At 62.9% G+C, this 57,671-nt stretch carries 35 protein-coding genes (2 of these 35 cut by a window edge); 10 read left to right on the plus strand and 25 right to left on the minus strand.

Translation table 11 applies throughout. The annotated features are described in order from the left end of the window. Positions 1 to 566: the beginning of a beta strand repeat-containing protein gene (locus J5286_RS27810; RefSeq protein WP_245206601.1), read on the minus strand. 6,442 nt of this gene lie to the left of the window's left edge; 566 of the gene's 7,008 nt are visible here — the first part of the coding sequence; its start codon is at positions 564 to 566; its stop codon lies beyond the left edge, outside the window. A gap of 414 nt (positions 567 to 980) precedes the next feature. Here J5286_RS27810 and J5286_RS27815 point away from each other — a divergent pair, with 414 nt between their 5' ends. From J5286_RS27815 to yghU, 4 genes are all read left to right on the plus strand, one after another. Beyond that, positions 981 to 1,187, plus strand: a complete 207-nt coding sequence (locus J5286_RS27815; RefSeq protein WP_018896661.1) for a hypothetical protein — start codon at positions 981 to 983, stop codon at positions 1,185 to 1,187. 127 nt (positions 1,188 to 1,314) lie between these two features. Continuing rightward, on the plus strand, positions 1,315 to 2,436 hold the full coding sequence (locus J5286_RS27820) for a mechanosensitive ion channel family protein (RefSeq protein WP_209193206.1): 1,122 nt from the start codon (positions 1,315 to 1,317) through the stop codon (positions 2,434 to 2,436). Positions 2,437 to 2,641: 205 nt separating this feature from the next. After that, positions 2,642 to 3,628, plus strand: a complete 987-nt coding sequence (locus J5286_RS27825) for an LLM class flavin-dependent oxidoreductase (RefSeq protein WP_209193207.1) — start codon at positions 2,642 to 2,644, stop codon at positions 3,626 to 3,628. 75 nt (positions 3,629 to 3,703) lie between these two features. Then, positions 3,704 to 4,579, plus strand: a complete 876-nt coding sequence (gene yghU, locus J5286_RS27830) for a glutathione-dependent disulfide-bond oxidoreductase (RefSeq protein ID WP_209193208.1) — start codon at positions 3,704 to 3,706, stop codon at positions 4,577 to 4,579. 79 nt (positions 4,580 to 4,658) lie between these two features. Here the strand turns inward: yghU and J5286_RS27835 are convergent, their stop codons facing one another. Both J5286_RS27835 and J5286_RS27840 read right to left on the minus strand, forming a co-directional pair. After that, positions 4,659 to 5,822, minus strand: coding sequence for a low temperature requirement protein A (locus J5286_RS27835; protein WP_209193209.1), 1,164 nt, complete (start codon positions 5,820 to 5,822; stop codon positions 4,659 to 4,661). Positions 5,823 to 5,852: 30 nt separating this feature from the next. Continuing rightward, on the minus strand, positions 5,853 to 6,020 hold the full coding sequence (locus tag J5286_RS27840; RefSeq protein WP_209193210.1) for a Thivi_2564 family membrane protein: 168 nt from the start codon (positions 6,018 to 6,020) through the stop codon (positions 5,853 to 5,855). Positions 6,021 to 6,195: 175 nt separating this feature from the next. Between J5286_RS27840 and J5286_RS27845 the strand changes: the two genes are divergently transcribed. Beyond that, entirely contained in the window at positions 6,196 to 6,381 is a 186-nt protein-coding gene (locus J5286_RS27845; protein WP_111560790.1) for a DUF3008 family protein, read from the plus strand. 46 nt (positions 6,382 to 6,427) lie between these two features. Here the strand turns inward: J5286_RS27845 and J5286_RS27850 are convergent, their stop codons facing one another. The 11 genes from J5286_RS27850 to J5286_RS27900 all read right to left on the minus strand — a co-directional run bounded on the left by J5286_RS27850 (position 6,428) and on the right by J5286_RS27900 (position 16,609). Next, entirely contained in the window at positions 6,428 to 7,465 is a 1,038-nt protein-coding gene (locus tag J5286_RS27850) for a dipeptidase (RefSeq protein WP_245206602.1), read from the minus strand. A gap of 115 nt (positions 7,466 to 7,580) precedes the next feature. Further along, a complete protein-coding gene (locus tag J5286_RS27855) occupies positions 7,581 to 7,925 on the minus strand; it encodes a hypothetical protein (RefSeq protein ID WP_209193211.1) in 345 nt (114 codons plus the stop codon). A 56-nt stretch (positions 7,926 to 7,981) separates the two neighbouring features. Continuing rightward, positions 7,982 to 8,269, minus strand: coding sequence for a helix-turn-helix domain-containing protein (locus J5286_RS27860; RefSeq protein WP_209193212.1), 288 nt, complete (start codon positions 8,267 to 8,269; stop codon positions 7,982 to 7,984). Between the two features lie 63 nt (positions 8,270 to 8,332). Beyond that, positions 8,333 to 9,205, minus strand: a complete 873-nt coding sequence (locus J5286_RS27865; protein WP_209193213.1) for a glycine betaine ABC transporter substrate-binding protein — start codon at positions 9,203 to 9,205, stop codon at positions 8,333 to 8,335. Positions 9,206 to 9,270: 65 nt separating this feature from the next. Continuing rightward, positions 9,271 to 10,152, minus strand: a complete 882-nt coding sequence (locus tag J5286_RS27870) for an ABC transporter permease (RefSeq protein ID WP_209193214.1) — start codon at positions 10,150 to 10,152, stop codon at positions 9,271 to 9,273. Between the two features lie 22 nt (positions 10,153 to 10,174). Next, positions 10,175 to 11,407, minus strand: a complete 1,233-nt coding sequence (gene proV, locus J5286_RS27875) for a glycine betaine/L-proline ABC transporter ATP-binding protein ProV (protein WP_209193215.1) — start codon at positions 11,405 to 11,407, stop codon at positions 10,175 to 10,177. Between the two features lie 437 nt (positions 11,408 to 11,844). Next, a complete protein-coding gene (locus J5286_RS27880; protein ID WP_209193216.1) occupies positions 11,845 to 12,339 on the minus strand; it encodes a GNAT family N-acetyltransferase in 495 nt (164 codons plus the stop codon). Between the two features lie 20 nt (positions 12,340 to 12,359). Continuing rightward, entirely contained in the window at positions 12,360 to 13,238 is an 879-nt protein-coding gene (locus J5286_RS27885) for a carbohydrate ABC transporter permease (protein WP_018896683.1), read from the minus strand. Positions 13,239 to 13,241: 3 nt separating this feature from the next. Then, on the minus strand, positions 13,242 to 14,132 hold the full coding sequence (locus tag J5286_RS27890) for a carbohydrate ABC transporter permease (RefSeq protein ID WP_112425135.1): 891 nt from the start codon (positions 14,130 to 14,132) through the stop codon (positions 13,242 to 13,244). Continuing rightward, positions 14,129 to 15,238 carry an ABC transporter ATP-binding protein gene (locus J5286_RS27895; protein ID WP_209193217.1) on the minus strand — a complete coding sequence of 370 codons (1,110 nt, stop codon included), beginning with the start codon at positions 15,236 to 15,238 and terminating at the stop codon, positions 14,129 to 14,131. Before J5286_RS27895 ends, J5286_RS27890 begins: the two co-directional genes overlap by 4 nt. 114 nt (positions 15,239 to 15,352) lie before the next feature. After that, positions 15,353 to 16,609 (minus strand): ABC transporter substrate-binding protein, encoded by a 1,257-nt coding sequence (locus J5286_RS27900; protein WP_112981437.1) that lies wholly within the window; start codon positions 16,607 to 16,609, stop codon positions 15,353 to 15,355. A gap of 163 nt (positions 16,610 to 16,772) precedes the next feature. Here J5286_RS27900 and J5286_RS27905 point away from each other — a divergent pair, with 163 nt between their 5' ends. Further along, positions 16,773 to 17,570 carry a GntR family transcriptional regulator gene (locus J5286_RS27905; protein WP_209193218.1) on the plus strand — a complete coding sequence of 266 codons (798 nt, stop codon included), beginning with the start codon at positions 16,773 to 16,775 and terminating at the stop codon, positions 17,568 to 17,570. A gap of 31 nt (positions 17,571 to 17,601) precedes the next feature. On the opposite strand, the gene J5286_RS27910 is transcribed toward J5286_RS27905, so the two are convergent. After that, positions 17,602 to 18,942 carry a peptidoglycan L,D-endopeptidase MepK gene (locus J5286_RS27910; RefSeq protein WP_449090042.1) on the minus strand — a complete coding sequence of 447 codons (1,341 nt, stop codon included), beginning with the start codon at positions 18,940 to 18,942 and terminating at the stop codon, positions 17,602 to 17,604. Positions 18,943 to 19,255: 313 nt separating this feature from the next. Between J5286_RS27910 and J5286_RS27915 the strand changes: the two genes are divergently transcribed. Further along, positions 19,256 to 19,654, plus strand: coding sequence for a hypothetical protein (locus J5286_RS27915; protein ID WP_209193220.1), 399 nt, complete (start codon positions 19,256 to 19,258; stop codon positions 19,652 to 19,654). A 66-nt stretch (positions 19,655 to 19,720) separates the two neighbouring features. Here the strand turns inward: J5286_RS27915 and J5286_RS27920 are convergent, their stop codons facing one another. Further along, complete coding sequence (locus J5286_RS27920) at positions 19,721 to 21,022, minus strand: hemolysin family protein (protein WP_209193221.1); 1,302 nt, start codon at positions 21,020 to 21,022, stop codon at positions 19,721 to 19,723. Positions 21,023 to 21,272: 250 nt separating this feature from the next. Between J5286_RS27920 and J5286_RS27925 the strand changes: the two genes are divergently transcribed. Then, positions 21,273 to 22,193 carry a GGDEF domain-containing protein gene (locus J5286_RS27925; RefSeq protein ID WP_209193222.1) on the plus strand — a complete coding sequence of 307 codons (921 nt, stop codon included), beginning with the start codon at positions 21,273 to 21,275 and terminating at the stop codon, positions 22,191 to 22,193. A 31-nt stretch (positions 22,194 to 22,224) separates the two neighbouring features. Here J5286_RS27925 and J5286_RS27930 read toward each other — a convergent pair whose 3' ends face one another. From J5286_RS27930 to J5286_RS31665, 5 genes are all read right to left on the minus strand, one after another. Next, positions 22,225 to 22,488: a hypothetical protein gene (locus J5286_RS27930; RefSeq protein WP_209193223.1), complete on the minus strand. Its 264-nt coding sequence runs from the start codon at positions 22,486 to 22,488 to the stop codon at positions 22,225 to 22,227. A 98-nt stretch (positions 22,489 to 22,586) separates the two neighbouring features. Continuing rightward, positions 22,587 to 24,716 carry a site-2 protease family protein gene (locus tag J5286_RS27935; RefSeq protein WP_209193224.1) on the minus strand — a complete coding sequence of 710 codons (2,130 nt, stop codon included), beginning with the start codon at positions 24,714 to 24,716 and terminating at the stop codon, positions 22,587 to 22,589. Beyond that, on the minus strand, positions 24,713 to 26,095 hold the full coding sequence (locus tag J5286_RS27940; RefSeq protein WP_209193225.1) for an efflux RND transporter periplasmic adaptor subunit: 1,383 nt from the start codon (positions 26,093 to 26,095) through the stop codon (positions 24,713 to 24,715). Before J5286_RS27940 ends, J5286_RS27935 begins: the two co-directional genes overlap by 4 nt. A gap of 10 nt (positions 26,096 to 26,105) precedes the next feature. Then, the gene (locus tag J5286_RS27945) at positions 26,106 to 26,867 is read right to left on the minus strand and encodes an efflux RND transporter periplasmic adaptor subunit (RefSeq protein WP_047504730.1); all 762 of its coding nucleotides are present in this window, start codon (positions 26,865 to 26,867) and stop codon (positions 26,106 to 26,108) included. A gap of 21 nt (positions 26,868 to 26,888) precedes the next feature. Next, the gene (locus tag J5286_RS31665; protein WP_511458257.1) at positions 26,889 to 27,947 is read right to left on the minus strand and encodes a TolC family protein; all 1,059 of its coding nucleotides are present in this window, start codon (positions 27,945 to 27,947) and stop codon (positions 26,889 to 26,891) included. An 835-nt stretch (positions 27,948 to 28,782) separates the two neighbouring features. Between J5286_RS31665 and J5286_RS27955 the strand changes: the two genes are divergently transcribed. Then, the gene (locus J5286_RS27955) at positions 28,783 to 53,973 is read left to right on the plus strand and encodes an Ig-like domain-containing protein (protein WP_209193226.1); all 25,191 of its coding nucleotides are present in this window, start codon (positions 28,783 to 28,785) and stop codon (positions 53,971 to 53,973) included. A 160-nt stretch (positions 53,974 to 54,133) separates the two neighbouring features. Further along, complete coding sequence (locus tag J5286_RS27960; RefSeq protein WP_209193227.1) at positions 54,134 to 56,026, plus strand: diguanylate cyclase; 1,893 nt, start codon at positions 54,134 to 54,136, stop codon at positions 56,024 to 56,026. 230 nt (positions 56,027 to 56,256) lie between these two features. On the opposite strand, the gene J5286_RS27965 is transcribed toward J5286_RS27960, so the two are convergent. The 4 genes in view from J5286_RS27965 to J5286_RS27980 are tightly spaced (at most 52 nt apart) and all read right to left on the minus strand, a layout consistent with a single transcriptional unit that may run on beyond the window. Then, positions 56,257 to 56,496 (minus strand): hypothetical protein, encoded by a 240-nt coding sequence (locus J5286_RS27965; protein WP_018896699.1) that lies wholly within the window; start codon positions 56,494 to 56,496, stop codon positions 56,257 to 56,259. A gap of 52 nt (positions 56,497 to 56,548) precedes the next feature. Then, positions 56,549 to 56,896 (minus strand): CAP-Gly domain-containing protein, encoded by a 348-nt coding sequence (locus J5286_RS27970; protein WP_112436629.1) that lies wholly within the window; start codon positions 56,894 to 56,896, stop codon positions 56,549 to 56,551. 16 nt (positions 56,897 to 56,912) lie between these two features. Beyond that, the gene (locus J5286_RS27975) at positions 56,913 to 57,236 is read right to left on the minus strand and encodes a helix-turn-helix domain-containing protein (protein WP_209193228.1); all 324 of its coding nucleotides are present in this window, start codon (positions 57,234 to 57,236) and stop codon (positions 56,913 to 56,915) included. Between the two features lie 49 nt (positions 57,237 to 57,285). Next, positions 57,286 to 57,671, minus strand: the 3' portion of a protein-coding gene (locus tag J5286_RS27980; RefSeq protein WP_209193229.1) for a Gfo/Idh/MocA family protein. It continues 601 nt past the right edge of the window; only the last 386 of its 987 coding nucleotides appear in the window; its start codon lies beyond the right edge, outside the window; the stop codon is at positions 57,286 to 57,288.

Genomic DNA, 57,671 nt, shown 5'->3' on the forward strand with positions numbered 1-57,671 from the left:
TCGACCTGATCGGCGCTCAATGCACCGACCTGGCTGCTCGTCAGCGACGCGACGGCGCTTGTGTTCAAGGCCGCGATCTGATCCGGAGACAGGGCCGCGAGTGCCGCCGTACCGAGACCCTGGATGGCCTTGGTGATGGCGGCGATATCGGCGGTCGAGAAGGTCGCGATGTCCTCGGGGCTGAGTGCCGCGAGCTGGGCGGTGGACAGCGCCTTGATCTGGTTCGGTGTCAGCGCTTCCGACTGCTCGGTCGTCAACGCGCCCAACTGCGACGTGGTAAGCGCCGAGACCTGGACGGATGTCAGGCTCTCGATGGCATATTTGTTGAGCGCGTGCAGCTGATCGAAGGTGAAGCCGACGATGGAGGTCTTGGCAATCGCGCTGAGCTGCTGCGAGTTCATCGCCTCGACGTCCTCGACATCAAGTGCCGCGATCTGAGAGGACGACAGGGCCTTGACCTGGGCCGTGGACAGCGACGCGATGTCGTCGGTTGTCCATGCTGCGACTGCCGCGGACGAAAGGGATCTGATCTGCGTTATCGTCAGCGTGGATGCAACGGTCGTCATGCTCATCAATCCCAAATGTTCAAATGGCGTCAATAAAAAGCCAGGTCGAAAGCCCGATAGCGAACGGCAGGCGGCTTTCGGCCCAAGGTCTGAATGAGGAATCGGTCACCCAAGCCCGCGCAGCTAAGAGCCGAAGGTAGGTTGTGTGGCTTGTCTGAACCTGAAATTGCAGGTGGTCTCTCCCCAAACAGGGGCCGTGCCCGCTGCCGGGAAGAAGGTTAAGTCGTGGGCCTTGCCCGCAGCTGGTGTCGTCCTGCGCCTTCGCGCGGGCACGATCACCGACCGCGAAATCGCGTGGCGCCGGCAATTTCACACATGTCCAAAATTATCACGCAATTGTCATATCAAGGAATCACGGCTCCACTACACGGCGACGCAAAGCGATAGGATTTGCGCATGCCAAAGAGTGGACGAATGAACGTGTATGGGACGGCTCTCTCCGTGCCCTGCATCTTTACCGAGAACGACAACGGCGGAACCATCCGCGGATGTCCGCGATTTCTCGCGCTCGTGGCCGGAAAGCAGAGCATCCGGCTGCTCGATACGATCAGCGGCAGATCCACGCCGATCGCTCTTCACCGTATCGATCGACGTGGCAGGGCGCGGTTTCGCTGGCTCTGACCTCGCATTGAGACCGGGGCTCGTCCGCTCGGACTAAGCCGTCTCCCGCAAGCACGACTGGTCAGGAAAAGCCTGATTTTTGCCGCCCGGCCTTTCCCATGCTGCATTGCACTCTAGCTGATGTCGTATGGAACGCCTCATTCTCGACTTTCAGGAAGCAACCGCATGGTTGCCCGCTTGGCTGGTCAGCATCGGTGTCCTTGCTGCCGCCTTGGCCGTGGGCCTGATGATCCATCGCCTCGCTTTTCGCTTTCTGAGCCGCGTGGTCGAAACGCGGGACCTGTTCTGGCGGTCGCTGGTTTCGCGCGGTCGCCGGCCGCTCAGGCTCAGCATTCTGACGATGACCCTTTCGCTCGGCGCCACCATCGCGCCGCTGACGACGCCGCAGGCGGAGTTCATCCGCCACATCCTGCTCTTGGGCTTCATCGCCGTCGTCGGCTGGATCAGCAAAACCACGCTGCACATCTGGATGACCGTCTATCTGCGCCGCTTCAAGCTCGACGCTGAAGACAATCTGCTAGCGCGCACCCACGTCACCCAATCGCGCATCGGCGAGCGCATCGCCGCCTTCATGATCGTTGCCATCACGATCGCGGCGGGGCTGATGACCTTTCCGGCCGTGCAGCAATATGGCGTGAGCCTGCTCGCATCGGCCGGCGTTGCCGGCATCGTGCTCGGCCTCGCCTTGCAGCCGGTGCTGAAGAATGTCTTCGCCGGCATCCAGCTTGCGATCACCCAGCCGATCCGCATCGACGACGCGCTGATCGTCGAGGGCGAGTGGGGCAATGTGGAGGAGATCACCTCGACCTACGTGGTGGTCAAGCTCTGGGATTGGCGAAGGCTGATCCTGCCGCTCAGCTATTTCATCGAGAACCCGTTCCAGAACTGGACGCGCGAGAGCTCGGCGCTGATCGGCACCGTCATGATCTATCTCGATTACTCGGTGCCCGTTACGGTGATCCGGTCCAAGGTCGAGGAAATAGCCGCCGCCTCCAAGCTCTGGGACAAGCGGGTGGTCGCCGTGCAGGTCACCGATTTCCGCGAAAACGTCATGGAAATCCGTATCCTCGTCTCGGCCTCCAACGCGCCGAAGACCTTCGACCTGCGCTGCGAGATGCGCGAGAAAATCATCGACTTCGTGCAGCGGGAATATCCGGCGAGCTTGCCGCGCGTGAGAGCCGAGGGGGCCGCCAACTTCAACGGCGTGATCGGCGGCGACGCTGCGGTTCGAGCCTCGGTGCAATCGTGATAGCTGTTGGCAGTGCGGCAAAGATGAGCGGGTGTCGGAACCGCAAGACCGTCTGAGCGGCACTCATCGGTCGGGGCGAGGCACGATCTCAAAAAAAGCAGACCTCCCAACCATTGTTCGGGCGTGTCGCGGACTCCATATACCCTTTGATTAGGGCAGCCGTCTTCAGCGGTCGCCTCCACTTGTTGATTACAAAGGTATTGCCATGACCGCTCTTTCCATCCTCGAACTTGTTCGCGTGACGGAGGAGACGGACGCCCGTGGCGCCCTCGACAACGCGCGCGATCTGGCCGCGCATGCGGAAGATTGGGGCTACAAGCGTATCTGGGTTGCCGAACACCACAACATGATCGGGATCGCGAGTGCCGCGACATCCGTCGTTCTTGCCCATCTCGCGGCAGGCACGAAGACGATCCGCGTCGGCGCCGGCGGCATCATGCTGCCCAACCACTCTCCCTATGTCATCGCCGAACAGTTCGGTACGCTGGCGCGCCTGTTTCCGGATCGCATCGATCTCGGCCTCGGCCGCGCGCCGGGAACCGACCAGATGACACTTCGCGCGCTGCGTCGCTCGCCTGAATCCGCCGACCAGTTCCCGCAGGATGTGCTTGAACTACAGGCATTTCTCGCGCCCGCAGGTCCGAACCAGCGGATACAGGCGGTGCCCGCCGCCGGCACCGAAGTGCCGCTCTGGATTCTCGGCTCCAGCAATTTCGGCGCCATGCTCGCAGGCGAACTCGGTCTGCCCTATGCCTTTGCCTCGCACTTCGCGCCCGAGCTTCTTATTCAGGCGCTGCAGATCTATCGCACCCGTTTCAAGCCGTCCGAGCAGCTGTCGCAGCCCTACGCCATGGTCGGCGTCAACGTGATCGCCGCCGAGACAGATGCCGAGGCGCGCCGGCTTGCGACGACACAGCAGATGTCCTTCACCAACATGTTTCGCGGCACGCGCGGGCTGAGCCAGCCGCCGATCGACGATATCGAGACCTACTGGTCGCCAATGGAAAAGGTGCAGGCCCAGCAGATGCTCGCCCGCTCGATCATCGGCTCGCCCGAAACGGTTCGTGCCGGCCTGGAGAGGCTGGTTGAGGAAACCGGCGCCGACGAATTGATGATCGTGTCCGACGTCTATGATCACAGCGCGCGCCTGCAATCCTTCGAAATGATCGCCGAGGTCGGGCGAAAGATCTGACAGGCACCCTATCCAATTCAGCGCAATCGAGACGGGTTGCGTATCGCATGAAGACGCCACCACTGGAGACAAAGCATGGCCAATTCGACTGAGTATACGCCGCCAAAGATCTGGACCTGGAACAAGGATAGCGGCGGACGTTTCGCCAACATCAATCGGCCGATTGCCGGCGCGACGCATGAGAAGGAATTGCCGGTCGGCCGCCATCCTTTGCAGCTTTATTCGCTGGGCACGCCGAATGGCGTCAAGGTGACGATCATGCTCGAGGAGCTTCTCGCTGCCGGCCACAGCGGTGCTGAATATGATGCCTGGCTGATCAGGATCGGCGATGGTGACCAGTTCGGCAGCGGCTTTGTCGAGGCCAATCCGAACTCCAAGATCCCGGCGCTGGTCGACCGCAGCGGTGCCAAGCCGATCCGCATTTTCGAGTCCGGCTCTATCCTCACCTACCTCGCCGAAAAGTTTCAGGCCTTCCTGCCGACGGAGCCGGCCGCGCGCGCCGAGTGCTTCTCCTGGCTGTTCTGGCAGATGGGCAGCGCGCCCTATCTCGGCGGCGGCTTCGGTCACTTCTATGCCTACGCGCCGACCAAGATCGAATATGCGATCGACCGCTTCGCGATGGAGGCCAAGCGTCAGCTCGACGTGCTCGATCGCCGGCTTGCCGAGAGCGAGTATCTCGGCGGTGCCGAATACACCATCGCCGACATGGCCGTCTGGCCCTGGTATGGCGGGCTGGTGAAGGGTTGGATCTACGAAGCGGCGGAGTTCCTGCAGGTTCAGGACTACAAGAATATCCAGCGCTGGGCCGATCAGATCGGCGAGCGCAAGCCGGTTCAGCGCGGGCGCATGGTCAACCGTCTCTCTGGCGAACCATCGAGCCAACTCTGGGAGCGTCACGACGCCAGCGACTTCGACACGAAGACGCAGGACAAGATCGGCTCTGCCGTCTAAGCTTTGGATTGGTCGCATCCGGGTCGTCATCTCGGCGATCCGGATGTGGCATTATGTGCGGATGAGTGAGCCATGCGGTTCAGGCGGTGGTCGCGTTCGCCTTTCGCAACGCCACATACTCCCACAGCGCGACGAGCAGCAGCGTGACGGTGCTTGCCATCTGTATCGTGAAATTCTGCTGCACCGGCAGAACAACGGCGGTCGCCAGCAGGATCACGAGCCCGGCGATGTGAGAGAGCGGCAGCTTTCGCGCGGCTGTCAATTTCAGCCAGATATTTCCAATCAGAAAGAGTCCGGGCCCGCCGAGAATCGCGAGCGTGGTCTTCAGGCTGCTGTGCTCTTCGGGATGGGACAGGCTGAAATCCTCGCCGACGGCGGTGAGGATGATGCCGGCGACGATCGGCAGGTGCCCGTAGGTGAAAAGACCGTGGGCCACGGTTTCGGGCGCCGAGGTCGTCTCCGCTTTGTCGGCGGCCTTCTGCTGGCCGTGATGGAAATAGATCCACCACATGAAGCCTGTGGTCAGGAAAGCGCTGCAGAACACCATGACCGACAGGTTCGACTGCATGTGTTCCGCCGCGGTCCTGCCCGTGGTTAGAATCGTCTCGCCGAGACAGAGAATGACGAAGAGCGCGCAGCGCTCGGCCATGTGCTCGCCCGATATGTCGAGTGTTTCACGCGGCGAGCTCCCCAATCCGGGCACCCAGTAGCGTGCCAGCGGCGAGACGTATTCGATCAAAAGCGCGACGGCCCAGAAGGCGACGCGCGCCTCAAGGCTGGCGAAGCCGCCGATCATCCAGAAGACGCTGGAAGCGATCACCCAGACGGTGATGCGCACGAAGGTGAGGTAAGAGGGCCGGTCGACGCTCCTGTAGGCGTAGAGCATGAAAACCGAGCGCACGATCTGCATGGCGCAATAGAGCGCCGCGAACGCCGGTCCCTGATGTTTGAAGGCTTCCGGCAACGCGATCGCCAGCAATATGCCGCCGAACATGAGGGCGAAGAGCAGCAGCCGCACCGCTTCCTTGTCGGTGTCGAGCAGGTTGGTGATCCAGGTCGTGTAGACCCACAGCCACCAGATAGCGAGGATCAGCAGTATCGATTCCGCCAGCGTCGTCGAACTGAAGTCCTCGACGAGCGTGTGCGACAGCTGGATCAGCGCGAATACGAAAACGAGATCGAAGAACAGCTCCGGAAAGCTGGCCTTCGTCTTTTCGGCGCTTTTGCCACGGATCAGGCTCAATGCGATCCCTCCATCGATCGAGCCACGGCCTTAGAAAACCGCCAGATATTTCAAAAGCGAAATGATGCCGATGATGATCACGATGATCTGCACGATCTGCTTGGCTTTGGCATCGATCGGCAGGCGGGCGACAAGGTACAAGACAAGAATGATGACCAGGAAGGTTATCAGTATTCCGATCAGTATAGATGCAGCCATTTGGATCCCACTCCGTTGAAAAATCTTTTAGTCACAGAGCGTTAGATAAATCTCTCTTTCAAAAAGGAAAGGATCGGCGATCGAGAAACTCTATCGTGCGGTTGGAGTGACTGTGCGCGCCTTCGCAGGAACCTTCGCTGTCGCCGTGAGTTCAGGAGGAAAGGGAGAAGACATCATGCCAGCAAAATCGAAAGCGCAACAGAAGGCAGCCGGCGCGGCCTTGTCTGCCAAGCGCGGTGAAACGCCGAAGAGCAAGCTCAAGGGGGCATCCCGCGAGATGGTGGATTCGATGACCGAAAAGCAGCTCGAGGACTTCGCTTCCACGAAAACCAAGGGGAAGCCGGAACACGTCTCCAAATAGTCCGTGGTTTTCGGCGGCTTATGTTGCGATGGCCGTCACAGGCGGCTTAGCCGCCCCAAGTGCGCTCGAGCACGCTGATCCAGTTGGCGTGCGTGATCTTGACCAGTGCTTCCTCATCGAAGCCACCGGCGCGGAACGCGTCGATCAACAGAGGCAGGCCGGTCGCATCCTTCATCGCTGCCGGGATCGTCGTCCCGTCGAAATCCGAGCCCAGCGCGACGTGCTCGATGCCGATACGATCGGCGATATAGGCGGCGTGGCGCACCAGGAGGTCGAGGCTGGTGTCGGCGTTGCGCGTGCCGTCATCGCGCAGGAAGAGCACGCCGAAATTGATACCGACGAGACCGCCCGTGTCGCGGATCGCGTCGAGCTGCCGGTCGGTGAGGTTGCGGCTATGCGGGCTGATCTGGTGGACGTTGGAATGCGAGGCGACCAGAGGGGCGTTCGAGAGCTTCGCGATGTCCCAAAAACCCTGCTCGTTCATATGCGAGAGATCGACCATGATCTTGAGCTCGTTACAGGCTCGGATCAGATCCTTGCCGGCGTTGCTCAAGCCGGGGCCGATGTCAGGCGATGACGGGAAACGGAACGGAACGCCGTAGGCAAAAATGTTCGGCCGGCTCCACACTGGTCCAAGCGTGCGAAGTCCGGTCTGATGCAGCACATAGAGCGCATCGAGATCGGCGGCGATTGCTTCGGCGCCCTCGATATGCATCACGGCCGCGAAGGCGCCGGTTTCGATCGACTGGCGGATATCGGCTGCCGTGCGGCAGACTTTCAGCCCGCCGGCGCTCTGCGCTTCGATGTCGAAGAGAATGCGGGCCATTGCCAGGGTGCGGTTCAGCGATTCCGGCTGCGTGGGCGTCAGGAAGTCGCCATTGGCGTCCTTGCCCATGCTGGGCGAGGGGATGTAGATGGCGCAGAGCCCGCCGGCCAGACCGCCGGCGCGCGCCTTGGGAAGATCGATATGCCCCGTCGCCTCTCCCTCGATAAACGCCTTGGCCGGCTGCGCGATGCCCGAATGCTGGAGTCGGAGCAATACGTCGTTGTGGCCGTCGAAAACGGGCATGAGGGAGCTTGGCATGATGGGGGAGGTCCTGCGTCTGTTTGCTTGCGCGTCTTCGTATGACAGGTCTGCGCCCCCACGCAAACCCAAACTGCCAGCCGTGCATTGAAAATCGCACGGCCGGCTAGTTCGATTACTGCATGACGTAGGCGGACGACAGCGGGCCGAGCTCGGCCGATATCTGGCGCCATCTTGCCGGCTGGGCGCCCGTGCGCGAAATCATTGCCTCGATCAGTCCGGTGGAGACGGCGTCCTTCAGTCTGCCGTCGCCATTGCGCATGCCGAGCTCGATCAGCTCGAACACCCGCTGCTTGTCCTCCAGCGTCGAGAAACGCTCGGCAATCAGCCAGCCCATGTCGGAATAGAGCGTATGCATGTCCGCGAGATCGACAGGTGCGACGTCCTCGATGACGTTCTCCAGCGTCGAGGTAACAGGGACATGCTGTGCCAGTTCAGCGGTGATCGCTTTCGTATCCATTGTCATTTCCTTGTTCTTGTGTGCGGTGATCGGGTAGCCGCATAGCGGCTTTCCGTTCAGCTCGGCCGATGTGCGTTGTCGTTCGCAACCGGCCATGTGGGTCCCGCCCCGTGGCCGCGCAACAGCCATGCGAGGCTGACCTCAAGCGTGTCGGCGATCGTTTCCAGATTGCCGGCGGCCGGCGCCGCGCGGTCGTTTTCCCACGATGCCCAGGTCTCGGGCGTGATGCCGAGGTTTCTCGCGGCGGCTTCGATGGAGAGCTTCATCGCGTCGCGGGCGAGCGACATGCGCCCACCCATCGTATCGTCTTCGGCGTCGGTCGGTTGCAGGCGGTCGATATACATTCATCGCTCCTGTGCGGTCGAAGGGTCGCGCCCCGCCGAATTAGGCGAGGCGCGATAATGCGATCAGCCTTCGTCGCCGATCCAGCTCTTCACCTGGTCGGGATGGTCCTGGATATATTTATCCACTGCCTGGTCGTAGGACGTTTCCTGCGCGGCAAACATCGCCGCTTCGAGATCGGGGATCGGCAGGTTCATGCGCGACAGGAAGGCGGCAACCTTGGGGTTGTCGGACTTGAAGTCCTTGCGGGCGAGAACATCGACGTGTTCAGCTTCGCCGAGCGACTTCTTCGGGTCATCGAGATAGCGCAGCTTGTGCTTGCCGAACATCCAATGTGGGCTCCAGGCGGTGGCCACGAACCACTTCTCGCCGCGCATGGCGCGATCGACCGTCGTCAGCATGCCGGCTTCGCTGGAGATCTGCAGCTTGTAGCTGTCGAGCCCGTAATCCTTCACCGCCTTTTCCGAGAGGCGCGTGAGGCCGGCGCCCGGATCGATGCCCTGGATGGTGCCGGAGAGCTTCTTCTGCACGTCTTCCTTCTTCAGGTCCTCGATCGAGCCGATCTGGTCGGCGGGAATGTAATCGGGAACCACCCAGCCGAGCTTGGCGCCGTCATAGACCGTGCCGAGCGTCTCGACCTTGTCCTTGACCTTGGCATAGTAGTCGGCATGCGTCTGCGGCAGCCAGGCCATCATCATCGTGTCGAGGTCGCCGCGCGCGACACCCTGGTAGAGCGGCGCGATATCCGCCTGCACGAGTTCGACCTTCTGGTTCAGCTTCGTCTCGATCACCTTGGCGGCAAGCTTGGTAACGAACTCGGCGTCGGACCAGGCGGCCCAGCCGATCTTCACCGGCTTGGCCTCTTGCGCCATGGTCGAGGTGACCGCGCCGCTGACGAGAGCGGCGGCAAGGCCGAGGGTTGCGAGTGTTTTGAACATGAGTGCTCCTTTTGTGAAGGTTCGCATTTGGCAGGCCGCGGCCTGCCATGATGGGTTGCCAGAGATCAGGCCGTCGCCGGCTTCAGCTCTTCGCGTTCGCTTTTGCGGAACAGGCCCTGCCAGAACGCGGCGCGCGGCTTGCCCAGGCTCTGGGTGATGCGGTCGAGAATGACGGCGAGGATGACGACGGCGATGCCGCCTTCAAAGCCAGTGCCGACGTCGAGGCGCTGGATGCCGGTCAGAACCGTGTTGCCGATGCCGCCAGCGCCAATCATCGAGGCGATCACGACCATCGACAGCGACAGCATGATCGTCTGGTTGATGCCCGCCATGATCGAGGGCATGGCGTTCGGAAGCTGCACGTTGAACAGAAGCTGCGTCGCCGTGCAGCCGAAGGCGTTGCCCGCCTCGATGAACTCGCCATCCACCTGGCGGATGCCGAGATTGGTCAGGCGAACCACCGGCGGCATCGAGAAGATGACCGTCGCGATCGCGCCCGGCACAGCGCCGAGGCCGAAGAACATGGCGGCCGGGATCAGGTAGACGAAGGCAGGCATGGTCTGCATCAGGTCGAGGACCGGGCGCACGACGGCGGCGACGGAATCCTTGCGAGCCATGGCGATGCCAAGCGGCAAGCCGACGAGCATGGCGATCAGCGTAGCGGCGATGACCAGCGACAAGGTCTCCATCATCGGGCCCCAGAGCTCGATGTGGTTGACGAGCAGCAGGCCGAGCGCGGTGAACACCGCAAAGCCGATGCCGACGCGCCAGAGCGAGAGGATCACGAAGATCGCGATGCCAACCGGCATGGGGATCGCAAGCAGGGCGTTCTGGATGCCTGACGTCACGAAGCCGATCGCGGCCGCGATGAAATCAAGCACGGGTGAGAAGTTGTCGAGCACATAATTGACGGCAGCGTCGATGCCGTTTCCGATATCGAAGTTCATGATTTATCCGATGTGTTTGTGATCAGCCGGCGCGGTCGAGCGTTTCGAGCAGCGCGGATTTGCTGATGGAGCCGAGATAGCGCTTACCGCCGTCAATGACGGGAACCGGCCAGGGGCTGGCCGCCACCTTGCCAAGCACGTTCGACAGCGGCTCGTCGGCCGGAATGGCCTCGATCTCGGACAGGAAGGCGCCGCGATAGGGATCGGCCGTCTTTGCCCTGATCTTTTCGATCAGCGATGTCTGGCTGATCATGCCGTGATAGGTCTTGTCGCGGCCGAGGATGATTGCGTATTCGCGGTCGTAGTTTTTCATGCGCTCGAGTGCTGCCGCGGCCGAAACGCCTTCGCGCTCGATGATCGTGACCTGCGATTTGCGGGCGACATCGCCGGCCTTGAAGACGTGCGCGACATCGACATTGCGGAAGAAGGAGCGGACGTAATCGTTGGCCGGCTTGGTGACGATCTCGTCCGGCGTGCCGATCTGCACGACATTGCCGTTCTGCATGATGCAGATGCGATCGCCGATCCGCATCGCCTCGTCGAGATCGTGGCTGACGAAGACGATGGTGCGGCTGTGCTCGGATTGGAGGCGAACGAGTTCGTCCTGCATTTCGGTGCGGATCAGCGGGTCGAGTGCCGAGAAGGCTTCGTCCATCAGGAGAATGGTGGGCTCGCTGGCGAGCGCGCGGGCAAGGCCGACACGCTGCTTCATGCCGCCGGAAAGCTGATCCGGGCGGCTGTCGGCGTAGCCGTCGAGGCCGACGGCCTTCAGCGCGGCCAATGCCTTCTCGCGACGCTCGGCCTCGCCGACGCCGGCAACCTCGAGACCGAAGGCGGCGTTGCTGAGAACGGTGCGGTTGGGAAGCAGCGCGAAGGACTGGAAAACCATGCTGATGTCGCGGCGGCGTAGCGCGATCAGCTCGCTGCGTGACATGTCGGTGATATCGCGGCCATCGATCTTGATCGATCCGGATGTGGGTTCGATCAACCGATTGAGGAGACGCAGCAGCGTTGATTTGCCGGAGCCCGAGAGGCCCATGATGACGAAGATCTCGCCGGCGCGAATATCGAAACTGGCGTCGTTTACGCCGATCGAGCAGCCCGTTGCTGCATGGATCTCGGATTTTGACTTGCCTGCGCGCAGTAGCGCCAAGGCCTTCTTCGGGTGTTCGCCGAAAACTTTGTAGATGTTGTTGAGACTGATCTTGGTCGAAGCCGATGATGTCGGCGCGTCTGTTTCAGTTGCAGCATTCATATAATCTTGGCGCCGAGCTCGAGAGGCCAGGCATTCTCCTTTATTCGCATACGCCCACGATCTGCAGAATATCTTCTGGATCAGGATGTATTATCCGTTGTGTTGCTGAGACAAATCGACATTTCATAAGTCAAATTCGTCCGAGGAAAAATATATTATATCGAAAGTATCTATCCGATATGACAAAAGGTCACGTAATCGAACTTTGATACTGTCATTTTCGATGGAGCGCTGTGCTCCTTATCTGCGTATATAGGGCGATATACAAAAATTGTCCATCTTAAAATCAATTTTTGTGACAGACACACCGGTAGCCGGTATCGTCGAAACAGGCCACAACGCCTGCTGTACCGGCGAAGCAGCGCTGCGCCGGCAGACCAGGTATTTTTGAAATCAAAGGCTGAAATTCGGCGCTGACGCGTCCGAAATCGTGTCCTTTATGAGGAGATTTCGCTCGGGTGGGCGAGCGATAGCATGCCTCGATAAATACCCGGATCGGAGCCCTCGATCGGGATCGCGCCGACGCTCTTGCGATAGAAATCCATCGGCCCGGCGCCGCCGATCACGCCATAGGGATAGCCCTGCGCGTGCATGTCGAGCAGCGTTTCCAGGAGCAGGGCGTGGCCGACACCCTTGCCTCGGGCCGCCTGATCGACGCCGGTGGGGCCGAAGAATCCCTTGGCGGTCGCCTCGTGGCAGGCAAAGCCGATAAGCTCACCCGCCTGAATGGCGATGAAGCAGGTGGTCGGCTGGCGCATGGCGGCGGCGGTGGCCTCGGCCGCCCAGCCGGCGCCGAAGCGTGGTTCGATCCATGATGTCAGCGCCGGCAGTTCCGGCACCAGCACGCGGCGGATGGTGACCCCTTGCGATGTCATGCGGCTGTCGAGGGCCGGGTCGCGCTTCAGCTCGTAGAGCTTCACAAGCATGTCCATGATCTTGATCCTTGTATCTGTCAGCCTTTGACGGCGCCGGCGGTAAGGCCGGCAACGATCCGCCGCTGGAAGATAAGCACGACGGCGATGAGGGGGAGCGTGACGGTGATCGAGGCCGCCATGATCTGCCCGAACGGGTACTCGTAGCGGCTGGTGCCCGCGATCAGGCCGATCGCCACCGGCACGGTGCGGTTCTCGTCCGTCAGCGTGAATGTCAGCGCGAACAGGAACTCGTTCCAGGCGAGGATGAAGGCAAGAATGCCGGTACTGGCCAGCGACGGCCCCATCAGCGGCAGTAGCACCTTCATCAGGATGCGGAAGTGCGAGCAGCCGTCGATGATCGCGGCCTCCTCCAGTTCGCGTGGGAACTCGCGGATGAAGGTGGTGAGAATCCACGTCGTGAAGGGTACGGTCGACAGGAGATAGGTGAGGATCAGCGCGCTCGGGCGATTGAATAGCCCCAGCCAGTTGATCAGCTCGAACATGCCCGAGAGCACGACCACCTGCGGGAAGATCGATATCATCAGGACGATCATCAGGATCGCGCGCCGCTGCGGAAACTCGATGCGGCCGAGTGCGTAGGCGGCCGAGAGGCCAATGATGAGCGACAGGAAGGTCGTCGATATCGCGACATAGGCCGAGTTGAGCAGCGACCCCATGAAGACCGGGTTGTCGATCAACTGCCGGTAATAAGTGAAATCCAGCGCCGGCATCAGGGCCGAGCGATAGAGCGCGGCACCCTGCTTCGTCGAGGAGACGAAGGCCCAGTAATACGGGAACAGCGTATAGACGAGCACGAGCAGCAGCGCGAAGATCTGCAGGCCGCGCACGACGCGCCGTCTCATGCGATAGTAGCCAGCGGGCTTGCGCAGCGCCTTTTGCGCGATTGCATTGGCCATCGATCAGGTCCCCGCCGCTTTGTCGAGGCGCAAGACCCCGATGATGATGATTGCGACCAGCGCGACGAGCAGGAAGACCCAGGTCGACGCCGCCGAGCCGACGCCAAGTTCCTGGAAGCTGATCAGCCGGTCGCGCGCATAGATCGATACGGTCATGACGTTCTCGTTGCTCGCCGCGAGGACATAGGCAAGGTCGAACATCCGGAGCGCGTCGAGAACGCGGAAAAGAACGGCGACGCCGATCGCCGGGCGCAGCATCGGAAGGGTGATCGACCAGAAGCGCTTCCAGGCGGGGATGCCGTCCACTTCGGCGGCCTCGAAGATCTCCGGCGATATCAGCTGCAGACCGGCGAGGATGAGCAGCACCATGAAAGGCGTGGTCATCCACACGTCGATGAAAATGACGACGCCCATGATCAGCGAGCTGCTCGCCGTCCATGCGATACCGTGATCGACCACGCCCAGCCCCGTGAGGATCTTGTTGATGACGCCGAACTGGTCGTTGAGCATCCATTCCCAGATCTTGGTGGCGACGACGACAGGAATGGCCCACGGCACCAGAATGGCGGCACGCGCGAGGCCGCGGCCCGGGATCATCTCGTTGAGCAGCAAGGCGATCGCAAGCCCGAGCGCCGTCTCGATCGCGACCGAGATGACGGTGAACACCAGCGTGTTCTTCACGGCAACCCACCAGCTGTGGTCGTTGATGACCTCCATGAAGTTGTCGAGGCCGACCATGGAATAGACGGAGGGGTCGTCGAGATAGGCGTCGGTGAAGGAGAAGAAGAAGGTCCGGCTCAGCGGCCAGACGGCGACCAGAAGGATGACGGCGATGACGGGAACCAGAAACAGCCATGCGGCCCGGTAATCGCGGCGGGCAAGTTTGGCGCTCATGGTTGGTTCACCTGTCCGTTGGCCGGCTGGCTGAGCAGAACGCGCTTGCCGTCGGCTGTAAAGGCGAAGACGGCGGCATCAGCGAAATCCAGGCCGACAGGCTGGCCGATGAGATCATGCGCCGGTGCCTTTGCGACGCGGATCACCCAGACGGTGTCGTCGGTGATCCGGCAATAGGCGAAATGCTCGTGGCCGAGGTCCTCCACACGCTCCAGCGTGCAGGTGATGCGGCCTTCGTTCGCGCCAACTAACCGCAGTCCTTCCGGCCGGATGCCGATCTCGGCGATCGGGCCAGCCGGATTGGTGGCGACCATGACGATTGATAGATTGCCGGGGCCGACGATCGTGCCGGCATCCGCGCCGGTCTTCGGCGAGACGGCCAGGAAGTTCATCCGGGGGCTGCCGATGAAGCTTGCGACGAAGCGATTGTCAGGGGCGTGGTAGAGTTCCTGCGGCGTTCCCACCTGCTCGATGCGGCCGTGGTTCAAGACGACGATCCGGTCTGCGAGCGTCATCGCCTCGGATTGGTCGTGGGTGACGTAGATCATCGTCGTCTTCAGGTCGTCATGGAGCTTGGCGATCTCCATGCGCATTTCCATTCGAAGATCGGAATCGAGGTTGGAGAGCGGCTCGTCGAACAGGAAGATCTCGGGCTGGCGCACCAGCGCCCGGCCGATCGCCACGCGCTGGCGCTGGCCGCCGGAGAGTTCGCGCGGCCGGCGATCCATCAGGTGGTCGACCTTGAGCATGCGCGCCACCGACGAAACCTTCTGGCTGATCGCGTCCTTGGCCATGCCCAGTGTTTCCAGCGCGAAGCCGATGTTGCGGGCGACGCTCATATGCGGATAGAGCGCATAGGACTGGAAGACGAAGGCGACGCCGCGTCTTGAGGCCGGAACATCGGTCACGTCCTCGCCGCCGATGGTCACGACACCTTTTGACGCCGCCACGAGGCCCGCAACGATGCGCAGAAGCGTTGACTTGCCGCAGCCGGAAGGCCCGACGAAGACGACGAACTCGCCGTCGTTGATCCTGAGGTCGACGCCCTGAATGACGGTGTGCGTCCCAAAATTCTTCGAAACGGATTCAAGCGAAACCGATGCCATTTTTCACCCGGACTTGATCACGATAAAAGGCTCGCCCCCTTGCTGGCGGCGATTTGCGATGCGCGAGACGAGGGCGGACCGCTATGGGCCTGCCCTCGTGCGTTCAGTCTAGGCTCAACGGCTTTCCTTGAGCTTTTCCAGTCGCCCGGCGAGCGAGGTCAAGCCGGACTTGATATCGCCACCACCGGACAGCATGTCGTGGACGGAGCGATAAAAGGCCTGCGACACGCGGTTGTAGCTGGTGCCGGTATAGCCCGAGGGACGCACGGCGCTATCGGCGAAGGCCTGCTGGTTATCCTTCAGGAAGGGGATCTTCGCCAGCACGTCCGGGTCGGTGTAGAGCGCCGGGATGGATGGGTTGACTGCATCCTGCAGCGCGCGCTTCTTCTGCATGTCGGGGCCGGTGATGAAGTTCACGAAGTCGGCCGCGACGTCAGGCTTGGCGCTGTACTTCGAGACGCCGTAATACATCGGGCCGAGGCATCCGCTCGACTTCTGGCCTTCCGTGCCGACGGGCAGCGGCATGACGCCGACCTTGTCGACAACGGCGCTGCCTTCCTTGTGCGACGTGCCCCATACATAAGGCCAGTTGCGATGGAACACGGCATTGCCGGATTCAAAGACGGCGCGCGAGGCTTCCTCGTCGTAGTTCAGCGTACCCTCTGGGCTGATCGAGCCGATCCAACCCTTGGCCTTTTCGATCGCTTCGGCAGCCTTCGGATTGTCGATCGTGACTTTGCCGTCGTCGGAGATGATCGTGCCGCCGCCGTTCGATGCAACGAGCTCGATCGCGTCGCAGGTCAGGCCTTCGTAGCTCTTGGCCTGCCAGGCGTAACCCCACATGTCGCCCTTGCCGTCGGCACGCTCCTTGTCCTGGATTTCCTTGGCCGTGGCGGCCAGCTCATCCCAAGTCTTCGGCGGCTGCTTGCCGTATTTCTCTAGCAGATCCTTGCGGTAGAACATCAGGCCGACGTCCATGTAGGCGGGCATCGCGACCAGATTTCCGTCGAGCTTGGCGGCGTTGAGCGTGGAGGCGAAGTGCTTGTCCTGATCGGCCTGGGGGATCACGGTCTTCAGGTCGAGAAGGCCGTTCTTGAACATGCCGAGCCAGATGACGTCGAGGAACAGCACGTCGATATCGGTCGACTTTGCGGCGATCAGCTGCTGATAGATCGGGATGGCGTCATCGAGCAGCGCCGGCATCTTGTTGATCTTCGCTTCATTGCCCGTCTTCTCCTTCCAGGCATTGGCGACATTGGTGCACAGCTCGAATTCCGTCGGCGCGCAAAATACGGAAATCGTCTCAGCGTGGGCCGTTCCGCTCCAGAGGGCGGCGGAGAACGCGAGGGCGGCAAGGCTCTTCTTAAGCATGATGGGTTCCCTTGATTGTGATAATGCACGGCATCGTCGGGGCTCTTCTGGCTCCTTGCGATCAATAGGACTGGTTATGACCAGTTATGTCAATATGGACTTTCGAGAGAATTGCGTTGAAGATGACATTGGCAGAGGCGGCTATGGCCCAGGGAAATCGAATTTGAAGACGCTCGAAACCGAGGACACATTGATCGCAACACGCGGCGTCATCGATCGCGACGACCCGCGGCCGCTGCACAAGCAGGTGTACGAGGCGCTGCTGGCGGCGATCAGCGACGGGCGCCTGCCGCTGCGCGGCAAGCTGCCCTCCGAGCGCGAGCTCGTCGATCTCTATGATGTGAGCCGGATCACCATTCGCCACGCGGTGCGTGAACTCATCCAGCAGGGCGTGGTGCATAGCCAGCCCGGCAAGGGGCTCTATGTCACGGAACGCGGCGGCGGCTTCGAGCTTCAGGTGCTGAAGAGCTTCACCAGCATCGCGCTGGCCAATGGCCGCGCGCCGGGTCACCAGCTGATCGAGGCAAGCCTCGTTCGGGCGCCGCTCGAAGTCAGCAGGCCGCTCTTTCTCGCCCCTAGCGCGGAGGTCGTGGTGCTATCGCGCCTGCGCCTGCTCGACAACATTCCGGCGGTGATCCAGACCGACTGGATTCCGGCCGGGCGCGTGCCGGGGCTGCTCGACCTCGATTGGGGTATCGCCAACCGCTCGCTCTATGAAGAGCTGCGCCAGCGCTACGGCATATTTCCCAAACGCGGCCAGACCACGCTGAGCGCCCGTCTGGCGGGCGAAGACGAGGCGCGATTGCTGCAACTGGCGCCGCCGGCGGCAGTGCTGACGGTCGACCAGATCGCCTTCGACGACCGCAACCGCCCGGTCAACATGACGGCGCTTGTGCACCATCCGGCTCGCTATCCGCTGACGCTGCTGCAATCGGAAACCGGCGATTTCACGCAATACTGATGATTGGTGGCGAGACCGCCGAAGGCTCGTGCTAGCCGTCGAGAGCGAAGCGGTCCTCGTCGAACTCATCTTCAGCGAATTCGTCGGTGTCGCTATAGATCGCCGGACCGACATCGTCGAGCGTCGTCAGGCGCATGCCTGATGGCCGCGGTGCGGTCATCTCGATCTTCATACCCGGTGGCTGCAGCGCCCAGGCGACCAGCGCCTTGCCGGACATGGCGCCGACGCCTGCCGATACGACCTGCGGCTCCCGAGGAGCAACCGCGGTCATGTCGGGGCGCTTTGCCGCGCCGCCGGCAAGCGAGCCGCCTGCGTGGAGGGCAAAGAGAAGCTGTCCCGCCGATCCCTTGCCGGTGACGGCGGTGGCGAGCAGGACGGGCGCGGCGGGCGGCGGAACGCTTGCCGTGGTGGTTTCATCCAGCGCCGGTCTGAAGGTCGGAAGCGGCACGGTGAGGGAGGCGAGGTCGGGAACCTTGCTATCGGTATTGTCGGCGCGCGGCATCGGCCGGGCAAGCTGAAGCTCGAGACCTCGTTCGGCGCGCGTTTGAGGCACCGGCAGCATCGCCGTTACGAGAGCGCGGGAGGGTGCCGGAGCGCCTTCATCGTCATCACTTTCAGGTGCGCGGATGGTCTCGATCGCGACAGGGCGGTTGCGCTTCTTCTGGTCGGCGAGCGCCAGCTCATAGCCCGGCAAGGCACGGCCATCGGCCGGCAGATGCAAGGTGCGGCCGCTTGGGAAAAGCCGTGCCAATTCCAGGCGCGACATGCGCGGCCAGGCGCGAACATTGCCGACATCGAGATGCACGAAGGGCGAGCCGGACGTCGGATAATAGCCGACGCCGCCCACCTGCATCTGCATGGCGAGCGCGCGCAGCGTGGCAAGCTTCACGCCCGGAATGTAGAAGTCCATCGCCTTACCCAGCATGTGCTGGCTCTTCTTGGCGACGCCTGTGGTGCGCGAACGGGTGCGCAGCATGTTGTTGGTGGCGGGCGAGCGATAGGCGGAGACGACGTGGATGGGCTGCTTGGCACCGCTGCGCTGATAGACCTCCCAGACCAGATCGAGCAGGCGCGGATCCATTTTGGTCGGCTCGTTGCGCCGCCAGTCGCGCAGGAAGCGGTTGATCTGCGCCAGGCCCTTCGGATCGAACTTGCCGTTGCGCTTGAAGACGATGGTCGCCCGCTCTCCCGTGTGGGTAAAATAGAGCTTGAGCGCGCGGTCGTCTGCGGCCGCCTGCGCTGCGCCGACCATGGCCGCGAATATGACGAGGGCGATCAAGACCATGCGATGGGCGGCAAGCGATACGGCTAGCGCCAGCATGGTCACGGGAACGGAAAAGACTGCATGGTACACGAACACGACTTCCGTCATTGTTGAAGGGTGCGAGGGCCGGATGCTTGCGATCGGCGAGGTCGCTTTGCAGTCGATTATGGTCAACAGATCCCTAACGTATCGTTTATGAGGAATGGATTATCGGGACAGTTGGGCCGTGCGTGACCTCACTTCTTGGGCGTTCGGCGGATCGGGCGCGGCGCGGAAGGTGGGGAAGGCGCGCGCAGCTGGGTGGCCGTTTGTCGAGCGTCCCGCAAAGTGACATGACCGCAAGAAAAGAGCGCGACGGTCACAATCCTGTCGCTTCGGTCCTTATCTCTTGGGACATGATTCCAGAACGGAGGAGCGACAATTGAATAATCTATACAGGATGTTGGCAATTGCGGCGGGAACGATGGCAACGATGGTCGCGCCGATCGCGGCGGCTCAGACGCCGGTCGCCGACCCGCTTGTCGGTCGCGCGTGGATCGAGACCAAATCGCAATCCGGTCTTCCCGGCGTGATGATGCTGTTCATGGCCGATGGCAGCCTGCTGATGGATTCCTGCTGGGAAACTTACGCGCTGCGCAAATGGAGCCGCAGCTCTCACGATACCGTTACCTGGGACGAGGATGGCGCCAAAATCACCGCGAAGGTGAAATCGGTTTCGCCGAGTCAGCTGACACTGAGCGTGAGAGCCGGGAAGGATACGGTCGAGCACCGCTACAGCATCGCGAAAGTGCCGTATGTCTGCCCTGACATGAAGCGCTGAGATAGGCATTGCGCCGCGAGCGGATATCCCGACCTAATACCGCTCGCGACATGTCTTCCAACCTGATTACTCGACGTCGGTCGTCTGGCGCGTGTCCAGCGAGCTGACCAGGATCTTGTCGATCCGTCGTCCGTCGAGGTCGATGACCTCGAAACGCCAGCCATCCTTGGTAAAGCTCTCGCCAAGCACCGGAAGATGCTTCAGCTCCTCGAGAACGAGACCCGCGACGGTCTGGTATTCGAGATCGTCGCCAAGCTTCAGGCTCATGAACTCCGCGAATTCGTCGATCGGCGTCCAGCCCGACACCAGATAGGAGCCGTCGTCGCGGCGCGCGATGGCCTGTTCGTCGATCGGGCCATCCTGCAGCGCGCCCATGATCGCTTCCATGATGTCGCCGGAGGAAATGACGCCTTCGAAGTGCCCGTACTCGTCGAAGACAAGCACCATGTGGACCGGCGACGTGCGGATCGCCTGGATGACGCTGATGGCGTTGGAGAGATCGGAGACGATCGGCACGTCCTGCGTGATCGTCTTCAGGTCGGCGGTGCCCTGAACCGACATCGCGTCGTAGAAATCCTTGACCGCAAGCACGCCCAGCACTTCGTCCGAGCTGCCCTTTCTGACCGGCAGGCGCGAGCGCTTGGTGTTGTGCAGCTGGGCGCGGATTTCGTCCAGGCTGTCGTCCACGTCGATGATCTCGACGTCGCGTCGTGGCGTCATCAACGCACGCGCCGTGCGGTCTGCAAGCCGCATGACGCCTGAAATCATGGCGGATTCTTCGCTCTCGATCACGCCCGCCGATTGCGCTTCTGCGAGGACCGTCTTGATCTCCTCGTCGGAGACGTTGTCACCGCCTTTGCCGGATTGGCCGAGCAGCTTCAGCACGAGCTTGCCGGAGGCATCGAGCAGCCAGACGAGCGGCAGCGCCATCTTCGACAGGACCGCCATGGCGGGCGCGACCTTGGCCGCGACCGCTTCCGGTTCGCGCAGCGCGATCTGCTTCGGCACGAGTTCGCCGACGATCAGCGACAGGTAGGTGATGGCGATGACCACGGTGCCGACGCCCACGGCATCGGCCACGGTCGGCGACATGCCCTGAAGCTGCAGCCAGGCCGTCAGGCGGCTGCCGAGGGTGGCGCCCGAGAAGGCGCCGGAGAGAACGCCCACGAGCGTGATGCCGATCTGCACGGTCGACAGGAACCTGCCGGGGTTCTCGGCAAGTTTTATGGCTTGTGCGGCTCCTCTGCTTCCGTGATCGGCGAGAACTTTAAGGCGGGCGGCCCTTGAGGACACGACAGCCAATTCCGACATGGCGAGCACACCATTCAGGATGGTGAGCAAGACCACAATTCCAATTTCGAGAAACACAGGAGCCCTTGTTCGTTGACGATGATGACGCAAGATAGGTGCAATCACACCGGTTGCAAAGCGGCGGCTCCGATTTTATCGCGCGCGGAACCCGGGAATGCATCGTTGCCATGTGTTTGGTAAATTAGCGTTTTAAGTCAGAAGAGCTTAACTTTCGTCTGCTAGAGAAGCGGCTATACTTGTTGCGATCACGTGTATGGCCGACGAAGAGATACTTCCACCAGAGATCCTGACTTCGATATTGATGCGAATGTTCGAGTTCGCACCGATCGCCATGGCTGTGTCGACCAGCGACACCGAGACATCCAGCTATCTGAAGGTAAACGACGCCTATCTCAGGCTTACAGGCCTGAAATGGGAGGATATCAGCGGCAGAACGTTGATCGCTGAGGGTGCCGCGATCAGCAGCCCGGCGCGCGATCGGCGCCATCGGATGCTCGCCGAAGACGGCGGCTACGTGCTGGAGGAAGTCGATATCCGCCATGCCGACGGAACGATCGTGCCAACGTTGATTTCCGCGCAGCGCACTGTCATCGATGGTGTGTCCTTCGATGTCGAAGTCATCCTCGACGTCTCCGCGCGCGTTCGCCATCAACACGAGATCGAGCTTGCGCTCCGTGCTTCGGCGCGCACCGATGCGCTTTCGGGCCTGCCCAATCGCGCCTGCTTCGACGAAGTTCTGGCCGAGCACCTGGAACGGCGCGACGACACCGACAAACTGCTGGCATTGGCTTTCATCGATTTCAACGGCTTCAAGGCCGTGAACGACACGATGGGACACGCCGCCGGCGACGAGGTGTTGAGGATCATCGCCAGCCGTTTCCGCGACAGTTTCCGCGCCAACGATTTCATCGCGCGCATCGGCGGCGACGAGTTCGTCGTTCTTCTGGAGGTCGATCCCTCGCATCTGAACGACGTGGAGCTCACGCTCAAGGATGCGGTCGATCGCATCTTCAAGCCGATCGCCGTCGAAGGTGTGGTTGTGGAACTGGGTGCTGCGATGGGCGTCACGCTTTTGCAGCCAGAAGACGACGCGGCTTCCTTCGTGAAGCGTGCTGATAACTACATGTATCTGGCAAAGCAGACCGGTGATCGGTTGGCGATGATCTGGCTCGGGCAGCCCGGAAGCACCGAGGCGATTGCAAGGCTTGTGACCGGCACGACCGGTTAAAACCGTCTCGCCTGCCTTTCTGATATCGAGATCAATATTCCGGCGGCAGCGGTAGCTCGGCGGCCGTGTCCTCAAGCTCGGCCTGTGCGGCCTTCATTGTTTCGTCTTCGGTGGTAAAGGGGTTGCTGTCGACGGAGGGCAGCTCGCCGTTCATGTCGGATACGCGATAGAACCAATTTTCATTGGCGCCATTGATCGTCAGCCGGAACCTGCCGTGGCTGGCATAGGCCCGGCCCGTCGTGTCGCGCTTCCAGATGGAGTGACGATGAGTTGTCCGCGTCCTGAACAGGCGCATTGCGCATCCTTTCCGCTATTGATCACCCGGAATACTATCCCCGGTTTGTGATATAAAGCGCTGACGCCCGCAATGGTTTCAAAGTTATTACGAAAACCTCAGGCTCCGGCCTCGCGGACGAGAACTTTTACAACCTGCCGCCAGACGCGGCCGGCAATACTTTCACCTTTGCCGTTCAATACAACCACGCCTCTGACGGTCTCCGACAAAGCCTTGCCGGATACCTCGGCGGTAATCGCATACTGTGCCGAAACAGGGCTGAGGCGCAGGCGTTCATGGGCGTTCTGCGGGTGGACGGCGATCTCGCCGTGATATTCGGATGTCAGCTGCGGAATATCGATCTCGGAGGCGCCGGCCGAAGCGATGGAGGTGAGCTGCACGGGCAGTGACGACTGCGTGAGATCGTCAGGGATGAAGTGGCCAGTGGCGCCGACTTCGAGGCGGCCGCGGTCGCCTCCGGACACGAAGCCGCGCGCCGCCATGCCGGATGCGCCGGCAATCGTCGCGAGCTGATCCTTGGGGCTGATCCAGCGGCCGAGATGAACCTGCGGATCGATGTCGATGACGGTGCCGTCGAACGGCGCGCGAACGATCAGCGACGCCTGCCGGCGCGCAAGCCCGTCACGCTTGGCCTCAAGTGCGGCCAATTGCGATTGAAGGATGCCGCGATCGACAAGGTTTTGCGGATCGGCCAGCACGCGCGCCAGACGGTAGCGCGTCAGCTCCGCCTCGATTTCCGTGGTGCGAAGCTCCTGCTGCAACTCGGGGCGGACGATGGAAAACAGCACGTCGTTATTCTTGACGGCATCGCCGCGTTTGATCCCGATCGCCTCGATCTTTCCGGGCTCCATCGGGAAAAGCCGCGTGAACTCGTTGGGATAAAGCGCTGCTGGAGCCGACACGCTCTTGAAGATCGGCAGCGAGAGCAATGCGACGATGGCAAGGAAGATCGCCAGCGACAGATAGCTTCGTCTGCTCGTGATGATGTCATGGCGCATGGTCCACCACTCCCGGAGTTCGGACAGGATCGGCCGAAGGATGAAAAAGCCGATCTCGACGGCAAACAGCATCACGCCCACGATCTTGATCGTGAAATGATAGACGAGGAGCGCGATGCCGAAATAGAGAAACAGCCGGTAGATCGTCGTGGCGATGGCATAGAGCGTCACGATCACGTCGAGTTTCGGACCGAAGCGATCGGGCCTCTCCTCGCCGGTGTTGAACAAGAGGTTCCGAAGCCGCCAACGCAGATGCCGGAAAGCGCGGGGCTGCAGGTTTTCGACGCCGAGGAGATCGGCGAAGATGTAGTAGCCGTCGAAGCGCATGAAGGGGTTGAGGTTGACGATCAGGCTGAGCACCCAGCCGGTCGCCGCAAGAACGAAGGCTGCGGATCGAAACGGGCCGTCGGGCAGAAACACCCATAGAAGAAGCGCGAAAACGGCGATATGCATCTCGGTCAGCACGCCGGCCGTATCGATCTTCAGCCGATCGAAACGCGACTTCAGCCGCCACGCATCGCTGACGTCGGTATAGAGCAGCGGCACCAGCACCATGAAGGCGATACCCATGGTGGGAACGCGGCAGCCATGGCGGTGCGCGACATAGGCGTGGCCCAACTCGTGCATCGACTTGATGAAGCCGACCGAGATCACCGAGACCACGATGCCCTCAAGCGTGAAGATATAGGGAAACGTGCCGGTGAACGCGTCCCACTGCCGGGACACCAGATAGAGCCCGAGAATGGCGGCGCAGATGGTGAAAGCATGAAAAGCCGGGCTGAAGAGTCCGGTGATGTAAGGGGCGGTCTTGCGGATGAAGCGATCCGGCCTGACCAGCGGAATGCGGAAGAAGAGGTAGTTATGGATCAGCCGCATGAAGAGCGAGTGGCGGCGCGTCGCGCTGGCATGAAGCGCGCGCCAGGTCGCCGACGCCGGTTCGGTGACGAAGAAGCTCGTCTCCAGCATCCGCATCGCGGCATAGATCTCCTCCTGCTCGGGAAGCCGTCCGAACTGCGCCTGTACGGCCTGAATGAGGCCGCGCAGCGAGCGCGCGAAGTTCCAGAGCGTCAGCAGCTGGAACATTTCGAAAGTGATGCGGAAGAAACGATTCCGGACTGGATCAAGCACGATCCAGACCGGCTCGCCGGACAGGCTGGTACCGCCGCGCACGATCTGCAGATCCTCGCGCAGGGGCGGCAGTCTGAGATCGGGCGAAGGTGATACGCTCATAGACCCAGCCGTTGCCTGATCGCGGCAATCGGCCGCCGGAACAGATAGTAGGCCAGCGGCACTTTTTCGCCGAAGATTTGCGACGTCCCGCGAATACCGAGACGCAGACCGCGCTCGGGCACGGCGTCAAATCCAGCATAGATGCGATAGGCCAGAATGTTGCCCTCGATCATTTGCGGATCGAAGGAGGAGGACAGCGTTTTCGCCGCGACCGGATGCAACGGGTCGGCATCCAGAAACGCGCTGACCGCGGCGCCGTTCTCGACCGCGATGGCATCGGCCACCGGCACGTCGATGCGTAGCTGAACGCGGCTAGGGTCGGCCACTTCCATCACCCGCTCGCCGATCGATACCGGCCGGCCGATCCAGTCGCGCTTGTCGGTGAAGATGACCACGCCATCGGTTTCAGCCTTCACGCTCGTGCGTGCCAGCATGTCGGCGGCGTAATCGCGCTTGGCCGATGCGACGCTCAATTCGCTTCTGGTCACCGCCAGATCGCGCCGCGCCTCCGGGTCGGCGATCGCGCGCTGGCTGATCTGCATCAGCTTCGCCTGCGCCACCTTCACATCCTGCTCGGCGACGCGCAGCTCGTTTCGAAGGGCGGTGTCGGCCAGCCTGAAGAGCGGCTGCCCCTTCACCACGCTTGCATTCGGATTGACGAGGATCTCCTCGATCGCGCCATCGAGCGGTGCCGCGACGATCTCCGGCGCGACCGGAACCACCTCGCTCGGCGCCAGCACGGTCATGTGGACGGGGATGAACATCGCGGCTATCGCCAGCAAGGCAGCGGTTCCGATCAGCGGCTTGATCGGCAGATTGCGCTTCAGGCGTCGCGGTCCGCTCAGCGCCCGCCAGGCGTGGGAATAGGTCTCGGCCAGCCTTTCGGCCAGCAGCAGATCCGCCTCCGGCCACGGCGTCTCGCGCGCCAAAAGCATGCCCGCGAAGATATGGCCGTCGCGCAGCTGAAACGGCACCCAGGCCATGAAGCGGAAGGGATAGCTGTCCTGCTCGATCTCGCCGGGCGGGCAATAGGCGGGAAGGGTGAAGGCCTTGATCTTAGCGAGCCCTGCCTCGCGCGACAGCTGCCTGATGACACCTTCGACGAAGCGGATGCGCGGCGCGTTTCGATCCACCGCGCCGATCGAGGACACCGTCTCGACCTTGAAGACGCCCTTTGGAACCGACAGCACGAAGATCTGCCTGGCCTTGGTGAGCTTCATCGTCTCGTTGGCGATGAGGAAGCGCAGTTCGCCGACGCTTTCGACACGGCGTGCGTCGGCCTCGATCCTGAGCAACAGTTCGTAGGCGTGCTGGGCGGCGGCCGCTGCCGGTGGCTGAAGCTTGATGGGATCGCTGGCTGGCTTTTCGACACCTTGCATCTGCGTATGCCTACTCACTCGGGATTTTGAACACTGTGGGGCCGCTCATCCCCGGCAGGACGCCGGTGGCCTGGCCGGAAAAACGCCCGGTCACCTTGACCGTCTGGCTGACCGGATCGACGGTCGCGCCGATGCGGATAATATCGACCGGCAGGGTCTTGGCCGTCTCGTCGACGCTCAATGAAAACGCTTCGCCTTCGCGCAGCCAGCGCAGCCAGACCGAGGGTACCAGCACGTCGACAAGCAGATCGTTGCTGGCGACAATGTGCATGATCGGGCGGCTCGGTTCCGGCGTTTCGTGCGCGTGGGAGGGCATGGCGCCGATCCGGCCGTCGAAGGGCGCCCTTATCGTGCAGCGGCCGAGCTTGCTGCGATAAGCGTCGGCCTCGCCCGCGGCCTGGTTGGCCTTGGCGCGCGATATGTCGACCTCGAATTTGCCGGCAGCATTCGAGCGCGCCAGCCGTTCGTCATTGGCAACGGCGATCTGAGCGGCCGCCAGCGCCGCCTCGGCGGATTTGAGCTGGGCTTGGATATCTCCGCATTCGAAGGTGGCGAGGATATCGCCCTTGTTGAAACTCTCGCCTTCCTTGAAGGGCAGGGTGGCGATGGCGAAGCCGAGATCGCTCGAAATGGAGGCTTCGTCGGCGGCGCGAACGATGCCGCGCAGCCCTTCCAGCGATGCCGTGGCATCCGCCGCATCATTGCCGGCGGCGTAAGCTGCGCCACCTGCCAAAAGCTGTATCATCAGAACGGATGCCGCTATGTGCTTCATCACGGTCTCCCATGCCGGCGGTTATTTGGCCGCAACGAGGTCTGTCTTCAATTCACCGCGCTCCAGCCACATGTCACGCAACTCGCCAGCCATTTCCTTGACGGGCTGGGTGGTGCGCAGCGTTTGCGGGAACGGATCGATGCCGAGCGATGCGTAGATGTTCGCATAGGCGTTCTGCAGGTCGGCATAGGCCATATCGAGCTTCGCATCGGCCAGCAGCGCGTTCATCTCCTCGCGGATCAGCATCTGCTCGCTGGTCTTCTGCGCGTCGGTTTCGGTGCGCACCTGCGTCAGGATTCGGTGCGAAACATTGGAAAGCGCGGCTGCCGTCGAATAGGAATGCTTCAGGTGGGCATAGCGCGCGCGGCTGATATGGACCTGCGTCATCACAGCCATCGCGACAGAAAGCGAGCGCGTATCCAGCATCTGCTTTTCGGCCTCGATCTTCTTGTTGACCGCCGGCAGGGTCGCGAGCTTCATCAGATTGAAGCTGACCTTGGCGCCCCACGACACCCAGTCGTTGGTGGCGATATAATCGTTGGAATCGTAGTTCGGGCCAGCGTACAGGTTGATGCCGGGCAGCAGATCGAGCAGCGCCGCATCGACTTCACGTTCGTTGATCCGCAGCCGGTAGGAGATTTCGCGCATCTCCGGGCGGTTGGTCGCGGCGATATTGAACATCTCCTGCGAGGTGTAGCTGATCTTCAGCTGCGTATCGCGGCGCTTGGGAACCTCGAGCGTGAATTCCGTGCCGGGCTTCACGTTCATCAGCGCGGAAAGCTGCGTCTTCGCCACCAGCAGTTCGCCTTCCAGCAACTCCACCTCTCGCTTGACCTCGATCAGCTCGCGCTCATAGGTCAGTGCCACCAGCGGCGACGTTTCGCCGTTGGACGAAAGATTACGGGTGTCCTTGAGCGCGCGGGCGACGCGGCCTTCCAGCGCGCGCATGCGGCCGACGAGACGCTGGTAGCTCACAGCGCGCCAATAGGCCGTGCGGACATCCTCGATCACCTTGTTGACCATCCGCCGCTTCATCTCGTCCTGAACCAGAACTTCGTCGGTCGCCTGCTTGGCGCGCACGTAGGAGAGGCCGAAATCCAGGATGTTCCAGGAGGATGTTAGATCGGCTGTGACAATACTATCATCGCGAGTAGAGGCCTCGGTGGGGTCCGCTTCGCTGCGGCCGGCATACCCTGCGCCCGGCTACAATCTTAGGCAGTGCGGAATAGCTCACCAAATCCGCCTCCCGTAATTTCAGCGCCGCCTGCATGACCTCTACCTTCGTGTCGAGGTTGTACTTCAAGGCCCTCGCCATGGCCTCGTACAAGTCTACCCTGTCTGAAATGGGCTCCTGATTGGCGGTGGCAAGGGCAAGCCTCTCCTTACCGAAATTTGCATGTGCCTCAGGGGGTAACGGTTTCGGCGTAACTGTGCATCCGCTCGCGATCAAACTGACGGAAACGACCAGAAATACGGGGATTTTCATTCATTCATTCCTCGAACCTGTACCGCAGACAACGGTGTCTGACATGGGTGAAGTCTGCGGAAATGCAATTGCAAGGGTGTAAAATACACAATCATGACGAGTACTTTGAATGTGAAACTGCCGCCTGATTGCCTTCAGTCTTTGCTAACATGGTTAATCAAGACTTAACAAAACACAATTTTTCAGAGCATTCTTTATTGGTGTGTGCTAAATGATGTCTCGGATGGATACGGCTGCAAGCTCCTGTCATGGTTGATTTAGTGCAAACTAATTGCTGGTGCGGAAAATTAGGAATTTGTTAATTCTCTGCTCACTACGGTTGAAAAAGCCGACATTGGGAGTCGGTTCTGAGGATGACTAACATCGCTGACATGCCGGGATAGTACGGGCACCCGGCCAACGAAAACGATCTGTCGTGGAGGAAACCCCATGAACGAACGCTACGTTCGCCCCGCACCTGACCGCGTCGAAAAGATGCGGGGCAGGAATGCCAAGCCGAAATACGGCTCGATGTTGATGGAGTTGGAACAACGCATCGCATTCGATGCCGCCGGCGCGGCGACCGTGGAAAAATCCCAGGAAAAAGCCCATCAGGATCAAGGGGATCACGGCTCCGCCGAGACCGCCCAGCACGACGGCGCAAGCGACGGTCATGACGCGCTGGTGGCGGCACTTGCCGAGCACCAGGCGGCTTCGGCAGCACCCGAGACATCAGCCGTTGCGCAGCCGCGCCAGGTGGTGGTGATCGATTCCTCCGTGCCCGACTACCAGGCGCTGGTCAAAGACCTGGGCGACAATTTCAAGATCATTGTGGTCGATCCGAACGAGAACGGCGTTCACGAACTCGCCGAAACGCTCTCGTCCATGCACGATGTCGAGGCGATCCACATCATCTCGCACGGCAAGGAAGGTTTCCTGCAGCTAGGTTCGGCGTCGCTGACGGCAACGACGATGGCGACCGATTACGCCGCCGACCTGACGTCGATCCGCGGCTCCTTGACCGACAATGCCGACATTCTCGTCTACGGCTGCAATTTCGCCGAGGGCGAAACGGGCACGAACGCCGTCAAGATGCTCGGCTACCTCACCGGCGCCGACGTCGCTGCCTCGACCGACCCCACGGGAAGTGCGGCACTCGGTGGCAATTGGGATCTCGAATATCACGACGGCGATATCGCCTCTGACCTCATCGGCACGGACAAGAGCCATGCGGATTACGCCGATACGCTGAACATCGCCTCGTCGAACGGCAACGGTGCTCTACTGGTCTCGGCCGGGCGCTCGATCTACAGCGTCGATGTCCTGACCGGCAAGGCGACGATGATCACGACAGTGCCGACATCGGTCGGTGGCATTACCGTCTCCGCCACGATCAACTCGCTGGCGGCGGACCAGGCGAACGGCCTGATCTATTACACCGACAGCGCGAACGATGCGACCAACAAGGCTCTGTTTGCCTACGATTACATCAACAACACCCACATCCTGGTCGATTCCGATCTGACCACGGGCGCGGCGACCAACATTGTCACAGGTACGACAGGCGTCGGCGGCGGCGCCGCGACATTCTTCAACGGCGGCCTCTATCTCGGCGTCGAGAACGTTTCGGGAAGCAACGACCAGATTTACCGTATCACCTTCAGTAACAACGGCCGCACCATGGCCGGCGCGACCGCATTTGGCGCGCAGATTACGGCAGCGAACGACTGGGGCGATTTCGCCATCGATGCGACCAATAACACGCTGCTTAGCATCACCACGCTTGGCATCACCCGCTACAATCTCACGACCGGCGCGATCATCGACAGCATCACCAATGCCACGGGCGGCACTGGTGCCCAGGGCGGCGGCGATATTAACGGCAACACCTATCTCGTCGGCACCGATATTCGCCAGATCAACCCGGTCACCGGTGTTGCCATCGGATCGGCCGTGACGATCACGACCAATGGCACGACTGCGCTTACCAATATCTCCGATGCGGCGCGCTGGACGCCGCCGACGGGAACGATCGGCGATAAAATCTTCGCCGACAACGACAAGAGCGGCACCTTCAACACCGGCGATGGCGGCATCGGCGGTGTTACCGTGCAGCTGATCGACGACGTCAATGGCGACGGTTTGGTCAGCACCGGCGAACGCATTCTGGCGACGGATACGACCGACGCCAACGGCAGCTATCTCTTCACCGGCGTTCTCCCCGGCCAGTACATCGTGCGTGTCACCGACGCGAACGGTGTGCTGGGTACGGCCACACTTACGACGGGAAGCACGACCCAATCGTTTGCGCTCGCCACGATTGGCGCCGCCAACCTCGCGGCCGATTTCGGCTACTACGCCCAAGCGCCCGTCGTCGACCTCAATTCCGGCACGACGCCAACGCAGATCATCACCAATGGCGGCACGCCTGGCACCACGGGCTGGACGGTCGGCGGCACCGCGGGGGCGCAGGCCAATGGCGGCTTTGCCTGGACGCTCAACGGCGGAACCGGCACGCTTACCCAGGCGAACGTGTCAGGCTGGACAGACGGTCTTGCGCCGTCTGGTGCAGCGCAGCTGACATTCGATGTGGGCTGGAGCAACGATCTGTTGCTCGGTATCTCCAACGACAACAACACGCCGGCGACCGTGGATGTCACTATCGGCGGCGTGCTCTATGCGCGTATCACCACGGGTACGCTGAACGGCACGCCGAATACCGCGACCATCACCTATTTCAACGGCGCGACCGGATCACCCTCCACCGTCGCCGCATCGGCCGCCGGCACCACCGCCTGGGGCCGCACCGCCGTCACCATCAACCTGCCCTCGACGGTGGTCGCCACCGGCGACCTCGTCTTCAGCTATTCCGCGGCCGGCGGCCTTCTGACGCCAAGCACCGATGATATCTTCATCGACAATGTCAGCGCCTTCCGCAACGTCGATACGGTGGCCGGCGTCAACTACACGACGACCTACACGGAAAACGGCGCCGGCGTTTCGATCGGCAGCGCCGCAACTGACGTGCGCGATCTCGACAGCACCAACATGCGCTCGGCGACCATCGTGCTCACCAATGCGCAGGCAGGCGATGTGCTGACTGTCGGCACCTTGCCGAGCGGCATCACCGGATCGGTCGATACGTCGGTTGCCGGGCAGGTGACCGTTACGCTGACGGGCTCGGCCACCAAGGCGAGCTACGCCACGGCGATCAAGGCCATCACTTTCTCCAACACCGGCGATAATCCGAGCACGACGCCGCGCGTCATCAATGTCACCGTCAACGACGGCGGCCTGTCGTCGGCCGTCGCCACCTCCACCATCGCGGTCGTTGCCGTCAACGACGCGCCGGTCAACAACCTGCCGGCCAGCTGGACGACCAACGAAGATACCAGCCTGGCGCTGTCGGGTCTTTCGGTCACCGATCTCGACGCCGGCACCGGCTCGATGACGGTCACGCTGAGCGTCGCCTCCGGCACGATCACGGCAACGGCGGGCGGCAGCGTCGGCGTGTCGGGCTCCGGAACCGGCACGGTGGTGCTGACTGGCACGCTCGCCAATATCAACGCCTATCTCGCCTCGGCTTCCGCGCCCGTCTACGTTCCTGTCGCCGATGCCAACGGCACCGTCGTGCTGACCATGACGACCAACGACAACGGCAACACGGGCACGGGCGGCGCGCTCACGGATGTCGATACGCGCAATATCATCATCAATCCTGTTAACGACGCGCCCGTGCTCGATCTCGATGGCTCGACCACCGGAACCGGCTATTCGGTCGGTTACACGGAAAACGGCACCGGCGTTGCGATCTCGAATACCAACAGCAGCGTCATCGACGTCGACAATACCAACATGGCCTCGGCCTCGATCGTGATCACCAACGGCCAGGCCGGCGACCTGCTTACGGTCACCGGCACCCTGCCAGCGGGGATCACCGCCAGCTACAACGCCACCACCTTCACCCTGACGCTGACGGGCTCGGCGACCAAGGCCAATTACGAGGCCGCCCTGCGGCAGGTGCTCTACACCTCGAGCTCCGACAACCCGACTCTGAACGGCGCCGCCACATCTCGCAACATCAGCGTCACCGTCAATGACGGCGCGGCGAATTCCAACACCGCCGTCACCGCCGTTGCGATCACCGCCGTCAACGACGCGCCTGTTAATACGCTGCCCGTAAGCTGGACCACCAACGAGGACACCAGCGTCGCGCTGACAGGCTTGTCGATCACGGACCCGGATGCCGGCACGGGCTCGATGACCGTCCGGCTGCAGGTGCCGACAGGCGTCTTGACCGCCACGGCCGGAGGTTCCGTCACCGTCTCAGGTTCTGGCACCGGCACGCTGGTGCTAACAGGCACGCTCGCCAATCTCAACGCTTACCTGGCATCGAGCGCGGCGCCCGTCTATGTGCCGGTGGCCGATGCGAATGGCAGCGTTACGGTGACGATGACGACGAGCGATCTCGGCAATTTCGGCACCGGCGGCCCGCTCACCGATACCGATACGGCCGTGATCAACATCACGCCCGTCAACGATGCGCCGATCCTTGATCTCGATGCCTCGGGCGCCGGCACCGGCTTTACCACGACCTACACGGAAAACGACGCCGGCGTTGCGATTGCCGATACCGATGGCGTGATCACCGACATCGACAGCGCCAACATGGCCTCGCTGTCCGCGGTCATCACCAATGGTCAGGCAGGCGACATTCTGGCCGTGGCCGGCACGCTGCCTGCGGGCATCACCGCCAGCTACAATTCCACGACCTTCACCCTGACGCTCACGGGCTCGGCCCCGCGCGCCAGCTACGAGACGGCGCTTCAGCAGATCCGCTATCTGTCGAGCTCGGAAAACCCATCGACCACGCCGCGCAGCATCAACGTCACGGTCAATGACGGCGCCGCCAATTCCAACGTCGCGGTCGCGACCGTCAACGTCATCGCCGTCAACGACGCGCCGGTAAATACGGTGCCAGGGTCAGTCACGCTGAACGAGGACGTGCAGACGGCGATCTCCGGCATTTCCGTCAGTGACGTCGACAGCGGCTCCGTCACCGTCACCCTGTCGGTCGCGAACGGCACGCTGTCGCCCTCGGTGATTGCGGGAACGGTCACCGGCAACGGCACGGCCTCGGTCACCGTCTCGGGCACGCTTGCGCAGGTCAACAGCGTGCTCGCCTCGCTGCGCTACACCGGCCGCGCTGATTATAATGGCTCGGACACGCTCATCGTCTCCACGTCCGACGGTTCGCTGACGGACACGGACAATGTCGCGATCACGGTTACCCCGGTTGCCGATATCACGCCGGATACGGTGGCGACGGCTGAAGATACCGCAATCACCTTCAACGTCATCACCGGGACCAACGGCGCCACCGCCGATACGTTCAAGGATCCCGGCCGCGCCGTCACGTCGGTCACGCAGCCGCCGGCCGGGCAGGGCAGCGTCACCTTCGCCGCCGATGGCACGCTGGTCTATACGCTCTCCGCGAACTTCAACGGGCAAACGACCTTCACCTATACGGTCACTGCGGGCGGGGTCACCGAGACGGCCACCGTCACGGTCAATGTCAGCGCGGTCAACGATGCGCCGGTCAACAGCCTGCCGGCATCCGGCTGGAGCACCAGCGAGGACACGTCCATCGCGCTCTCCGGCCTTTCGATCTCCGACGTCGATGCCGGCACCGGCACGATGACGGTGACGCTCGCCGTCTCCGGCGGCACGGTTTCGGCGGTCTCGGGCGCCGGCGTCACCATCTCCGGATCGGGATCGGCGTCGCTGACCTTGTCGGGCACGCTTTCGGCGATCAACGCCTATCTGGCGTCCGCCGCCGCCCCGCAATTCAACCCGGCCGCCAATGCCAGCGGCTCGGTGACGCTGACGATGACGACCAATGATGGCGGCAATAGCGGCTCCGGCGGCCCGCTGACCGATATCGACACGCGCACCATCACCATCGATCCCGTCAACGATGCACCGGTCAACACGCTTCCCTCGGGCGGCTGGTCGGTCAATGAGGATACGGCGCTTGCGCTGACCGGGCTTGCGATCTCGGATGTCGATGCCGGCAGCGGCACGATGACCGTCGTGCTCGGCGTCAATTCCGGGCAGCTCACCGCCGTATCCGGCTCCGGTGTGACGATCAGCGGTTCCGGCACCTCGTCGCTGACGCTGTCGGGCACGCTTGCCAGCATCAATGCCTATCTCGCCAGCACCGCGCGGCCGGTGTATACGCCGGTGGCCGATTTCAACGGCGCGGTCACGCTGACGATGACGACGAACGACGGCGGCAACACCGGCTCGGGCGGCGCGCTGACCGACGTGGATACGGCAACGATCACCGTCATCGCCGTCAACGACGCGCCGACGCTCGACCTCGACACATCGGCGGCCGGCACCGGCTACGCGACCAGCTACACGGAAAACGCCGCCGGCGTCGCCATCGTCAACACCGGCGTTCTCGTCGCCGACGTCGACAACGCCAACATGGCATCTGCGACGATCGTCATCTCCAATGGCCAAGCCGGCGACGTGCTGTCGGTTACCGGCACGCTGCCATCGGGCATCACTGCCAGCTACAACGCCTCGACCTACACGCTAACCTTGACCGGCTCGGCGACCAAGGCCGCCTACCAGACGGCGCTCGGTCAGATCCGCTACGCCTCGACCTCCGATGATCCGGGTGCGGTGACCCGCTCGATCAACGTCACCGTATCCGATGGTGCGGCGTCGTCGAACACGGCTGTTGCGACGGTCGCGGTCACGCCCGTCAACGACCCGCCCGTCAACACGCTGCCTGCGGGCGGCTGGACGATGAACGAGGATGGTACGCTGTCGCTGACCGGCCTCTCGGTGGCAGACCCCGATATCGGCTCGGGCACGGCGACGGTGACGCTGTCGGTCGGCTCCGGCGTGTTGACGGCCGCAAGCGGCTCGGGCGTGACCATCACCGGCTCGGGCACCGCCACTATCACGCTGTCGGGCACGCTCACGAGCATCAACGCCTATCTGGCCAGCACCGCGCGGCCGAGCTATGTGCCGGTTGCCGATTTCAACGGCAGTGTGACGCTGACGATGACCAGCAGCGATGGCCAGCTGACCGACACGGATACGCAGACAATCGCGATCACCGCGGTTGCGGATATCGCCAACGATACGGCCACGACCAATGAGGACACGGCGGTGGTGATCGCCGTCGATGCCAATGACAGCTTCGAAAACGCCGGCCACACGATCACGGCGATCAACGGTTCGGCCATTGTTGCAAACGGCGTCGTCAACGTCACCAGCGGCACGGTTCGCCTCAATGCGGATGGCACGCTGACCTTCACGCCATCGGCCAACGTCAACGGCAGCACCAGCTTCACCTATACGGTCACCTCGGGTGGCGTGACCGAGACCGCGACCGTCAACGTGACCATCGTGCCGGTCAACGACGCGCCGGTGAATACCGTTCCGGGCGCCCAGACCGTTGCCGAGGATACGCCGCTGGCCGTATCGGGTGTATCGGTCGCCGATGTGGATGGCGACGTGCTGACCACGACGGTGACCGTCACCAACGGCATTGCCAACGTGACGACGGGAGCCGGCGCGACGATCGCCAATAACGGCACGTCATCGGTCCGCTTGTCCGGCACGGCGGCGCAGATCAACGCGGCGCTTGCGGGTCTCACCTATACCGCCACCGCCGACTATAACGGCGCGGCGCAGCTGACCATCCTAACGACAGATGGCACTTTGACCGACACCGATACGGTGGCGATAACAATCACGCCGGTCGCCGATATCGTCGCCGACAACCTGACGACCAACGAAGACACCGCCATCACCTTCAACGCCATCACCGGCACCAACGGCGCCTCGGCCGACAACTTCGAGAATGCCGGCAGGGCGATCACATCGGTCACGCAGCCCCCGGCCGGCCAGGGCACCGTCACCTTTGCGGCCGATGGCACGATCACCTACACGCCGGCCGCCAATTTCAACGGCACCACGAGTTTCACCTATACGGTCACATCAGGCGGCGTGACGGAAACCGCGACTGTCACCATCGTGGTCAATCCGGTCAACGACGCGCCCGTCAACACCGTGCCGTCGGCACAGACGACGGCGGAAGACACCTCCATCGTCTTCTCGTCCTCCGCCGGCAATGCGATCGTCGTCACCGATGTCGACAATGGAACGCTGACGGTCACCGTCACCGTCACCAACGGCTCCTTCTCGCTGTCTGGCACATCGGGCCTGTCCTTCAGCGCCGGCGACGGCACGGCCGACCAGACGATGACCTTTACCGGTACCACGGCGGCGATCAACACGGCGCTGGCGGGCGCAAGCTATGCGCCGGTTGCCGATTACAACGGTTCTGCGCAGATCTCGGTGCAGACCTCAGACGGTTCGCTCAGCGCCACCAGCACCATCCCGGTCACCATCACCCCGGTCGCCGACATCGCCAATGATTCCGTGTCGACGGATGAAGACGTTCCCGCCGTCATCTCGGTGCTCGCCAATGACAGCTTCGAGAACCCGGGCCGCGCGATCACCGCCGTCAACGGCACCGCGATCACTGCAGGCGGCGCGGCGGTCACCGTTGCCAATGGTACGGTGCGCCTCAATGCGTCCAGCCAATTGGTCTTCACACCGACGCTCGATTACAATGGCGTGACCACCTTCACCTATACAGTCACCTCGGGCGGCGTAACGGAAACCGCGCAGGTCACCGTCGCTGTCGCCTCGGTCAACACACCGCCCGTCAACACGCTGCCGCCGTCCTTCACTGCGATCGAGGACACGTCTCTCGGCCTCGCTGGCCTGCAGATCAGCGACCAGGACGCCGGCTCCGGCACGATGACGGTGACGCTGTCGGTCAATTCCGGTGTGCTCTCGGCGCTCGGCGCTGGCGGTGTATCGGTGAGCGGCTCCGGATCCCAGGCTCTCACGCTGTCCGGCACGCTGACCGATATAAATGCCTATCTCGCCGGCGCGACGCGCCCAAGCTTCACGCCGTCAGCCAATTCGACCGCCAGCGTCACGCTGACGATGACCACCAACGACAACGGCAATACCGGCGGCCCGTCGCTTGTCGATATAGATACTGCAACGATCGCGATCACGGCAGTCAACGATGCGCCTGCGGGCACAGACAATACCGTCACCATCAACGAGGACAGTGTCTACACCTTCTCGGCCGCGAGCTTCGGCTTCACCGATCCGAACGACAGCCCGGCCAACAGCCTCGCCGCCGTCGTCATCACCACCCTGCCGACCAACGGCGTGCTCTCGCTCGGCGGCACCGCGGTTACCGCCGGTCAGGTGATCTCCGCCGCCAATCTCGGCAACCTCACCTTTACACCGGCAGCCAATGCCAACGGTACCGCGCTCGCCTCCTTCACCTTCCAGGTCCGCGACAATGGCGGCACGGCGAATGGCGGCCAGGATACCGACCAGAGCCCGAACAGCTTCACCTTCAACGTCACGGCCGTCAACGACGCGCCGGTCAACACGCTGCCGTCGAGCTTCGGAACCAACGAGGACACGGCGCTGTCGCTGGCCGGCCTGCAGGTCGCCGATGTCGACGCCGGCTCCGGTTCGATCACCGTGACACTCCGCGTCAATTCCGGCACTCTGGCCGCCACTGGCGGCTCCGGCGTCACGGTCAGCGGCTCCGGATCGGGCACGCTGGTGCTGACCGGCACACTCTCCAACATCAACGTCTTCCTCACCGCAGCTGGCACCCGGCCTGTGTTCAACCCCGCCGCCAACGCCAATGGCGCGGTGACGCTGACGATGGTGACCAACGACAATGGTAACACAGGCAGCGGCGGCGCCTTGTCTGACACCGATACGGCGACGATATCAGTGGCGCCGGTCAACGACGCGCCTGTCGGTTCCGATACCGCGATCACCACCAACGAAGACACGGCCTTCTCCGGCACGCTGCCTGTCGCGACCGATGTCGACGGCGACAGCCTGACCTACGGCGCCGGGTCGATCGCGCCGTCGCACGGCACCGTCGTGGTCAACCCCAACGGCACCTATACCTACACACCGTCCGCCAATTTCAACGGCACCGACAGCTTCACCTACAGCGTCAGCGACGGCACCGTCACGGTGCAATATCTGGTCAGCGTCACCGTCAATTCGGTCAACGACGCGCCCGTCGGCGTCAACGATACCGCCCAGACCAATGCCGGCGTCAGCACGAGCCTCAACGTGCTCGCCAACGACACCGATGTCGATGGCGACGTGCTGCAGGTCTCGGCCATCAACGGCGTCGCCGGCAATGTCGGGCTTGCCGTCACAGGTTCGAACGGCGGCACGTTCACGATCGGCGCCAATGGCGCGGCGGTGTTCAATCCGGGCACGGCCTTTACCGATCTTCCGGCCGGCCAGAGCCGCACCTCCAGCGTCACCTACCAGCTGTCGGACGGCCATGGCGGCTTCTCGACGGCGACGGTCACGGTGACGGTCACGGGTGTCAACGATGCGCCGATCTCGACGCCGATCGCCAACCAGACCGGCAACGACGCGCAGGCGGTGACGCTCAATGTCGGCGGCAACTTCAGCGATCCCGATACCGGCGACACGCTGACCTTCACCGCGACAGGCCTTCCTCCGGGCCTGACGATCAACGCCACGACCGGTGTCATCTCCGGCACCATCAACCGCAGCGCCAGCGTCAACGGTCCCTATGCCGTGACGGTGACGGCAACCGATGGCAGCGGCGCGACCGCGAACCGCAGCTTCACCTGGGCCGTTCTCAACCCGCCGCCGGTGGCCGCCGCCGACAATCTGGCGACCACCGAGAACTCCCCGCTCACGGGCTCTGTCTTTGCCAACAATGGCAACGGCGTCGATTCCGATCCCGATGGCGACCCGATTTCAGTCTCGGCGGTCGGCGGCAGCGGCGCCGGTGTCGGCCAGGCCGTGGCCGGGTCGAACGGCGGGACGTTCACGATCAATGCCGATGGCACCTATGCCTTCAATCCCGGCACCGCCTTCGACGATCTCGCCGCCGGAGCAACGCGCGTCACGACCGTGACCTACACGATCACCGACGGTCAGGGCGGCTTCTCGACGGCAACGGTGACCGTAACCGTCACCGGCCTGAACGATGCGCCGGTCGCGGTGGCCGACAGCTTCACCACCAACGAGGACACATCCGTCACCTTCGACGTGCGCGCCAATGACAGCGATGTCGATGGCGGTACGCTTGCTGTCACGGCGATCAATGGCACCGCCATCGTCACCGGCGGCTCGGTGGCCGTCACCGGCGGCGTGGTCACGCTCAATGCGGATGGCCGGCTTACCTTCACACCGACGGCCGATTACAACGGCAGGCCGACTTTCACCTACACGATCTCCGACGGCCAGGGCGGCACGGCGAGCGCGACCGTCACCGGCACCGTCAATCCGGTGCAGGACCCGCCGGTTGCCGCCAACGACAGCTTCACCACCAACGAGGATACTGCGGTCACCTTCGATGTGCGCGCCAACGACAGCGACGTCGATGGCGATGCGCTTGCCGTGATCCAGATCAACGGATCGAACATCGCATCCGGCGGTTCGGTCGCCGTCACCGGCGGCAGCGTCCGGCTGAACGCCGATGGCACGCTGACCTTTACGCCATCGGCCAACTACAACGGCAATCCGAGCTTCAGCTACACCATTTCCGATGGCCATGGCGGGACGGCCACGGCAACGGTCAACGGCACGGTCAATCCCGTCCAGGATCCGCCGGTCGCTCAGAACGACAGCTTCACGACACCAGAAGACCAGGCCGTTACCATCGCCGTTCTTACCAATGACAGCGATCCGGATGGCGACGCGCTGACGATCACGCAGATTAACGGTACCGGCATCACGGCCGGCAATTCCGTGGCGATCACCGGCGGCAGCGTCACGCTGAACGCCAACGGCACGCTGACCTTCACGCCGACCGCGAATTTCAACGGCAGCCCGAGCTTCACCTACACCGTCTCCGACGGCAATGGCGGCAGCGCGACCGCCACCGTCAACGGCACGGTAACGCCGGTCAACGACATCCCCGTCGCTGTGGCCGATAGCTTCACGACGGCAGAGGATACGGCCGTCACCTTCGATGTGCTTGGCAATGACAGCGATATCGACGGCGACACGCTCACCGTGACCGCAATCAACGGCGCCAATATCGCGGCCGGCGGGGTGGTAAACGTTACCGGCGGCACCGTGCGGCTGAACGCCGACGGCACGCTGACGTTCACGCCGACGGCGAATTTCAACGGCAGCCCGAGCTTCACCTACACGGTTTCCGACGGCAATGGCGGCACCGCGACCGCTACAGTCAGCGGCAGCGTGACGCCGGTGAACGACGCGCCGGTTGCCGTCGACGACAGCTTCACCACGCTTGAAGACACGGCCGTGACCTTCGATGTCCGCGGCAACGACAGCGACGTGGATGGCGATGCGCTCAATGTGACCGCGATCAATGGCACCGCGATTGCGTCCGGCGGGTCCGTGGCGATCACCGGCGGCAGCGTCAGGCTCAATGCGAACGGCACGCTGACCTTCACGCCGGCAGCCAACTACAACGGCAGCCCGAGTTTCACCTACACCATTTCTGACGGCAACGGCGGTACCGCGACGGCCACGGTCAATGGGACCGTGACGCCGGTCAACGACGCGCCCGTTGCCTCCGATACTACCGTTTCGGTCGATGAAGATGGGGTGATCTCGAGCACCCTGCCGACAGCAACCGACGTGGACGGCGATGTGATCACCTATGCCGCCGGCAGCACCACGCCGGCCCATGGCACCGTTGTCGTCAATCCAAATGGCACCTACAGCTACACGCCATCGGCCAATTTCAACGGGACTGACCGGTTCACCTATGTTGTCAGCGACGGCAAGGGCGGCAGCAACGAGTATACGGTTACGGTCAATGTCGCGAGCGTCAACGATGTGCCGGTCGGCACGCCGCTTCCGGCCCGGTCGGGCGCGGATGGCGCAGCCGTCACCTTCGATGTCTCCGGTTTCTTTTCGGATGCCGACAACGACACGCTGACCTATTCTGCAAGTGGCCTTCCGGTCGGCCTGTCGATCAACGCCGCCGGTGTGGTGACCGGAACGATCGATCGCCAGGCAAGCGTCGGCGGGCCAACGGGCAATGGCGTCTACACGGTAACCATCAGCGTCAACGATGGCCATGGCGGCACGACCAGCCAGAGCTTCTCCTTCTCGGTCAGCAACCCGCCGCCGGTTGCCGTCAATGATGCGGTCACCGCGACGGAAGATACGCCGCTGACCTTCAACGTGCTTGACGGCTCGGCCAGCGGCGGAGTGCCGGACAGCGATCCCGATGGAGATCCGCTGACGGTCACGGCGGCCAGCGCCGCCAACGGCACGGTGACGCTCGGCTCCGGCGGCCAGATCACCTATCAGCCGAACGCCAACTTCAACGGCACCGACACGATCACCTACACGATCTCCGACGGAAACGGCGGAACGGCGACCGCGACGGTCACCGTCACAGTGCTCGCCGTCAACGACGCGCCGGTCGGCCAGCCCATCGCCGACCGCACGAGGAACGACGGCGATACCGACAGCCTCAATATCTCGTCCTTCTTCTCGGATGCCGACGGCGATCCGCTCACCTATGCCGCAAGCGGCCTGCCCGCCGGGCTGACCATCGATCCGGCCACCGGCCTGGTCTCCGGTCGCATCGCGCCGGAAGCCTCCGGCCCGACCGGCGAGGCCGTCTATACGGTGACGGTCACGGCATCGGACGGCAAGGGCGGCACGACCTCGGTCACCTTCCACTACACCATCCTCAACCTGCCGCCGATCGCGCGCGACGATTTCGCGACCACCAACGAGGATACCCCCGTCGATATCGACGTGCTCGCCAATGACGGCGATCCGGATGGCGACAATGACGAAGTCATCCGCGTCAACAATGTGGTGCTGCAGCTGAACGGACCGGCGGTCGCGACGACGAACGGCACGGTTCAACTGGTCGCCGGCCCGACCGATCGGCCGGTGCTGCGCTTCACGCCGAACGCGAACTACAACGGCCAGGAGAGCTTCAGCTACTCGATCGACGACGGCAATGGCGGCGTCGATACCGCGACGGTGACGATCACGATTATCCCGCAGAACGACGCGCCCGAGGGGACCAACCCCATACCGGATCGGGTGCGGGCCGATGGGCAGCAGCTGATCTATCGCGTCTCGGATTTCTTCGACGATCCCGACGGCGACACGCTGAACTACACGATCACGGGCTTGCCTGCCGGCTTGAGCTTCGACGCCGCAACCGGCCTTATCTTCGGCACGATCGATCACAACGCCAGCCAGGGCGGCGCCGCCGGCTTCTACCAGATCACGGTCACGGCGCATGACGGGCCGAACGGGACGGGTGCGTCCGTATCCCAGAGCTTCGAGCTTCAGGTGACCAATCCGGGCCCGACGGCCGTCAACGACAATCTCGCGATCAACGAGGATCAGTCCGCGACGTTCAACGTCATCACCGGCGCGGGAACGGCGAGCGGCAACGCCGGCGCCGACATCGATCCGGATGGCGATACGCTGAGACTGATCGCCGCCTCGGCCGGGCACGGGACGCTGACCTTCGCGGCGAACGGTTCGATCACCTATGTCCCGGCCGCCGATTTCAACGGTACCGACACGATCATCTACACGATCTCCGACGGGCAGGGCGGCGTCTCGACGGCGACGGTTACGATCACGATCAATGCCGTCAACGATGCGCCCGATGTCAGCGGCCCGCTTCCGGTCCAGATGGACAGCGACGGCCAGAGCGTCTCCTTCGACGCCGGCATCTATTTCTCCGATCGCGATGGCGATACGCTGAGCTATGCCGCGACCGATCTCCCGCCCGGCCTGCAGATCGACGCCGCGACCGGCGTGATCTCGGGTTCGCTTCCCAACAACGCGTCTCGCCCCGAGCCCTATGTCGCAACGATCAACGTATCGGACGGGCAGGGCGGCACGATCTCGCGCACGATCACCTGGATCATCAGCAACTTCCCGCCCAAGGCGTTCAGCGACGTCCTGTCGGTCGGCCAAAACGCCAGCGGCAGCGGCAATGCGCTGACCAATGACACGGACCCCGATGGCGACGCCCTGACCATCGACCGGATCAACGGCCAGGCGGCAAGCGTCGGCCAGGCGGTTGCCGGTTCGAACGGCGGTACCTTCACCGTCAGCGCCACCGGTGTTTACACCTTCAACCCGGGCACCGATTTCGCCGATCTTGGCGCCGGCGAGACCCGCACGACGTCGGTGACCTATCGCGTGACGGATGCCGATGGCGAAAGCGATACGGCGACGATCACTGTCACGGTCACCGGCGTGAACGACAATCCGACGGCAACGCCCATTCCCGCGGTAACGCTTGCCGATGGCCAGTCGCTCGATGGAAAGCCGATCGACGTCAGCGATTTCTTCAGCGACGTCGACGGCGATACGCTGACCTTTACGGCATCGGGCCTGCCGGCAGGCCTGTCGATGGACGCAAATGGGGTTATCACCGGCACGATCGCCGCCGACGCGTCGTCGGGTGGCCCGACCTATACGGTGGCGGTTGTGGCGAACGACGGCCATGGCGGCACGTTCAGGACAACCTTTGATCTTACCGTCACCAATCCGGCTCCGACCGCCGTCAACGATACCGCGACCACCACCGAGGACGTGCCCCTTCTCAACATCAACGTGCTTGGAAACGATACCGACCCTGATGGCGACGTGCTGACGATCGATCCTGATTTCCCGCCGCAGGCCGGCCACGGCACGGTGACGGTCAATAGCGACGGAACGCTGAATTACACGCCCGCAAAAGATTTCAACGGCATCGACACGGTGGTCTACCGCGTGACCGACGGCCAGGGAGGCCTCAGCACCGGCGTGCTGACCATAACGGTGGGCGCCCAGAATGACGCGCCGATCGAAACCCCGATCGCCGACATGGAACGCAACGACGGCGATACGATCAGCTTCGATATTTCGAGCTATTTCGCCGATCCCGAGGGCGGCGTGCTGACGTACGACGTTCAAGGCCTGCCGCCAGGCCTGACCTTCGATCCTGAAACCGGCATCATCAGCGGCCGGATCAGCGCCGGCGCATCCGGCCCCATGGGCCTCTCCAATTATCTGGTCAAGGTCATCGCGACCGATGACGGCGGCCTCACCGCCGAGTCCGATTTCACCTATGTCATCCGCAACATCGCCCCCGACGCGATGAACGACACGGCAAGAACGCTGGAAGACCAGCCTGTCGATATCGATGTGCTCGCCAACGATGTCGATACCGACGGCGATGCCAAGAGCATCGTCCTCGTCAACGGCGTCAACCTGAGCGTCGATGGCGCGGCCGTGCCAATTTCCAACGGCTCGGTGCAGCTCGTGCTTGTCAACGGCGCGCAGGTGCTGCGCTTCACGCCCGCGGCCAACTACGCCGGCACCGCCTCCTTCACCTACACGATCAGCGACGGCAATGGCGGCAGCGACACGGCGACGGTGACGGTCACGGTCGATCCCGTCAATGATGCGCCCCTGGCGACTCCGATCCCCGATCGCGCGCAGGCCGATGGCTCGGCCGTGAGCTTCGACGTCCGGGGCTTCTTCAGCGATGTCGATGGCGACACGCTGGCGATATCAGTCAATGGCTTGCCCCCCGGCCTTGGCTTCGACCCCGCGACCGGTCTCATCAGCGGCACGCTGGATGCCAATGCATCGGCCGGCAGCCCATACACTGTCGTGGTATCCGCCGACGATGGCCATGGCGGCCAGGTCTCGACGCAGTTCGTCTTCTCCGTCAGCAACCCGGCGCCGATCGCCGCCAATGACACGGTCGCGACCAATGAAGATACCGCCGTCACCTTCAACCCGATCACCGGTGTCGGCACGGCCGGCGGCGGCGTGGATGTCGATCCCGACGGCGATCCGCTGACGATCGTGGCGATCGACGGCCAGCCGATTGCCACCAACGGCACGGTTGCTGTTGCGGGCGGCGTCATCCGTCTCAACGGCGATGGATCGTTGACCTTCACGCCGGCGGCCGATTTCAACGGCACTGTGCCGGTGACCTACCGCATCAGCGACGGCAATGGGGGCTTTGCGGAAGCATCGATCGTCATCACCGTGGCGGCCGTCAACGATGTCGGCGTCGTCGATCTCAACGGCGCCGGCGCTGGCGTCGATATCGCCGTCTCTTTCAATGAAGGCGATGCGCCTGTCGCGATCGCCAGCGGCGATGCAACCGTGTTCGATGTCGAGAACGGCATCACGTCGCTCAATGTCGCGCTTGGCGGCTTTGCCAATGCGGGCTCGGAGGTCATTCACCTGAACGGCTCCGTGGATATCATCTACGGCACGGCCAACACCGGCACGATCACCTTCGGCGGCACGACCTTCCGCTTCAGCTATGACGGCGCCAACGCGCTCGCCATCACCAATGCGGCCGGTGGTACGATGGGCAACGCGGCGACCAGCGCCCTGCTGCGCGCCATTCAATATGAAAACAGAAGCGACAACCCGACTACGGGAGACCGCACCGTCTCGATCACGGTGACCGACGATGGCGGCGCAACCTCGGCCGCTGCGGTCGCGACGATCTCGATCGGTGCCGTCAACGACGCGCCCATCGCCGTCGATGACACGGCGACCACGGATGAGGACACCGCCATCGTCGGCGCCGTGCCCGGCGTACTGGGCAACGATACAGACGCTGACGGCGACGCGCTCGTCGTCTCGGCCGTTGGTGCTGCCCTGCCCGGCGCTGCGGTCGCCGGCTCGACGGGCGGCAGCTTCGTGATCAACGCCGACGGCAGCTATCGCTTCGATCCCGGCGCCGATTTCCAGGGCCTCAAGGCCGGCGAAACACGGGTTACCTCGATTACTTACGCGGTGTCGGACGGCCATGGCGGCACGGCGAACGCCACGCTGTCGGTCACTGTCGTCGGCGTCAACGACGCGCCGATCGGAAGTGATGGGAGCTTCCAGACCGGCGAGGATACGGTCGCGACCGGCTTCCTGCCCACCGCAAGCGACCCCGATGGCGATGCGCTGACTTATGCCATCGCCACACCGCCTGCCAATGGCGTCGTTACCATCAGCTCCGACGGCAGCTATCGCTACACGCCGCCAGCCAACTTCAACGGCAACGACAGCTTCACCTACAGTGTCTCCGACGGCCGCTCGACGGTCACCTACACCATCGCCGTCACCGTCACGCCGGTTGACGACGCGCCCGTGGGTACGCCGATCGCCAACCAGGCCTATCAGGATGCGCAGACCATCAGCTTCGATGTCTCGGGCAACTTCAGCGATATCGATACGCCCAGCCTGACCTTCACCGCGACGGGCCTGCCGACAGGTCTAACGATCTCCTCACAGGGCATCATCACCGGAACGGTCGACCCCGACGCGTCGCAGCTCAATGGCGGCGCCTACTCGGTCACGGTATTTGCCAGCGACGGCACGAGCTCGGCGAACCAGACCTTCATCATCACGGTCACAAACCCCGCGCCCATCGCCCGCGACGATGCCGCCAGCACCGGCGAGAACGTTGATATCGCCGGCTCGGTCTTCGCCGATAACGGTAATGGCGCGGATAGCGACCCGGATGGCGACACGATCGTCGTCAGCGCCGTCAACGGCGTTGCCGGCAATGTCGGCGCGTCAATCGCAGGCTCGGCGGGCGGGCGTTTCGTAATCGGCACCGATGGCAGCTACACATTCGTGCCGGGCACCGACTTCGACAATCTGAAGGCCGGCGAACAACGCACCACGAGCATCACTTACACCATCTCCGACGGCCAGGGCGGTACTTCGACCGCGACCTTCACGGTGACGGTATCGGGCGCCAACGATCTCCCCGTCGGCTCCGACATCGTGATCTCGACCGCCGAGGACACCGCCTTCAGCGGCCGGCTACCGGCGGCGACCGACGTCGATGGCGATCCGCTGACCTATGGCGTCGGCAGCCAGCCGGCGCATGGCAGCGTCACGATCGACCCGACCGGCGCCTACGTCTATACGCCGACCGCGGACTTCAACGGCGCCGACAGCTTCACCTATACGATCTCGGATGGCACCGCCGTCGTCACCCATACGGTGACCGTGACCGTCAATCCGGTCAACGATGCGCCTGTTCTGCAGGATGTCGCGGTCTCGATGAACGAAGACGGCACGGCGACGGGCCAGATCGTTGCCACCGACATCGACGACGCGCCGGCCACGCTGGTCTATGGCCTTCAGACCGCTGCCGCGAGCGGGACCGCCGTCGTCAACCCCGACGGCACCTACAGCTATATCCCCAATCCCAATTTCAACGGCACCGACAGCTTTGTCGTGGTCGTCACAGACCCCAGCGGCGCCACCGCCACGGCAACGATCACGGTCACGGTCGGCGCGGTCAACGACCCGCCCGTGGCCGTCGACGATGCCGCTGCGACCACCGAGAACACCGCGATTTCAGGCAATGTGATCGTCGGCGGGCCGGGTGCAGACAGCGATCCGGACGGCGACACGCTGACCGTTGTCGGCGTCGGCGCGGCCACCGGCAATGTCGGCACTGCAATCCCCGGCCAAGGCGGCGGCAGCTTCCTTATTGCCGCCGACGGCTCCTATACGTTCGACCCAGGCACGGACTTCGACGGCCTTGCCGCCGGTGCGACCGCGACGACATCGGTGAGCTACACGATCTCCGACGGCCATGGTGGGGTTGCCACCGCGACGCTGACGGTTACCGTCACTGGCCTCAACGACGCGCCGAATGCGCCGGCCTTGCCGCCACAGGCAAGCCTCGATGGTGCCGCCATCGTGCTGCCTGTCGGTGCTCAGTTCACCGATGTCGATGGCGATACGCTGACCTTCGATATCACCGGCCTGCCGCCGGGCCTCGTCTACAACACCCAGACCGGCGAAATCACGGGCAACATCCTGCCGAACGCCTCCGGTGCGACCGGCAGCGCGGTCTATAACGTCACGATTACGGCGAGAGACGGCCTCGGCGGCGAAGCCGTCCGCAGCTTTGCCTGGACGGTGACCAACCCGGTGCCGGACGCGGTCAACGATGCCTTCACGATGAACGAAGGTGGTCAGCTGAGCGGCTCGGTTCTCGACGCGAACGGCAATGGCCCGGATACCGATCCCGATAACGATCCGCTCACCGTTTCGCTGGTGACGAATACCGCGCATGGCGCCCTCGTGCTCAATCCCGATGGCACCTTCACTTACACGCCGACCGCAGGGTTCAACGGCACCGACAGCTTCGTCTATCGAATCGACGACGGAAATGGCGGCACCGATACGGCGACCGTCACGATCACCATCAATCCGGTCAACGACGCGCCTGTCGTCGTCAACGACAACTTCACTGTCGCCGAAGATGGCCAGGTGGTCATTCCGGTTCTGGCGAACGACAGCGATCCCGATGGCGATACGCTGACGATAACGGAGATCAACGGTCAGCCGATCAGCGTCGGCGCCAGCGTTGCGCTCGCGTCAGGAACGGTGACGCTGAATTCAGATGGTACGCTGACATTTGCGGCAGCACCCAATTTCGCCGGCAATGCCAGCTTCACGTACACGGTCTCCGACGGAACCCTGAGCGTGCAGGGCACGGTCAACGGCACGGTGACAGGCGTCAACGACGCACCTGTCAACAGCCTGCCGGCGACCTTCAACGGTACCGAGGACACGGCGCTGCCGCTTGCCGGCCTGTCGATCTCGGACGTCGATGCCGGATCGGGCACGATGACCGTGACGCTCTCGGTCGATGCCGGCACGCTGACGGCTGCCGCCGGCGGCAATGTGGCCGTGGCCGGCAACGGTTCGGGCGCGATCACGCTTACAGGTACGATCGGCGATATCAACGCCTACCTCGCGGGAGCGTCGGCCCCGGTCTATCACCCGCTTCTCAACTCGAATGCGCCGGTGACGTTGACCATGGTCACCAGCGACGGCGGCAATAGTGGCGCCGGCGGTGTCCAGACCGATACCGACCGGGCGACGATCATTCTCGCGCCCGTCAATGACGCGCCTGTCGCGAGCGGCTCGATGATCCAGACGCGCGAAGACGTGCCGGTTTCGGGCGTGGTGGCCGCCACCGATCCGGATGGCGACCCGCTGACCTACGCGGTCGCAACAGGCCCACGCAACGGCACCGTCGTCATCGATGCCGCCGGGCGCTACCTCTACTCACCCAACACCGATTTCAACGGGACCGACAGTTTCGACATCAGTGTCAGCGACGGACAGGGCGGTGTCACGACCGTCACGATCGCGGTGACCGTGACCCCAGTCAACGACGCGCCCGTCGGCTCGGATGCGACCGCGACTGTGGCCGAGGACCAGACGTTGAACGGCCAGCTGCCGGTTGCGAGCGACGTGGACAGCCCCAGCCTGACCTACGGGCTTGGCGGGCAGGCGGCGCACGGCACGGTGACGGTCAACTCCGACGGCACCTACAGCTATGTGCCGGCCGCAAACTACAACGGTTCCGACAGCTTCACCTACACCGTCTCCGACGGCCAGGCGACTTCGACCTACACGATTTCGATCACGGTGACCGCGGTCAACGATGCGCCTGTGAGCTCGGGAACCTCGATCTCCACCGAGGAGGACGAAACCGTTACCGGCCAGCTGCCACCGGCCTCCGACGCCGATGGCGACCCGATCACCTACGGGCTCGCCGCCCAGGCAACCAACGGCACCGTGGTCGTGAACTCCGACGGCAGCTACAGCTACACGCCGGCGCCCGGCTACAACGGCTCCGACAGCTTCAGCTTCAGCGTCTCGGATGGCACCGATTCCACGACCTATGTGGTCAATGTCACCGTGGGCGCGGTCAATGATCCGCCGAGCGGCTCCAACGCCTCGATCACCGTTGCCGAAGACGGTCTGGCCAGTGGAACGCTACCGCTTGCGACCGATCCGGACGGTGACGCGCTCACCTATGGTCTGGGCGCACCAGCCGCGCATGGCACGGTCACCGTCAACACCGACGGCACCTACACCTATCGGCCGAATGCCAACTACAACGGCACCGACAGCTTCACCTACACCGTCTCCGACGGCATCGATCAATCGACGTATACTGTCTCGATCACCGTGACGCCTGTGAACGACGCCCCAGTCGGATCGAATACTGCGATCACAGTCTCCGAGGACGTGCCCTTCGACGGCGTGTTGCCGGCCGCCAGCGATGTGGATGGCGATCCGGTTCGCTATGCCGTCGGCACGCAGCCCATGCATGGTTCGGTGACCGTCAATCCCGACGGAACCTACCGATACGTGCCGGCAGCCGATTACAACGGCGCCGACAGCTTCACCTACCAGGTGACCGATGGCCAGGCGGTCTCGACCTACACGGTCTCGATCACGGTGACCGCGGTCAACGACGCGCCTGTTGGCAGCAATGTGTCGATCTCTGTCGACGAAGACGGCTCCGCGTCGGGAACGCTGCCGCGCGCGGTGGATGTCGATGGCGATCCGCTGACCTATCTGCTGCAGAACGGTCCGAGTCATGGCGTGGCCACCGTGCTCTCCGACGGCCGCTACACCTACGTCCCCGCCGCCAATTTCTCTGGGACTGATACCTTCACCTACGCGGTGTCCGATGGCACTGTGCTGTCCGTCTACACCGTGACGGTGAATGTCGGTGCCGAAAACGATGCGCCGACGGGCTCGGATCTGGCAATCAGCATCTCCGAGGATACGAGCTTTACCGGCTCGCTTCCATCAGCCTCCGATGCGGATGGCGACACGGTCGTCTACGGCCTTGGCACGCCGGCCGCCCATGGGGCCGTGACGGTCAATCCCGACGGCACCTTCAGCTACGTGCCGCAGGCAAACTATGCCGGGCCGGACCACTTCACCTACACCTTGTTCGATGGAACCGTCACGGTGACCTATACCGTCACGATCGCCGTCCAGGGTGTGAACGATGCGCCGGTCGGCGCCGATACCGCCATCTCGCTTGCCGAGGATACGCCCTTCTCGGGCCAGCTTCCGCCAGCCGTCGATCCCGATGGCGATGCGGTCACCTACGCTCTCGCAGGCGCGGCAAGCCACGGCACCGTCAGCATCAATGCCAACGGGACCTACAGCTATATCCCCGACAGCAACTTCAACGGCACCGACAGCTTCAGCTATTCCGTCAGCGACGGAACGGCGACCAACGTCTACCGCGTCTCGGTCACCGTCAGCGCCGTCAACGATGCGCCGATCGGCTCCGATACGTCGATTTCGGCGCAGCAGGGCACGATCGCGACCGGCAATCTGCCGCCGGCCTACGATATCGAGGGGAGCCCGGTCACCTATGGACTTGGCGCGCAGGCCGCGCACGGCACCGTGGTGATCGGAGCGAACGGCAGCTATTCCTACCAGCCAAACAGCGGCTTCAGCGGCAGCGATCAGTTCACCTACACCGTCTCCGACGGAACGGCGGTATCGATCTACACCGTCACCGTCTCCGTCGGCGCCGTCAACAGCGCGCCCTCCGGCCAGGACACGACGCTGACCGTTTCCGAGGATACGCCGTTTACCGGCCAGCTGCCGGTCGCGACCGACGCGGATGGCGACGCGCTGACCTACGGCCTTGCCGCGGGACCGGCGCATGGTGTCGTCACCGTTTCGGCGGACGGGCAATACTCCTTCACGCCTGATCGCAATTTCAACGGCAGCGATCAGTTCAGCTACTCGGTGAGCGATGGCCGGGCGATGGTGGTCTACCGCGTGTTCGTCACGGTCACGCCCGTCAACGACGCCCCGGTCGGATCGGATACCGCTATCTCGCTCGCCGAGGATACGAGCTTCACCGGACGGCTGCCGACGGCCTCCGATGCTGATGGCGATGCCATCACCTATGGCCTGGCGGCCGCGGCCGGCCACGGCACGGTCAGCATCAACGCCGACGGGACCTACAGCTATACGCCCAACGGCAACTTCAACGGCACTGACAGCTTCAGCTACTCGGTAAGCGACGGCACGGTCACCAATGTCTATCGCGTGACCGTCACCGTCACCGCCGTCAATGATGCACCCGTCGGGTCTGATACGTCGATCTCCGTGCAGGAGGGAACGGTCGCCACCGGCACCCTGCCGCCGGCCTTCGATGTCGAGGGATCGCCGGTCACCTACGGTCTGGGAGCCAATCCGGTCCACGGCACGGTCACGATCAATCTGAACGGCAACTACACTTACCAGCCAGACGCTGGCTTCAGCGGCGCCGATCAGTTCACCTATACAGTATCCGACGGCACGGCGACCTCGGTCTATACCGTCACCGTTTCCGTCGGCGCGGTGAATGGCGCACCCGTCGGCAGCGACACGACGCTGACCATTGCCGAGGATACGACGTTTACCGGCAGGCTTCCCGCCGCCACCGATCCCGATGGCGATCCGCTGAGCTACGCGGTTGCGGCCGGACCGGCCCACGGCGTCGTCATAATCACGGCGGACGGCCGATATATCTTCACGCCAAACGGCAATTTCAACGGCACGGACCAGTTCAGCTATTCGGTGAGCGATGGCCGGGCGACGGTTATCTACCGCGTGTTCGTCACGGTTACGCCCGTCAACGACGCACCTGTCGGATCCGGCACCGCGATCGCGGTCGGGCGCGATCAGACCGTCACGGGCACCTTGCCGCCGGCCTTCGATGTCGAGGGATCGCCGATCACCTATCAACTGGGATCGGCCGCAGCCCACGGCGTCGTCACCGTCAATCCGGATGGGAGCTACAGCTATACTCCGACAGCCGGCTATGAGGGTGCCGACAGCTTCACCTTCACGGTCTCCGACGGTGACGCGACATCGACCTACATGGTCACGATTTCCGTGGGTGCTGCCGTTCCGCCCACGGAGCCGCCTGAAACACCGCCCGGCGAACGTCCGCCGCTCGAAAGGGATCCGCCGGTCGTGTTCCCTGTCGATCCGAACGATCCGGGTGCGCCTGATTTCGGTGACGAGACCGAGGAGATTGGCGGCGCATCGAAGGAGATCATGGACGATCTCGGCGCCATATCGGACGACATCACGGTGGATGGCCCGATCGACGCTGTCGTCAACGCCGCACAGCCTTTGAACGGCATCGGTTCGCTGCCGCGCCACGGCGCGGTGCTGCATGCCGTGCGTCAGATCTCCGAGTGGATCGAAAGCGGACGCCGTCTCGACGATATCCATATTGGCTTCTTCAAGGGCGGATCGAACATTCACATCGCCGGATCGGGTGCCGACAGTACCTGGTTCACCGTCGATACGATCTTCAACGAGAACTTCCTCTATATCCTGCCCGCTTATGGCAGCCAGACGGACAAGACGAGCTTCAGCGTGACGCTATCCGACGGCCGTGCGCTGCCGGACTGGATGACGGTGACGCATGGCGGAATGATCATCGGCCGCCCGCCTGTCGGCGCCGTCTCGATCGACATCCGCGTATGGGGCACCTCGCGCGACGGTACGGTGAGCGACACGCTGCGCATCGACCTGCAGACGGGCACGGTTCTCGACCATGTCAGGGACCGGCGCGCCGATCTCGGGCCAGGGGCGCTGTTCTCCAGCCAAATGTTGGCCGAGGCGAACATAAGCAGTGGGCAAGGCGACCGGCTCTGGAGTGCCCTGCGCGGGCAGTGATACCGACTGCGGCGACGCTGCGCCGTGTCTTCAGGCGCTCTAGCGGCGGCAGGATGAGCTTGCCGCCAAGGCGAGAAGCTGCCGTTGCGGATTAAAGGGACGGAAAGAAAATTGATGTAGTTGGGTTCTCTATTGTCCTGAGTTCCAGACCAGACCATCGATGAACGCAACTTGGCAGATACTGCTCGGAAACCTCGCCATCACCGCGCTAGCAATATCGCTGTGGTCGCACGCCTATTATCATACGCGTGTCTTGTCCGAGCGCCGGCGCAACCAGGCGTTCGGCATCGCCATGGGTCTCGGCGCGATCTGCTCGATGATGCTGGCGGTGCCGCTGGACCAAGGCGTTTTCGTCGATCTCCGCTATACGCTGGTGGCGGTTTCGGCCCTGTTTGGCGGCCCCTTTTCCGTACTCCTGACGATCGTGATCGCCTCGGTGTTTCGCCTCTCTGAGGGCGGGGCGGGTGCGGTCGACGGGGTAACCAGCATATGCGTCGTCGGTATGGTTGGGTTCTGCGGCTATCTGGTCGTTAGAAAACGCAAGGTCAGGCTGGCTGATGCGGCCGTGCTCGGTATCGCGGTATCGGCCACGCTGCTGGTGGTCATGTCGGTGCTGACGTCGCAGGCCAATGCGCGAGCCGTCGAGCTTGTCGGGTTCCCGATCACGGTTCTCAATTTCCTCAGCATCATGATCGCCGCCTTTGTCCTGATCCAGTTCGAAAGGATGGCGCATGACCGCGATATTTTATCGGCGGCGCTGACGCAGACGCCCGATTTTCATTATGTGAAGAACCGCGAAGGCAAGTTCGTCATCGTCAACAAGAACGTTGCCGAGCACCACCACTACCCGTCACCGGCGGCCATGGTCGGCGCGTCCGATTTCCAACTGGCGACGCAACGCCGCGCGGAGATGCTCTATGCCGAAGAGCAGGCCTTGATGGAGAGCGGGCAGTCGCAGCTGGACAAGATCGAGTATCTGAGCGAAGGCGGCCGCGATCGTTGCTATTCGACATCGAAGGTGCCGCTACGCGACCGGACCGGCACCGTCATCGGGCTTGCGGGCGCGACGCGCGATGTAACCGAGGAACGAAAGATCGAGCAGGAACTGCGCGAGAGCAAGGATCTGCTCTCGCTCGCCATGGCCGGCATGTCGGATGGTTTCGCCATGTTCGATCGGACAGGCACGCTTGTCTTCAGCAACACGCAATATGCGGCGCTGTTCCCGCTGTCGGGCGAGGTGCGCGTGCCCGGAGCGAATATTCGCGAGATCCTGAAAAAGGTCGTTGAATCGAACGAGCGGCGGGATTTCCGCCAAGAGATCACCGATGAATGGTTGTCGGAAGCCTCCGCCGCGCTGTTCTTCGACAAGGACGAGCAGCTCGAGCTCCATGACGGACGTTGGCTTAGTCTGCGTACACGCGTCGCCGACAATGGCATGGCGCTCGTTGCGGTCTCAGACATCACGACGATGAAGCAGGCCGAATTCGCGCTCAGGACAGTCGCCGAGCAGATGAAGAGCCTCGCCGAGACCGACGCGCTGACCGGGCTTCTCAACCGCCGGGCCTTCGACCACGCGATGTCGGTTGCCGTCGAGCGAAGCCGCCTGGAACGCCGGCCGATGGCGGTGCTGATGATCGACGTCGATCGCTTCAAGGCCTATAACGACACCTACGGCCATCCTGAAGGCGACGCATGCTTGAAGGCGATCGCCGATTGCCTGCGCCACACGATGAACCGTCCCCAGGACGTGCTGGCGCGGTTCGGCGGCGAGGAATTCGTGGTTCTATTGCCCGATACCGATGAGACCAAGGCGCTCTCGCTGGCGGAGCAATTCCGCAGCACCCTGCTTGCGCGGGCGATCGCTCACACCGGCAGCGAGTACGGCGTGGTGACGGCCAGCATCGGCATTTCGGCCAAGTCCAACTGGAAGCAACAGGTCAGCGCCGCCGAGCTTATTCTTGAGGCCGATCAGGGCCTCTACCAGGCAAAGCGCGAAGGTCGCAATCAGGCCGTATGCTGGAGCGCGCCGAAAACCAGTAGGGCGGTGCGGTAGCAATTGCCACCGCTGCTGCGGCCTGCCCAGCGCACATTTTCAGCCAGTTCAGCAAAGAAAAAGGCCGGGGCGAAATCGCACCGACCTTCCTCGACCCGTCTCGACAACGACTGCCAGTACCTCCGTGGTCAGCCGTCAGAGACGAATTATGTAAGTTGAGTGTAACGCAACTTCTGGGAAGTTCAAGCGCCATTTATGGGTTCGTTTTGCGCGAAGACTACCTATTTCGGTCAGCCTGAAACGATTGCGGAAAGCCGATCGAGGTCGACAAGCTTGACTTCGAGCGGGACGGGATCGGTCTGGGCGGCGCGAAACCATTCGGCTGCCTCGCGCACTCGGTCGCCGTGCGGTTGAGGATAGGAGCCAAGCCGGATGACCCACTCCCTGACCGTTTCACGCTCCATGCGGCCCGCCAAATAGCGTGCGTGAACGGTCTTGGCGGAGGCGACGAGATCGGAAACGCTGTTCAAGAATTGTCCTCAAATTGATGGGTCGGTTCGATGAGGCCAGATGGCATCGAGCTCAGACCTCCTCCTTCTTCTTGACCTTCACCTTCGGCTCCACCGGCGCATCCGGCGTGGGTGCGAGCAGCTTGCGCAGCGATGAGATCTTGTCCTTGACCAGCGGGCGGAAGCGCGTGGCGCGAAACGGCATGTCGGCGGCGCCGTAGCCCTCCGGGCCGTCATCGTTGCCGCGATGCAGTTCCTCCAGCTTCACGCCGAAGAAGGTACCGTCGATATAATGCGTGTATTCGCCGACCCAACGCAGCGTGTAGATCTCGCCCTTGCGAATACCCTGGTCGATGCTGACATGCTTGAACGTGTCATCAATGCACACGACCTTCTGGCCGACATGAAAGTCGTAGCTCATTTCACCAACCTCAACTTCAACCGCCGGCACCGGGAGGTGCGTCGTTCTTCATGAATTCCGGATATTGAACAACTTCCGTCTCGACCGTGTCGAACGACTTGCCCGCCGATTGCGCCAGCCGCACGCCCGGCCCGCCTGACATCAATTCTCCGTCCGCTTCGAAGACGATGCCCGAGCTTTCGAGCGCCTGCCTGATCGCGCGCAGTGCGCTGTCAGCGCTTTCGGCCCCGCGCTCGATACGGTCGAGATCCGCTACGGAGACACCGGCGGCGTCGGCCAATTCGGCTTGCTGGAGGCCGAGCATCGCGCGGGCGCCACGTATCTGTGCTGACGTTATCATGATGATTTTATATAACCGGATCGATCTTTTTCTCAAGCTGGACGACCGGCTACGCCCGGCAGCATCGCTCCCATTCGGTCAGCAACTGCATGATCTCGATGGAATCGGAAAGGCGCGGCGAGGGGCGCGGCGCCTGCTTCAGCCCTTTGCGCAGGCAGTCTTCGACGAGGCGGATCTGGTGGCCGAAGGCATCGTGGTCCGACGGAACGACGATGCGTTCTGTGGGCAGGCCGTATTCCTCGATCTCCAGCAGATTGTCGCCGGCAACGGGCAGCCACGGATTGGTGAGGAAGCGGACCGAGGCGCGGTCGCCGCGTACGGTGAAATCGAACGCCATGCCATAGCTGTCCGTCGATTGCAGCGTCGCCAAAACGCCCGAGCCGAAGCGGGCGGTGAGCGCGGCGTCGCAGATGTTGCCGTCATGGCTCGACCGGT

The organism is Rhizobium sp. 16-488-2b, from assembly GCF_017741815.1.
Taxonomy (GTDB): domain Bacteria; phylum Pseudomonadota; class Alphaproteobacteria; order Rhizobiales; family Rhizobiaceae; genus Rhizobium.

What these genes read in the sequence shown, in the direction of transcription:
- J5286_RS27815 (WP_018896661.1), top strand. Translation starts at nt 981, where the DNA reads ATGAACGTGTATGGGACGGCTCTCTCCGTGCCCTGCATCTTTACCGAG.
- J5286_RS27820 (WP_209193206.1), top strand. Translation starts at nt 1,315, where the DNA reads ATGGAACGCCTCATTCTCGACTTTCAGGAAGCAACCGCATGGTTGCCC.
- J5286_RS27825 (WP_209193207.1), top strand. Translation starts at nt 2,642, where the DNA reads ATGACCGCTCTTTCCATCCTCGAACTTGTTCGCGTGACGGAGGAGACG.
- yghU (WP_209193208.1), top strand. Translation starts at nt 3,704, where the DNA reads ATGGCCAATTCGACTGAGTATACGCCGCCAAAGATCTGGACCTGGAAC.
- J5286_RS27840 (WP_209193210.1), bottom strand. Translation starts at nt 6,020, where the DNA reads ATGGCTGCATCTATACTGATCGGAATACTGATAACCTTCCTGGTCATC.
- J5286_RS27845 (WP_111560790.1), top strand. Translation starts at nt 6,196, where the DNA reads ATGCCAGCAAAATCGAAAGCGCAACAGAAGGCAGCCGGCGCGGCCTTG.
- J5286_RS27850 (WP_245206602.1), bottom strand. Translation starts at nt 7,465, where the DNA reads ATGCCAAGCTCCCTCATGCCCGTTTTCGACGGCCACAACGACGTATTG.
- J5286_RS27855 (WP_209193211.1), bottom strand. Translation starts at nt 7,925, where the DNA reads ATGGATACGAAAGCGATCACCGCTGAACTGGCACAGCATGTCCCTGTT.
- J5286_RS27860 (WP_209193212.1), bottom strand. Translation starts at nt 8,269, where the DNA reads ATGTATATCGACCGCCTGCAACCGACCGACGCCGAAGACGATACGATG.
- J5286_RS27865 (WP_209193213.1), bottom strand. Translation starts at nt 9,205, where the DNA reads ATGTTCAAAACACTCGCAACCCTCGGCCTTGCCGCCGCTCTCGTCAGC.
- J5286_RS27870 (WP_209193214.1), bottom strand. Translation starts at nt 10,152, where the DNA reads ATGAACTTCGATATCGGAAACGGCATCGACGCTGCCGTCAATTATGTG.
- proV (WP_209193215.1), bottom strand. Translation starts at nt 11,407, where the DNA reads ATGAATGCTGCAACTGAAACAGACGCGCCGACATCATCGGCTTCGACC.
- J5286_RS27880 (WP_209193216.1), bottom strand. Translation starts at nt 12,339, where the DNA reads ATGGACATGCTTGTGAAGCTCTACGAGCTGAAGCGCGACCCGGCCCTC.
- J5286_RS27885 (WP_018896683.1), bottom strand. Translation starts at nt 13,238, where the DNA reads ATGGCCAATGCAATCGCGCAAAAGGCGCTGCGCAAGCCCGCTGGCTAC.
- J5286_RS27890 (WP_112425135.1), bottom strand. Translation starts at nt 14,132, where the DNA reads ATGAGCGCCAAACTTGCCCGCCGCGATTACCGGGCCGCATGGCTGTTT.
- J5286_RS27895 (WP_209193217.1), bottom strand. Translation starts at nt 15,238, where the DNA reads ATGGCATCGGTTTCGCTTGAATCCGTTTCGAAGAATTTTGGGACGCAC.
- J5286_RS27900 (WP_112981437.1), bottom strand. Translation starts at nt 16,609, where the DNA reads ATGCTTAAGAAGAGCCTTGCCGCCCTCGCGTTCTCCGCCGCCCTCTGG.
- J5286_RS27910 (WP_449090042.1), bottom strand. Translation starts at nt 18,942, where the DNA reads ATGACGGAAGTCGTGTTCGTGTACCATGCAGTCTTTTCCGTTCCCGTG.
- J5286_RS27925 (WP_209193222.1), top strand. Translation starts at nt 21,273, where the DNA reads ATGTTCGAGTTCGCACCGATCGCCATGGCTGTGTCGACCAGCGACACC.
- J5286_RS27930 (WP_209193223.1), bottom strand. Translation starts at nt 22,488, where the DNA reads ATGCGCCTGTTCAGGACGCGGACAACTCATCGTCACTCCATCTGGAAG.
- J5286_RS27935 (WP_209193224.1), bottom strand. Translation starts at nt 24,716, where the DNA reads ATGAGCGTATCACCTTCGCCCGATCTCAGACTGCCGCCCCTGCGCGAG.
- J5286_RS27940 (WP_209193225.1), bottom strand. Translation starts at nt 26,095, where the DNA reads ATGCAAGGTGTCGAAAAGCCAGCCAGCGATCCCATCAAGCTTCAGCCA.
- J5286_RS27945 (WP_047504730.1), bottom strand. Translation starts at nt 26,867, where the DNA reads ATGAAGCACATAGCGGCATCCGTTCTGATGATACAGCTTTTGGCAGGT.
- J5286_RS27955 (WP_209193226.1), top strand. Translation starts at nt 28,783, where the DNA reads ATGAACGAACGCTACGTTCGCCCCGCACCTGACCGCGTCGAAAAGATG.
- J5286_RS27960 (WP_209193227.1), top strand. Translation starts at nt 54,134, where the DNA reads ATGAACGCAACTTGGCAGATACTGCTCGGAAACCTCGCCATCACCGCG.
- J5286_RS27970 (WP_112436629.1), bottom strand. Translation starts at nt 56,896, where the DNA reads ATGAGCTACGACTTTCATGTCGGCCAGAAGGTCGTGTGCATTGATGAC.
- J5286_RS27975 (WP_209193228.1), bottom strand. Translation starts at nt 57,236, where the DNA reads ATGATAACGTCAGCACAGATACGTGGCGCCCGCGCGATGCTCGGCCTC.